The following is a 56,813-nucleotide window of genomic DNA, read 5'->3' as shown; positions in this document are numbered from 1 at the left end:
ACTCCTATAAAAATAAATTCAAAATCTCCCCATTTTCTGCTTCCTTTTTGTTTTTGAAAGTTACCTTAAAGCTGAGGAATCCAAAATTCCAAGATTATAAATTTAGATATGTGAGTTTAGATTTTTGGAATTTCTTATAATTTTGAACGAAATTCGACCTAAGTATTATTTTCAGTAAAAAATAGGATGACTGGGGAAAAATACCTGGTATCCTACCTGGAAAGGGATTCACTGGTATTAGGCTTAAATGAAACAATCCAGTTATAGAATCCGAAATCCATTCTCCTCTAATATCTATTTTCGATTTCTGATTTTATTCTTCTTGGGTGTTACCGGTACCGGAGCAAATTTAAGCGCGGCGCCTACTCTTCCCACTGCGGATATCATTCGACTGAACCCTTCTTCCCCTGTAGAAAATATCAGTTCAAAAATGGAATACAGATACAGAGGATACCAGTACCGACATTGTAAACCGGAAACGATCTCCTCTCTCCATCAGCTGGAATGGCATCATAATACCGGGAATGTACTACGTTTAAAAAGAAGCCAATCCGGAAATTGGCTCAGATTCAGGCTTGCAAATGATGGAAAAGAGCAACTTCACAGGACCTTGGCATTACTTTGGTTAAATGTTCCGGATGCGGAACTTTGCTCCGTGGATTCCAAGGGAAATTTTGAGGCAGGATTTGCAGGTTACGATCTGGATCCGATCTGGAACGATTTTATTTCTCCACTTCCCCATTTTAATATACGTTTAGAGCCTAAGGAAGAAAGGACCTTCTACCTTTACGTATTATCTAACGAGGACATTAATTATCCGGTTCGATTATTATCGGAAGATGATTATATGGTAATCGTAAGACTTAGGTCAGTTCTATTTTTGAGCGTAGGATTCGTGTTGTTTTTGGCCTTTGGTTATAATTTATATCTGTATTTTAAATCCAGAAAAGTTTTGTTTTTGGCCTTGCCTCTGCACTTAACCGCCGTGGCAGCCACACTCTATTTTCTACATGGTAAAGAATTCGCATCCATCGTAGGAAATGAAAACAATCTATTTCGTCATAATTATTTCCTATTTTTGGGGATCACACATATAGTCTTCTTCTTCTATTTGGCCGCTTGGAATAAGGAAAATTCGGGTGTGGTCTATAGATCTCCATTCTTCTGGCTGGTATGTTTTGCGGGGATCTTATATCCTTTGATACCGCTTTACCAATTCTGGTACGATCATAGGATCTTGGTTTTAGTACTGAATTACGGATGTATGTTATTCTATTTCGGAAAGACCCATATTTCTTCCATACGGAATAATACAGTCTATGAAATGTTCTTTATCTCCGTTTGGGGAATTTTCCTCCTTCTGGATCTATACAAAACAATTTTCCATTTCGACTTCTATCCTTATAATAGAATGGCTGTGTTTGGAGTATTGTATTACCTGCCTCCTCTCACTGTATTCGTATCCTTATTATCCAGAGAGATATTGAGAAGAAAAGAAGAAGAAGGTTCCAATCGTAAAACCCATCTTTCTTCCTTGGATGTGAAAGATTTTGTACTTAAGATAGAATCCTTATTGGAAAAAGAAAAAATTTATCTGACCAAGTCTTTAAAAGAAGAACATATGGCAAAAGAACTTGGGATCACGATCCATCAGCTTTCAGAGTTGATCAATACCGAATTCAAAACAAATTTCCCATCTCTAATCAATCAATATAGAGTAGAAGAAGCTAAAATTTTATTGAATGAGTTCCCGGATGAGAACACGACAGAGATAGGTGCAAAAGCAGGATTTAGTTCCAGATCGGCATTCTATTTGGAATTCAAAAAATTAACAGGAACCAATCCGAATTCTTATCGTAAAGAAAGCAGCGGCAAACGTGCTTAAGCGTTTACTCTAAAGAAAATAACGTCTCCGTCTTGGACGATATATTCTTTTCCTTCTATCCTGAGTTTACCCTCTTCTTTTACTTTGTTCGGGCTTCCTGTTCTGTCCAGGTCTTCGAATTTCATTACTTCCGCTCGAACGAAACCTTTTTCAAAGTCTGAATGGATTACGGAAGCGGCGATCGGTCCGGTGCTTCCCACACCTGTGGTCCAGGCTCTTGCTTCCACTTCGCCGGCTGTGAAGAATGTTACAAGTCCCAGAAGTTTATAGGCAGCTTGGATCATTCTATCAAGTCCGCTGCTTGTTTCTCCGATCTCACTTAAGAATTCTAATTGTTCTTCTTTACTTAGGCCCGAAATTTCTTCTTCGAATTTTCCGCAGAGAGTAACTACTTCCGCTCCTTCTGCCTGGGCCATTTTTTTTACGGATTCAACGATCGGATTTTCTTTCGCGATCGCCGCCTTATCGGTGATATTTGCCACATACAAAACCGGTTTGGAAGTGATCAGGTTGAATGTTTTGACTAGCTTTTGTTCTTCCGGTTTGATATCAGCAAGCCTTGCCGGTTTTCCTTCTTTCAAAACGGCCATGATCTTATCTAAAACGGCAGAGGCTTCTTGCGCTTCTTTATTTCCTGCTTTCGCGTTCCTGGAAATTTTTTGGTACTGTTTTTCAACCGATTCCAAATCCGCAAAAATAAGTTCCATTGTAACTACTTGAGCGTCTTCTACCGGATCGATTTTGCCGTGAACATGGGTGATATTCTCGTCTTCGAATGCACGTACCACATGGCAGATCGCGTCTACTTCGCGGATATGAGAAAGAAATTTATTTCCAAGGCCTTCCCCTTGGCTTGCACCTTTTACAAGTCCTGCTATATCCACAAATTCCATGATTGCGGGAATTTTCTTTTGGGGTTTATAAAGTTCTACGAGCCTGTCCAGTCTTATATCCGGAACTTCTACAATTCCCTTGTTCGGTTCGATCGTACAAAACGGATAGTTTTGCATTTCGGCACCGGCCTTGGTCAATGCGTTAAATATGGTTGATTTTCCTACGTTTGGAAGTCCTACGATCCCGCAATTCAAGCTCATACAGTCAATTTTTGGAAGAAAGAGAATCTGTAAATTCGTTTAGATTTACAGAATAGAATAAGAAGTTTTTATTCCAGGATCCAGGACTTATTGGATTCTTTGGAATTTAAGGTCTGGACTTCTTCGTTGATCCGGATCAGTCTTCCGTTCCTAAAAAATAACTCTAAAACGCTGATCTTTAAAGAATCAGGAGTTGCTCCACATCCGAAACTATACTCTCCATTAAAAAAACGCAAAGCCCTTGGAGAAGATAGTAGAACGATAGAAGGTAAAGTGTCAGAAAGTTCCTTTTTGAAATTAGACAATCCTTCTGCGATCGGATTCGGATCTTCTTTCGGTTTTTCGCTCGGATCTTGTGCGAGTAAAAAATGAAATATTTGGGATTCGAAAGTTTTAGAGAATTGGGTTTTAAAATCCGCAATCCAGGAAGATTGATTTTTTTCATCAGCTTGTAATGATTCTGGAGAAGGAGAATAGAATACAAAGTTAAGTCCACCTTCTTCTTTAATCGTTAAAATTCCAGGTGGAATTACCGGTTGGGCTTTGGCGGAAAGTTTTGCTGCCTTCTTCTTACCTTTTTTCTTTTTGGAAACTTTCGGTTCCGCAGCAGGTTTCTTTTTTTTCTTTATAACCTTCTTCTTTTTAACTTTTTTATTAGAAGGTCCAGTAATTTCCTTTTTAGGAACAACAGAATGATGACCAGTGAATATGATCTCTGCCCCGAGACTTTTTTTTAGTCTTTCAATTTCGTCCGAGGTTTTAGGCAAATAAGGAGCGGAGACGAGTAAAATTGCTCCTCCACCTTCTTGGGTCTTTTGTTGTTTATACCTTTTATACCAAAGGCCCAAGGTTCTTTCGAAATCAAATGGAGTTTCTTTCTCAGACTGCAAAGGGCAATACACCACAAGTCCTATCGGAGAATCTTTTCTTTCCGTAGGAGAAGACTGGGTCTGTAAAGAAGGTCCTAAAAGAACTAGGCCAATTAAAAGAATCAGCGCACCTAGTTTTTTGATCTCGAATTTCGGGATAAAATTCATTTGATTAAGAGTATTGAAAAACTTCTTTTCTTAAATTTTGAAAGTACTTTTGGAAAAGTTTTTGTTCTTTTTCCCTAAATTCTAATGTTCTGGATCCGAATTTAGGATCCATTTCGGAAAGTTTAGAATCCATTTCAGAAAGATGTGACTCTTCTTCTTTGATGATCCCTTTTATGGAAATTCCGATATTCTTTTGGTCCAAAATCTGGTCGTATGTTTCGTAGACCAGACCTGCTCTTTCTTCTATTAATTTTGTTACATATAGATAGCAGAGAAATGATTTAGTATGTTTTGGAAAATTTTCCGATCCAAAGGATCTCTCCACGGAAAGGTCTAATTTTTGGAAATAGGAAATTGCGGAGAATCCACAGAGTAAAGAATCCTTTTCGAAGTTTTGAGTTGCTTCAGGTTTTACTTTTAATGCTAATTTTTTAAAATAAGCTGCATGTCTTGCTTCTTCGGAAGCATGTCTTAAAACCATTTCGGAGAGCGACGGCCCCGATTGGCTTGTATGGATCTTACGAGAACCGATATGTTCCAAAAGTGAAAGTGTATTTAACCATTTAAAATGTAGTTCGGTAGAAGATACTATCTCTGTTAATAGAGAATCAATTTCCTCGGAAGAAACGTTTGGATTTGGCTTGGTATCCGTATTTTGGATCATAGATACGAGGATTTCTTCGGGAGGTCAAAAAATCATCCATTTTCGTTTTGGTCCTAAAAAATCTGCTTTCTAACTAACAGTATTCTATAAGACTTCCTCTGATGGCTTCCAATACTCTTGCTGCTCTAGGCAAATACGGTCGTTTTATAAAATTCTCCCATACTTTATTCGCTCTTCCATTTGCGGGGATTGCATTCGTTCTCGCGATCTTACAAGAACCTGCACTTTCACTTTCCGTTATAGGTCAAAAATTGATTTGGATCTTAGTCTGTATGGTGGGTGCAAGAAGTTCTGCCATGGGATTTAATAGATGGGCGGATCGTAAGATCGACGCTAAAAATCCGAGAACTGCTAATAGAGAGATCCCTAGCGGTCAGATCTCGGATTTTATGGCGGTGATATTTATCATAGGAGCTTCTTTAGTATTTTTTATAGGGAGTTGGTTCTTAAATCCACTTTCCTTTTATCTTTCTTTCCCTACTCTATTTCTTCTATTAACTTATTCTTATACAAAACGTTTTACTTTTTTATGCCATTTTTATCTGGGATTGACGATCGGACTTGCTCCTCTTGCAACTTGGATCGCTATCAGAGAAGAATTTTCCTGGATCGCAGGATTTTGGACTTTGGGGTTGGCATTCAATCTGGCAGGATTCGATATTTTGTATGCTCTACAGGATAGGGAATTTGATAAAAAAGAAGGACTACATTCTGTTCCTGTTCGTTTTGGAGAAAAAAATTCTTTTATAATATCAAGAATTTCTCATATTCTTTCTATTTCCTTTCTGGCAGTTGCAGCCTGGTATGCAGGTTTCCAGGGTGCTTTCTGGGCGTTTTTAATATTTGTAGCATATTTACTTTTTAGAGAACAAAAGATTGCTTCCGAGAACAAGGACGGAAATTTTCCGCCTGGCTTTTATCAGATCCATTCTTGGATCTCTCTTGTGATCTTTTTAGGAATTCTGGCGGAGAAGGGCCTGAGCCTAGTTTCTTTATTTTCCAGGTTATAAGATGAACGAGGATAAACCGTTAAGACTGGTACTTGCAATGGCTGGGGCAAGCGGTTCCATTTATGCTGCCAGATTTTTAAAAGCACTTATGGAAATTCCGGGAGAAACTTGGTTCGTTCCAAGCCCGGCTGCTATTCGAGTTTTTAAAGAAGAATATGAGGCAAATGTTCAAACAGGAGAAGATGTCCTGGAGTTTGTACGTAAAAAATGGGATCCTAAACAAAATCATAAATTCCATCTCAGGAAATTCGAAGATATAGGAGCTGATATTGCTTCCGGTTCTAATATTTGGGATGGGATGGTTGTACTACCCTGCTCTATGAAAACCGTTGCTGCAATTCGTACAGGTATCACTGAAAATTTAATTGAAAGAGCGGCTGACGTAACCTTAAAGGAAAGAAGAAAGCTGATCTTAGTTCCCAGGGAAACTCCTTATAATCGGATCCATTTGGAGAATATGTTAGCTCTTCATGATGCAGGTGCGATCATCGCTCCTGCTTCTCCCGGTTTTTACCAAATGCCTCAAAGTTTAGAAGACCTGGGAGATTTTATGGCTACTAGGATTTTCAGGCTTTTAGGAAGAGAGTTAGATCTATATCCACGCTGGAGCCCGGAAAAAGACTAAAAAGTGAAAGGCAGGAAATAAAGAAACATCCGGGACCGAGAGGCCCCGAATTTTTTAAGGATTAAACTGCTTCTATTGCTTGGATCTTTTTATTCAGATCGGAAGCATCTTCATATCTTTCGTAAGAGATAGCGTTGAATTTTTGGAGATATAATCCGACTAATTCTTCTCCGGTTTGGCCTGGAACTTCTAGAGCCTTGCGGAAATTATGAAGATCGAACTCAGGGTGTTTTCCGGAAAAAGTTTCTACCAGTCTTTCCATATGGAGAAGAGAAGCCTCTCTCGCGATCCCGCTGGAACGTCTCACTTTTAAAGAAAGATTTGCTAAGGCATCCAGATAATCTCTAACACCTTCCGGTTCTTTTTCTTGAACAGGGAAAGATCCACCTTCTCTATTCTTACATAGTTCTACGTATCGAATGACTACGTTCTCAAAATGATCCATTCTTTCTTTGATATAAGAATTGGAGTCTTCTTGGCCTGCCGGCATTTCGAAGTCTTTGATCTTTACCACATCATACTTGTCGTAATGATCTGTGATGATCCTTTTTAGATCTTCGTAACTGTCCAGGGAGACAGGAGGAAATGTTACAACAGGAAAGTTCTCTCCGATCCGGAGGAAACTAACCACTACGTTGGAAGCGATAATTTTACCGCCCGGAAACAGCGGGTTTTCTCCAACAACGTTGCAATATACTATGAGGTTTCCGGATGGATTCTTCTCTGTGCCTTTTTCGAACTTCACGGTGTGCCTCCCTCTGTACTAACTGACTGGCCCCAGAGTATTATTCCCACTTTTTTATCTCTTCAGCCAGGTTTTGGAGTATGTTTTTATAGGATTTTGCGATAATTCCCTCTGGTTCTTGAAAAACCAGCGGTTTTCCAGCTTCTCCAGCGCTCATTACATCCATAGTAAGTGGGACCCCTCCCAGGAATTTTGTATCGGCAGAATCAGCTAATTTTTGACCTCCGCCCTTGGAAAAAATCGCGGAAGCATGTCCACAATTTGGACACACAAATTCACTCATATTCTCCACTACACCTAGTATCGGTACTTTGACTTGTTGGAACATGGATGCGGCTCTATTTGCATCTAAAAGTGCTACTGTTTGTGGTGTGGTCACCAAAATTGCACCGTCTAAATCTATGAGCTGAGCAAGAGATAATTGTACGTCTCCTGTTCCCGGTGGAAGATCTATGAATAAGAAGTCTAGTTCTCCCCAGACGATATCGTATAAAAATTGTTCCACTGCTTTTCCAAGCATTGGCCCCCGCCATACTACAGGTTGTTTCTCTTCTATTAAAAAGGAGAAGGAGATGATCTTCAGCCCGTCTTTTTCTAATGGATAAATTTTATCTTCTTCCGCTTTGAGAGCGACCTTGCCGTTTACTCCGAACATTTTTCCGATAGAAGGTCCGTAGATATCCGCATCCATCACTCCCACTTTGTATCCCATCGCAGCTGCTGCAGATGCAAGGTTTACCGTGACTGTGGATTTTCCTACCCCGCCTTTTCCGGAACCGATCGCGATTACCTTTTTGACCCCGAGGATCTTATTGGAATCATCCAAGGCCATTTTAGGATCTACTTCGAACTTGATCTTTACTTTTCCGACTCCTTCTTTTTTAGAAAGTGTCTGACGGATCTGTGCTTCTAATCCGATCTGTACCCTTCTGTCCTGACTAGGAGTTTTGACTAGGATACTTGTTTCTTCTTCTCCTATTTCAAGAGAACCGATCATTCCTAGAGACACTATGTCTTTTTTTAGTTCCGGATGTTTGATCTTTGTGAGTTCTCTTTGGATATCGATTGGTTGGAGTTTACCGGCCATTTGTTTCCTTTTCTTGGTATGAGATCGTTTGTGTTTCTGTGAATTCACCTTCTTCATTAGAAAAAGAGAATCTTTTGATATTTAATTCCGTTTTGTTCCATTCCATCAGATGGAAACCGCTTTGGTGTTTTTGGTCTGAGATCCTTGTACTGGATGCGGAATTGATCACATAGTATGGTTTTTGTGGATCCGGATATTTGACCCAGTTCGTATGTACATGACCGTGCAAATAGGCTAAAGGTGGCCTTTTTTTCAGAATTTCCGCGATTTCTTCCCTGTTTTTCATTTTATGACCGGAGCTTTCCTGGCGTTCCGGAGGATTCCAGATGGGATGATGGCAGATCAGAATGTACTGATCCAGTTTTTCTTTTTCCAAATATTCCAATGTAGAATGTACTATTTCTTCCCCTACGTATCCGTATGCGTTTAATACGGAGAGTGGCATATTAGAGTCCCAGCCTACGAGAGCTAGTTTTCCTATTTTTTTGATCCGAAGATAGCCGTTTTGAAGTGGGATACTTTCTCCCATCCAAGGAGAGAAAAATTTTTCGTAATAAGGAAGATCTGATCCTTTTTTTCCTGCGGCTAGATCCGTATAACGATCATGATTTCCTGGGATCATGAATGTTTTGTCGCCGAGTACGGGCTCTAGGATCTTTTTGGACTCGTCGTATTCTTTCCAATGAGATACGTTTGTGATGTCTCCGGAGATAACGATCGCATCCGGATTGAGGGATTTTACTTTTCGAACGATTGCATTCCAGAGAGAGATCGGATATTTTTTCCTACGCCGAAAGGTATAGTTTAAATATCCCGGGATCATCTTGCCCTTCAGACTAGTGAAAGGAAGTTCTACGGGAAAATGCAGGTCCGATAAATGGACCAATTTCACTCGGAAACATTCCTCCGGATCATTCCCAAAATTTCTCCTTTTTTGATGATGGAACCTTTCTCTCTGTCGATTCTCGCTAATATTCCGTTAATCGGTGATTCCATCGGAAAGGAAGCTTTGTCTGTGACTAATTCGCAGACTTCCGAACCTTCATTGATCCTGTCTCCCAACTGAAAATTCCATCGAACTAGTTCGATTTTGTCGGTGTCTCCCAAGTCGGGAGTGATCAGTTCGAAATCTTCGGTTTTTGATGCCATCTCTCTAAAACCAGCTTGCCGTATAGAGTCCACAAGCCAACCTGTACTAAATTTTCTAAGTTCCCTCCTATGGCAAACCAGAAATCTGTCCTCAAAGGGGCTCAAATCCTCCAAAATATAGAAGAACTCAAACAGAGAAGATTCTTCCATTTAGAACTGAAAGGTCTAACTAAACCTACCAGAGATATTCTTTCCGAACTCGTTAACGGTCTTTTAGAAGAGATCGGTGCCAACCCTCTCGCTGCATTTCATCTATTCAGCGGACTGATGGAGGCATTATTAAACGCGATCAAAGGTAATATCCGTCATATTATTTTCAGAGATGAACTTCTGAAAAAAATAGAAAGGCTTGGTGAGACCCAAGAAGAAGCGGAAGAACTGCTTGAGATCATCATGGATACTTCTCCTCTCCGGGACGCGATGCATCGATATGTGGTTCCGGATAAGATCAAACGACAGGTACAGAGCATTCTTCAATTAGAAGATAGGATCCGTGCTAAAAAACAGATCTTAAAAGACGAAGAGAAGGAATTCCTCACCGATATCCGTTATAAACTTAAGAAAAACAGAATGCGAATTTCTGTTAAGATCAAGATCACCAAAGACGAACTGAATTTCAGGATCCGTAACGATTCTCCGATCCATAATATGGATTTTGGAAGGATAGAGGAATCCCGTATTCGTCATAAGGAATTGTTCGACCAAGGAAATTCCGCCGACTTCTTCCGTCCTGAATTTTTGGACGAAAAAGAAAGTGCGGGTTTCGGGATCGCGATGATCGACGAAGGTTATTATACTATGGGTCTGAATCCTTTGGATCTTCTGACCATTACATCCGGTAGCAGAACTACCACTGTGTATATGAGATATCCTTTAACTGCTCTTCGCGAAATGGCGTTTTAGAGACGCGGAGTCGCAGAGCTTTCTTGCCTCTTTAACTCTGTGTTCTCCGTGCGAACTTTATAAAATGTAACGGCTTAGGTCTTTATCTTCTACGATCCCTTTAAGTTTGGATTCGACTGCTTTTTTGTCTATGGTCAGGCTTCGCTGGTCTTCCGGTAAATCCGGGCCTTCGAAGCTTAGATCTTCTAAGAGTCTTTCCATGATGGTGTTTAGCCTGCGAGCGCCTATATTTTCATGTTTTTCATTCATGTCATAGGCCATCTTCGCGATCTCTTTGATCCCATCCGGTGCGAAGTCTATTTTGATCCCATCTGTTTCGAGTAATGCCTGGTATTGTTTGACTAGAGAAGATCTAGGAGCGGTTAAGATCTTTTCGAAATCTTCCATGGATAATTTTTCGAGCTCTACTCGGATCGGAAAACGTCCCTGTAATTCTGGGATAAGATCGGAAGGTTTAGACATATGGAATGCACCCGCCGCGATAAACAGAATATGATCCGTTACGATCGGGCCGATCTTAGTGTTTACAGTTGCACCTTCTACGATTGGAAGTAAGTCTCTTTGTACTCCCTCTCTAGAAACATCCGCGCCTGCTCTACCTTCTCTGCTTGCGATCTTGTCTATTTCGTCTAAGAAAACTATGCCCATTTCTTCTACACGTTTTTGGGCTTCTCTTTGTACCTTGTCCGGATCTAAAAGTTTTTCTGCTTCCGCTTCTTCTAAAACTTTGAGCGCTTCGGTGATAGGTAATTTTCTTTTTTTCTGTTTTTTAGGCATTAGATCGCCTAAAACATTTTGGATATGATTGTCTAGATCTTCCATATTCCCTGCGCCGAATACTTGCAGCATAGGAAGTCCCTGCGGGCCTGCCTGTGGAATATCTATCTCTATAATTTGTTCGTTCAGTTTTCCGGTTTTTAGTTTTTTTCTCATGGTCTCACGAGTTTCGGAAAATCTTTTCTCTCTCTCTTCTTCCGCTTCGTTTGTGGAAAATCCTATAGAAGGTGGATGAGGATCTGCGATGGAAGTTTTGGCCGGAAATGGAAGTAGTATATCCAACAGAGCTTCTTCCGCTCTTTCTTTGGCTTTTGCCTCTACTTCTTTTCTGAATTCTTGTTTCACTAAATTCAGAGAAACCATTGCAAGATCTCTAATAATACTTTCTACGTCTCTGCCTACGTAACCTACTTCCGTAAATTTCGTACTTTCTACTTTTAAGAAGGGAGCGCCGCATAGTTTGGAAAGTCTTCTTGCGATCTCCGTTTTTCCCACTCCTGTGGGCCCGATCATGATTATATTTTTAGGATAAATCTCCTCTCTTAATTCAGGATCTAGTTTTCTGCGTCTTGTCCTGTTTCGAAGTGCGATCGCAACCGCTTTTTTGGCGTTCTTTTGTCCTATGATATGTTCGTCTAGTTTGGAAACGATCTGTCTCGGAGTGAGTTCATCATCTCCTAATTTGATCTCGCCGGTTTGGGGAAGGAATTCGCTCATTGTCCGATTTCCTCTACAATTATATTATGATTTGTGTATATACAAATATCTGCGGCTATATTCATGGCTTCTTTTACGATCTGAGAAGGTTCCAAATTTGTATGATTGTACAATGCTCTTGCTGCGGAGAGTGCATAATTCCCTCCGGAGCCGATCGCTAAAATCCCGTCATCAGGTGAGATCACATCTCCAGTTCCGGAAACTAAAAAGGATTCGTCCTTGTCGGCTACGATTAGCATTGCTTCTAATCTTCGAAGTGCTCTGTCGGATCTCCATTCTCTGGCAAGTTCGACCGCGGATCTGGAAAGACTTCCTCCGAATTCCTGCACTTTTTTTTCGAATAATTCGAATAGAGTGAATGCGTCCGCTGCGGAACCGGCAAAGCCTGAGACAATTTTATCGGAGTAAAGTTTCCTGACTTTTCTTGCGGTGTTTTTCATGACGGTGTTCCCGAAAGAAACCTGTCCGTCACCTGCGATCGCTACTTTTCCGCCTTTGCGAACGCATAGTATCGTGGTTGCATGTATTTTATTTGGATTTATCGAGTCTTGCATGTGGGTGAGCCTTTCGGTAGACCTCTTTGATCTTTTCCTTACTCACGCTCAGGTAAACCTGGGTGGTGGATAGAGAGGAATGCCCCAAAAGCTCTTGGACTGCGCGGATATCTGCGCCGGCATCGAGTAAGTCCGTTGCGAACGTATGACGGAATTTATGGGGGGTAATGGGTTTCTCCCATCCCATTCTTTTCCTTCTCTCGTTCAAAATATAACGAACCCCTCTGGTCGTCAGTTTATTTCCCTTTTGGTTCAGAAAAATTTCATCGGATCTGGGACGAAATCTAGGACGCACATCCAAGTATTCATTTAGACTTTTGATGGCTTCTTTTCCTAAATATACGTATCTTTCCTTTCTTCTTTTACCTAGGACCTTTAAGATAGTATGGTCTGCGGATAATTGTACCAGAGTCGCATCGACTAACTCGAAAACCCTGAGACCAGAAGAATATAAAACTTCTAAGATCGCTTTATCTCTGATGTTTAGTATCTCGGATGCGTTCTCATTCTCGTATTCATAATCCAAAATACTTTCGGTCTCTTCTATCCTGAAATTTTTAGGGACTTGTTTTCTCGTTTTAGGAAAACTTACAGAAAGGATAGGATTTCCAGGAACTAAATTATCTTTTAATAATACTTTGTAGAATGTCCTAAGGCTGGAGAGCTTTCTACTTTGGGTCCTTCTGTCCAATCCTTGGTTTTTAGAAAGGAATGCAAAATAAGAACGAACGTCCACGGATTCTAATTGGTAGATTTCTATCTGTTCTTGCAGGCAGAATTCGAAGAATGATTTCAGATCTAGGAGATAAGCGTTGAGAGTATTTTGGGAATAATTTTTTTCCACTCTCAGATATTCATAAAAACGAGAGGCGGCAGAATTCAGGATTTCAGAAGGAAATTGGGGAAGTTTGACCGCGTATTCGCTCACAGGTTTCTCCGAGTAAAAATCCCCGGAGAGTAAACCTATCCGGGATAGTTTATTTATCGGAGGCTTTCGAAAAAATGATCTGTCTTTCCCGGACCCAATCCTTGATTTTTTGTTTTGCCTGGTCGAATAATTCGGGTAATTTACTCATCTCTTCCTGGTTAAAATTGGATAGAACATGTCCTGCTGTGAGTGCGCTGTCTCCGGGTTTTCCCACTCCGAATCTGAGTCTGAAAAAATCGGGGGATCCTAATTTTTCGGAGATATCTTTTATCCCGTTATGACCTCCGTTCCCGCCGCTCTGTTTGAATTTGAGTTTGGAAAATGGAAAGTCCACTTCGTCATGAATGACTAGAATATTTTCGGGAGGGATCCCGTTTTTGCGGGAGAGTTCCGAAACTGCCTTTCCGGAAAGATTCATATATTCCAAAGGTTTTAGAAAATAATAAGAAACTCCTTCCTTATCCATTTTTCCTTTTTCTTCTTTGGTGGAACGATTTAGGTCTACTCCCCAATCTTTTGCAAGATCGTCCAGGACCAGAAAGCCAATATTATGACGGTTCCTTTCGTACTTTTGGCCTGGATTTCCCAGACCAACGATCATCAGTTTTAAGTTTGCCATGTAGGAAGAATTAAGTTCAGCATTTTTTCAGTGGCTAAAACGGCAGCTACCGTTTGGTCACAATGGATTCCCATGGTTTTGAAATTTTCTTCTTCATGATTTTCCAACGCTTTGTTCCAAGTGATCATTGTTTCCACGAGTGCATCCGTTTTTCCACCGGGAGGAATTCTAACTTCGTAATCTACTAATCTTGGAATAGAAAGGCCAGCTTTAGAAGCGATGCTTGTGAGAGCGGACATGAATGCGTCGTAACCTCCGTCACCTTCTCCTTCTTCCGAATATTTTTTACCATGATATTCTAATTCTAGGCTTGCTTTCGGGCGAATTCCAATCCCTGAGTTGATCTTACATCCGGTGATCTTGATTGCTTGTACACTTGAATTCCCGGAAACATCCGCGATGATAAATGGAAGATCTTCAGGTGTGATCGTTTTGTTTTGGTCGCCTAACTCGATTACCTTTTCCAAAACTTTTTTTTCTATCTCAGTAGAAAGTACTAGGCCTAGTTGTTTTAGGTTTTCGGAGATGCTCGCTTTTCCTGCAAGTTTGCCTAGAGCGTAACTTCTTCTTCTGCCAAAACGTTCCGGTAGGATTGGATTTGCGTATAAATTCCCTTTTTTGTCCCCATCAGCATGGACTCCTGCAGTTTGGGTGAATACATCTTCTCCCACTACCGGACGGTTTGCGGAGATCCTTTTTCCACTGAAAACTTCTACCAAACGACTTGCTTCTGAGATCGATTTTTCGTCCACATCTGTGCATACGCCGACTTTATCATGTAATGCAGTGATCACCGCTTCTAACGGAGAATTTCCTGCTCTTTCTCCAAGCCCATTTACGCTAACGTGTAGACCTTTTGCCCCGGCTTTTACTGCGAATAAACAGTTCGCTACGGAAAGATCGTAGTCGTTATGTCCGTGGAATTCGAAATGTAGTTCCGGATATTTTTGGGTAAGAAGAGAAATCCCGGAGAATGTTTCGTCAGGAGAAAGAACTCCCAATGTATCCGGTAGAAAAATTTTGCCTAATGGCTCTTTGGAAAGATGAGAAACAAAATCCAGAACATATTCTTTGCTGTTCAGATATCCGTTGGACCAGTCTTCCAAATAAATATTCACTTCCAGTCCATTCTTCTTAGCGTATTGGATGGTTTCGGATACTTCTTCAAAATGTTCTTTTGGAGTTTTTTTAAGCTGTCCCTCTAAATGTTTGAGAGAACCTTTTGTGAGTAGATTTAAGGTTTTGGCTCCGGAAGCAAGGATCCAATCCACACTTTTGTGAGAATCCACGAATCCCAGGATCTCGATACGTTTTTCAAGGCCTTCGGAAGTTGCCCAGGACATGATCCCGCGGACACTTTCCAATTCTCCCTGAGAGACTCGAGCGGATGCGATCTCCACTCTATCTACTTTCAGATTTTGTAATAGAAATTTTGCGATATTTAGTTTTTCGGAAGCGGAGAAACTTACACCTCTGGTCTGCTCTCCATCTCTGAGAGTTACATCTAGGATTTGGACTTTTGGTCTTGTGTTTCCCATTTATTTTAAGTACTTTTTTAGATCTTCCGAGGATGGGCCCATGATCTCCACAAGTGTGGAGCCCGGGTTATTTGCCAGGTGAAGTCCCCCATCTTCTAAAATTTTTAGAAAGGAATGTTCTCGGATATAGTCGTCGGTCATTTTTTTCAAAATCCCCTCGCCTATCCCGTGTACAACTTCTACCAGGGTTTCGCCCTTCATGAATGCGGCTTGGATTTCCCGGTCCAGGAGCCGATATGCCTCTTCATATCTCATTTTACGGATATAAATCGACTTGGGACCTTTCCGGTTTCCATCCGAATGTTTCCCTCTCGCCATTCTAAGACCATCCTAGGCGGACCTTTTCTCTCGAAAACAAAGAAATTGGATTTTTGCTTTCCCTTTAGAAGCCCCATGTTAGAGTTTTCCTTTCCCAAAATGTTAAGAAGGAATCCTGCAAGCTTGTGACGGAAGAAACAGAACGCAAAATTTCCAAGAATACGGAAAAACGTAGGGCCGCAATCTGCGGAGGAACTCTCGGAAGAGAAAACCGTTATTATATCCGAGGCCAAGTAGTGGATATTTCCGTCAGCGAAGAAATGACGGATCCTAAAAAATGGGACCTTCTTACAGGCTTATTCCAAGGACAAGAAAAAGAGATCACTCCATTTTTGGACTACGGACTAGAGTCTGTGCGTAAGCCTATCCTTGTAGCGGAAATTGTGGATCAGTCCGGAAAAGTGTTACATCATTCTCCTGAGATCAGAGGAGATGAAAGTGGATTTTTTTTCTACGAGTTTACCTTTCCTTTAGCTCCCGGAAATTATACATTTCATATCCATTTCCTAAAACCCGATTCTTACAGACAGTTCGGAAAGGACCTGGCCTATTTAAACACTCCAGGCAAACATGAGTTAGTTTCTCAAAGCCTGATCGGAATGGGCGCATTACGTATTTTACCGGAAGAGTATACCGGGATCGTAACTACTTCCGATATCGACCAAACCTATCTAGCTACCGATATCCATTCCAATAAGGGAAAAATTTCCACATTATTCGAAACACCTGAGCAGAAATTACCCTTGCCTGGTATGCCTACTTTATTCAAAGAATTGAGAGAAGCTACGACAGATTCTCCTCTTTGTTTTATTTCTGCGAGCCCTCATTTTTTTAGAAGGACCCTACTTTCTACATTTAGGACACAAGGTGTTAAAACGGAATCCCTTCACTTGAAGTATCTGGAAGGTACTTTGAAAGGAATGGTGGATAAGTTTTGGGACACTCTTTCTCATCCTACCAGATTTTTGACGGAAGGTCTTTGGGGAGCAGTGGAAAGGGTCCGTAAATTTGCTGGATCCTCTTTCCAAAGTTTATTCGATCAATTGGCCTATAAACTTACCATTCTTTTGAGAGACAGGATCTATCTTCCTACGAATTCCAAGGAGATTTTACTCGGGGACAATACGGAAAGTGATTATCTGATCTTTATTCTATACCAGCTCATTCTAACCGGTGCCTTACAAGGAAAAGAATTAGAAGATTATCTGTACAAGCTGAACTTTTTAGGAAGAGATGCGATTACCAGAGATAATGCAAAGCTAATCCGAGAACTTGCGGAAGAAAATCGAAGGATACACGGAGATATCAATCCAGTGCAGCTTGTTCTGATCAATAAAACGGAACTTGGTCCTCCTTCCGATGAAATGAAATGGAATGTGAGAAGTGCTCTTCCTACAGGCTTAGATCCATGGAAAATGGAAGGAATTGAACCCTATATTCCTACGGATGGAGCCTTGGGATTTGCACTCGTGATGGTTGAAAGAGAAATTTTAGATCTTTCTTCCGTATTAAAAATTTCAGGAGATATGGCGGGTCAATGGTTCGAAGGAAAAGTAATAGAACCTAATGTTCTCCTGGAGCTTGCTAAAAAATTAGAACTTCCTAAAGAGACGGATTCCATTCATAAGAAGTTTGTAAAAACATTAAAAGAAGTTTTGGAAGCCTAGGCTTCCTTTCTTCTTTCCAAAAACTTTTTGTAGATTATAAATCCAAGAACTGCAGTTACGAAGAAGCCTGTAAAAATTTTATTATACAGAGCTAAAAATTCCAGTACCTTCTCCCAATGAGATCCTAGATAAAATCCTCCGTAGATCAGTATCCCACACCAGATAGTAACTGCTAAAGTAAATGCGGAGAAGAACAAAGCAGGTTTCATATCCACCATTCCAGCAACGATAGAAACGAAAAATCGTATTCCTGCGGAGAATCTGGAGAAGATCACTACGACCACACCATTCCTGGAAAACCAATCTAAGGTTTTTTGAATGGATTCTTCGTTGTACAGCTCCGATTTGAATGGGAAGTTTTTAGTCTTCAGCCAATCCAATAGTTTATGGCCGAATGCATACATGACCCAGGCGCCTGCTAAATTTCCGACTAAGGTGCTTGAGACCAGTTCCCAAAAACTTAAGGCGCCTCTTGCGAGTAAAAATCCTCCGAACGCAGTGACTGTATCTCCCGGCCAAGGAGGAAAAACATTTTCGGTAAAATTGGAAAATGCGAAAAAAAACCAGACTAAGGCACTGGGCAGACCGGATACCCAATCCAATAGAGTTTGGATATAAAAATCGAATCCGGCGAATTGCATCTAGAAAAGGATTGTCAAGGGGGAAGCGTTAGATTCAACTAAATTTCGTGAAAGGCCGCAGTTTCTCGCAAGTCCTAGGTTCGGTTCTAGTATTTTTACTGATCGGGAATTTTTCTCTTTTTGCTCAGGAACCCAAATTGCCCGATTTGATGAGTCCTGATCCTGTAAAAACCAAAAAGGTCAAGGACAGGCCTAAAATTTTCAGGCATAACCAACTCACTATAGTGGAAAAACCCTATAAGGCGCCTTCTTCCATCCCTAGTAATTTTGTTCCGGAAGATTCTGAAGTACTGTTTTTTACGGAATTAAAGGCGGATCGTCTTTTGGAAAATAAGGAAGCGGTTGTGATCTTTAAAACTTCCCTTCCCAAAACCACAATGGAGAGATATTACGAATATTTGATCTCCAGTTTCGGTCATAAAATTTTACAAAGCCAAAAATCGGAAGAGAAAAGTTTGTATTTGGTGGATGTTCTTAGGCATAAGATACTCGCGATCACGATCCATTCCGAAGAAAAAGGAAGTATCGTAAAATTATTCCAGAAAACCAGCAACGGAGGATTTTGATGTCCCCCAAAGAAGGACAGGAAACCAACCGAAAACTTTTTAACCTGATCCTAGGCATATTTTGTATCGGCACAGGACTCCTACTCTTCGTAGTTTTAAGGCCTTATTTTTATTCCGCACTTGTTGCTTTGATCCTATATCTGGCTACCCGCAAACAGTACAAACAGCTAAGAAGATTGGTCGGTCCTAAATTCGAGCCATTAGCTCCTTGGATCATGATCGGTTCCGTTTGTATGATCGTAATTTTGCCTTCTTATTTTATGATCCGCACTTTGATCGAAGAATCTCTTTCTATTCTATTCAAGATCAGGATCTCTCTTTCGGAAGATAAGATCATCGATACGATCATGAGTCTGAATATTCTAACCGATCTATTCACGGATAATCCGTTCTTCTGGGTGAAACTTCCTGAAATTTACGGGGATTTTGCTAAGAACTATATAGATATTTTGAACTTGGACAGTTTATACGCTGTTTTGAGTAATGCTTCTTCCTTTATTCTAGGTTCCATCGATCTTCCTGCCGGGATTATCATGAATCTGTTCTTCTCACTATTACTTTTATTCTTCTTCTACCAGGATGGAAGAAAGATAGAAAGGTTTATTTTGGACAATTTGCCTTTTTCCACCGAGGTAGAAGAACAAGTAGGAAGAAAGATCGCTTCTGCAGTACAGACTGTATTTAAAGGAAATCTAATAGTTTCCATTATGCAGGGAGCTGCAGTTTATATTCTTCTTTTATTCGCAAAAATTTCCAACCCTTTCTTATACGCAAGCCTTGCCGCATTCTTTTCCTTGATCCCGGTTATCGGAACTTCGGTGGTTTGGCTGCCGATCGGACTTTATTTGATGTTCATTGAGAATAATATAATCGGAGCGAGCTTATTCATGGTAATGGGCCTGACTCTGTATATCGTTCTGGAGAATGTAGTAAAACCTAAGATGTTGGATAAAAAACTTAGGATCCATCCTTTGTTGATATTTTTGTCCTTGATCGGAGGGATCCAAGAATTCGGGATCATGGGATTGGTTTTAGGACCGGTTGCCGTTACAATGGTTGTAATCCTTTGGGACTTCTGGAAATTGTACAGAAAAGATTTTTTCGCCAGCTAATTTCGGATGGAAGAAACAAAAACATATTCCGTTTCGGAAATCAATTCTATCGTTAAACAACTTCTGACCGGTCCGGAAATTCTTAGAAATATCTGGATCCAAGGAGAGATATCCAATTATTCCAAATCCCACCAAGGTCATATTTATTTTAATTTAAAAGATCCTAAGTCTCTCATTGCCTGCACCTTTTTCTCTTATAGCAACGGCAGATACAAAGGAAAACCTTTAGAAAACGGAATGGAGATCAAGGCATTCGGTGCCATCTCCGTTTACGAACCTAGAGGACAATACAATTTAAATATTTCTAAAATAGAAGAGTTGGGACAAGGGGACCTTCTACTCCAAATAGAAGAATTAAAAAGAAAACTTGCCGCACAAGGTGTTTTTGATACGGAAAGAAAAAGAAAACTTCCAGCGTTTCCTTGGAGGATAGGTGTCGCAACTTCTCCCACAGGAGCGGCTATCGAAGATATTATCCGTATTTCTAAACAAAGATTTCCTAATATAGATATTCTGATCTCCCCCTGCCTTGTACAAGGAGATGGGGCTCCTGAGTCCATTATTTCCGCTATCAAGCAGCTAAATGACCCGAAATGGAATGTGGATCTGATCATCGCCGGCCGAGGTGGCGGAAGTACGGAAGATCTGATGGCGTTTAATGACGAAAAAGTTGTCTTGGCATTTGCACAGAGCCGAGTTCCGATTATTTCCGCAGTTGGACACCAGATAGATTCGGTTCTTTCCGATCTAGCGGCGGACCATTTTGCACCTACTCCTACCGCTGCCGCGGAAATGGCGGTGCCTGAAATGGAACTCATAGAATCGGGACTTTCCGAATTCGAAATAAGGTTAAGGACCGCTTTAAAAAACCAGTCAAACAATCTAAAAGAAAAACTAAGAATACTCACGAATAAAAAAGTATTCTTAGATCCAAGATCCATGTTGAACGATAGGATCTTACAACTGGATGAGATCAATTCCAGAATACATCTATTGGGCAAAAATTATCTGATGAGCGCCCAAAACAAATTCAGTCCGGTATCTACAGGGCTTTTAACTTCTTTCAAATCCCAGTTGGAAAGAAAGAAGAAGGAGTTCCAACTTCTCTCAGGTAAGCTGGAAGGTTTTTCTCCTTTAGGAACCTTAAAAAGAGGATACTCTGTGGTCCGTAAGAAAGGAAAAAAAGTCGTTACTTCTCCGGCACAATTGGAGAAAGAGGAAGAACTAGAAGTCATATTGGCGGAAGGTAGGATTCGGGTTTCTTACCAAGGTGAAATACAATGAGCAAAAAGACAGAAATCAGTTTTGAACAGGCCTTAACCGAATTGGAGCAGATCGCAGAAAATTTGGAAAGAGGACAATTGACCTTAGAAGAATCCATTAAATCTTATGAAAGAGGAATGGAGCTTAAGACACTCTGCCAATCTATACTCGCGGAAGCGGAAGGAAAGATCGAATATCTTTCCAAATCAGGAAGCGGAGAAACCCAGAAAAAAACAGCAAGTCCTAAATCGGAAACTTCTTCCAGAGCGGCTACTCCTCCGCCTGCGGATGATGATGAGTTATTTTAATAGAAATGTTTGAAGAAGTACCAAACAAAAATTGAAATAACTCCCAAATACGCAAAAACTTCAGTAAAACGATTTTCTAAAATTTTTCTCCACACCTGTTTTCCTAGATTCAATCGGATGATAAAACCGGAAATTCCTAAGATGGAGATCGGTATTCCAAATGGATGATATTCCCAAGACCCGGAAAAATCACCTCTGAAAAAACAGATCACAGATCTAGTCAGTCCACAGCCAGGGCAATCCCAACCTGTTAGATGTTTCCACCAACAGATCGTAAACCAATGTTCAGATTCCGTATCCAAAGGGATCTGAAATGAGATAGAAATTGCGATAGTTAAAAGTATAAGGGTGGAAAGCAAAAGAGGAATAAAGGAACGAAATATAAAATTAGGAACCGGACCTGTAAGAGGCCCGGCTTCTAATATTAGGAAACTTTTAAGCTGATTTCGCAGCTGGTCCCACATATTTTGAATCGGAGAATGCTAATATTGGATATCCAATTCCGAAAATGAAAAGTACCGCATAGCCAGCAGTTTTACCGAATGATTTAGCCAAATCGATAGCAACAAGAATGCTGATGATGATACCAACGCAAGGAATGAAAAATAGGATGAACCACCAACCGGGTCTTCCGACAATTTCCATTAAAACATAAAGGTTATAGATAGGAATAATTCCCTGCCAACCGGGTCTGCCTGCTTTTTCAAAAATTTTCCAGAAGGAAAATAGGAATACTCCGAGGATCGCAATATAGACGATCGCGGTTATAACTAAACCGATTCCTGAACCTGAACTTTCTTCCATTCGTTTTGCTCCAAAAATAGAATCTGAGGAAGTATATTTTTAATTTCAGGAAAGCAAGAAGAAAATTTAAGAAATTTTTAATTTCCTAAATAGATCTAATGGTTTAACCGGGATCACTGTACAGACAAAGTAATCGTTCCGGCATCTGTGACCGGAATGACCAAACAACGGGTGGAACCGTTCGTAGTACTAAGCCCCGAATAGGATTCGGTCCCTATATTCTCACTTCTAACTTCTACCTGACTAAAATCCGTAGGGATCAGCACTGAATTTTCCGTGCCGATCCACAAGTCGGCTTCCCCACTTGTAAAACTAACGTTGAAGGTATTTGTTGCGCCGTTTCCGGTAAAAGAATAGAAATAATAGTAATAACTTGCTCCGGAGAATGTTGCGGTTCCTCCGGTGACTATTGTCGGAACTGCCGAGTCTGCACATCCTCCTGTCGGAACCGGAGTAAAACTGGCTCCGTAAGCGGAGTATAATAGGCTAGCGGCAGTATCATCCGTAGAAGTTGTGTCTCCGTTATTGGAACATGCGAGCGTCAGTAAAAGGAATAAGGAAGGAGTGAAAATTTTAAGGTTCAATAAAAGCCTCATGGAAATAAGCTCTTTTTATCTTAGAACCTATTCTTCACATTTAGTTCCAAAGGCCAAACTTTTTCTTTTAGAGTTTATAGATACAAAAAGGCCCGCTTAGCGGCGGGCCCTTCTTAATTTACTGGATACTTCCGCTTCTATTTACCGCGTTCTGCCACATTGTAGTGAAGAAGTCTGCGGATCTATAGACCGGTTCCAGATCGGAACGTTTGAGTCCCTGTTGTCTTAAGTCTTCAAAGAAGTCAGGCATGAGCCCTATATGGGAGGCACCTTCCGTATTGAAGTCGAATGTTCTATTCCCGAAGGAGTATTTTCCAAGAGAAGGAGAAGCAGCAAGAGTTGCAGCTAATCTAATGGAAGAGTCCGGAGAGAATGGATATCCTACTTTAGAAGTCTCAGGCTGTGCAATGACTGAAGATCCTCCAGGACAAGCACGAGTTCCATAACGAGGTCCAGGCATATGAGCAAATCCGTTAAAATCCGTTCCGATAGCGATCCTTCCGTCATAAGCAGGATCACCTATTAGATTTTTAAGATATTGGTAAGACTGGGCGAATGTTTGGCTGGTTCCACCGCAAGCATGTGCGATATACGAGCCGTCACTATTCTGTCTCCACTCACCTACTTCTTCCAGATTTCCTTGTCCGGTAATAAGCCCGATCATTCCACCTAAGGTACTGATACGTTTGAGTGCAGCTCCTGTCGGGTTTGCCTCGTGACGATTTCCTTTATTCGCCATATCATATACACCGGTGTGACCTGTTACGATACCCGGATATGATTGTTGTTCGGCAAAGGTAATCGCTCCGTCCAGAGATTTTGCGGACATATGGCCTACGTCGATGATCATTCCTTTTTTCATCAACTCTCTTAGGACCTTTTGTCCGTAAGTGGTGAGACCAGCAGTATTACAATCCTGTCCATAGTGTTTACAGTCATACTTGGTCCCGCTTCCCAGGATATTATAGAGACCAGCTCCACCGAATCCGTTTGTTTTCAAGTGGATTGGGAACACATAACGTAATCCAAGATCATATAATTCTTGTACACCTTGTGTGATCATAGAATCGTTACAGTTACTTCCTGTACAATCTACTAGGTAGTCTACTTCCGCACCTAAAACCACTGCGAGTTTACCGCCGGAGATCACACTCTGTGCTTCTGCAGGAGTTTTTACGATACGGAACCAACCTTGTCCTGGACCGCCGCTTTGTGCATCGATCCAAGCCTGCATATCGTATACTGCTTGGGTTTGTCTACGCAAAGTGTTCATATCATTTAGGTCATAAACCGGATCGGTAGCAATCGCTATTCCTTTGATGATATCCGGAAGTCCGTTATCTGTCGCTCCGAACATATAATCACCATTGACTGCGAGTACTACCATGGCTCTCATCCCGCCTTCATAGGCACGTTTGATCCATTCATAATACATGGTTTGGTGAGTGTAACTATTGTTCGCAGGCCAATAAGGAAAACCTGCATATCCTCTATTATCGTGACGAGCGGTTCCTAATAATGCTCCGATAATATCGTCTTGAACGATTGCTTCTACCCTAGAGTGTCCTGCCGAATGTCCTTCGTCCGAAGTACTTGGGCAATCCGCTAATGCAGTTGCGGGCGGTCCGAATGGAGAACCATGGAAGATCACTCCACCAAAACCTAAATTTGCCATTGGGTGTGTATGAAGATCCACATAACCCGAAAGAGTTCCGGTTCTCTTGAGAGAATCGTTCGCTCCTCTTGAGTAAGCTTGTGGAGCAGTTTCACAACTTGAGTCTGCAACATACCATTCTCCCCACATTCCTGTGGCTCCACCAGTGTTCACGCATCTATGAGGTGTGGTATACGTTTTACCTGCGATAGTAATCGGCATTTTAGAACATGCGTCTTCCCAACTACCTACTATATTCCATAAACGTGAAGAATACTTTCTTTTACCTGCATAAGTACCTGACGATTGGCAGCCATCATTCTTATGGGTGTAGTTATAGATCCCGCCTTCGTCAGGTGCTGCCCAGTTCGCTTCGCAGGAATCGTCGATCAGATCGAATTCTCCCCACATATTGAATCCAGTGTTCTTACAGCGACTTGGCTTAGTAAACGTTTGGCCGTTAATGGTTGCTCCCATATTGGCACAGGTTGTTTCCCAGCTTTGGCCGGATGGGATCCCATAAAGGATCGCTGAATATTGACGTTTCCCAGGAAAAATTGCAGTGCAACTATCCTTCTTAAATGTTCCCCAATATGGATCGCCAAATATGGACGTACTCGTAGCAAAAACAGCCAGGAATACGACGCATAACGCAGGCCCTCGTAAAAAAGACCGACTTTTCATACGTATCTCTCCCTACTTACTTATTTATATGTTTTTTGTATTCTTCGGTTACGTTTTTCAGCTTTTGGCCGTACAGTTCTTTGCCGGCTAGGATCATTCTGCGTTTTTCGTCATCAAGGCGCTCTGGATATCTTTCTTCCATCAAGCGCAATAGTTCCAGTTGGTCCTCCTGGAGTTTTATCTGTGCTTTATAATATTCATCGATTTCTTTGCGGGTCGCTTTTCCGGAGTAAATTTTTCCGTACAATGTCGCCCAAGATTCTAAAAGTTCTTCTTGTGCTTTTTTCTCTCCGGCATCTTGGGGAGTGGCAACAGCCACCCAATATAGATTATCCGGAGTTTCACTCTTTAATAGAGAAGCGGAGACAACCGCGTTATCTTCGTTATAGTTAGAAGAAGAAGTTCCCGAACCTATAAATCCGGAGAAGATAGAGAGCCCTTCTGAAAAAATATTTTTGGAAGAGGATTGAGCAGCTCCGTCCTGGCTTCTAGTGAAAATAAAAATGAGAACAACTACAACAAAAGCAGCAGAAGCCAGTAATGCGTTTTTCTTAGATAGCATCGGGCGAACAGTATATTACATTTCGTTCCATTATGCAAATTCTTTGTAATGATTTATTAGAAAAATGTTATAAATATTCGGAAACGCGCTCTATTATTTTTGCAAAGCAAAAGAAGGATAAAAAATCGGTACTTAAGTCATAAAATTATAAACTAGAACGAGTGGTACTATGATAATTGCTTGTATTCTTGGAGATGAGTACATTCTTTTCTCTGGAATTTATGGCTTTTCTAAATCATCTTTTTGACAAAGTTTTTTCACTAGTTTTCCTAAATCGAATGATCGGGCAAAAAAGGGAGTTTTTTAAAAGGGAAAGGGATAAATTTGGAAATATGCAGGCGTTACTTCGGTTTCTTTTCGGGCTTAATTATCGTTTTGCACTTAGGCAGTATAGAAAGGCAAAGATACTTTCTTCCGTAAATTTTGCCCCGGTATTTACCCGAAACGCTTATCTGGAAATTCTGATCGTACTCAGATATGTGTATCTGATCCTTCCTATCATCATTTTACCGTTTGCATTCTATGATCTGGTGGACGCATTTTCGGATGCTAAGGACAATTCATTCGTTTTATTCGATCTTGTATTTTATTCCGTCTTTTTGACAATGAATGTACTTTTGAATTCGGGCCGTTTGCATAGAGCGGATCTGGATCGGATCAAGTTGTTTTGTAGGATCGGGGTACTTCTTCTTTCCCTGACCGGGACTTGTATCACTGTTGTTGTTTTTCCCAGGCTTCCTGAAATTTCACTCTTCTCCACTGCTATGTTCAGTGTGGCGATCATGTTTAGATTTCCGGACCATACTAAGTATTTTATCTATACGATCAATTATGCGATCCTATACGGTTTTATTTATTATAGCGGGAATAGAGAGCCTGTACTTATACAAAACCCACTCGTTACCTTGTTTTTGATCCTAATTTTTGATCGTGTATCCTTCTTAACTTTGGCGAATACTTATCTTAAAACCCAAAGGATCATTCGTTTGAATGAAAGATTAAGGGAAGAAGATACGAATAAAAGTGATATGATCAGTATTGCAGTCCATGATCTAAAAAGCCCACTTTCAGGGATCATGAGTATTAGTACGATCCTACGTAAAAATCTAAAATCGTTTTCGGATAAGGAGAAGAAGGAGATCCTTACCGATATAGAAAGTTCTTCCAGAAAAATTCTGGGGCATATCGATGATCTTGTCGGGATCGCTGCTTCCGGTTTTGAGAATATTAAGATAGATTATGATGTTTTTAATCTAAATTCTTATATAAGATCTACTATCCAAAACTTCGATTACCAAGCTTCTCTCAAAAGAATAAAATTCCATACTCAATTTGATAAGGAAGATCTAAAGATCCGTTCGGATAGGAAAGCAGTAGCGAGTATTTTAGATAATTTGGTTTCAAATGCGGTAAAATATTCTCCTCCAGGCGGGGCTATATTCATCCATTCTAAATTGATAAAGGAGAATGGCGATTTTATACAGATCCAGATCAGGGACGAAGGAAAAGGATTCACTGATGAGGATAAAAAACTTTTATTCTCCAGATTCACTCGACTCTCTGCTAAGCCTACCGGCAACGAACCATCTAGTGGTGTAGGACTTTATGCGGTTCATAGACTAGTAGAACTACTCGGCGCAAAGATCAGTTTGGAAAGTAATCCTGGACAAGGTGCGACATTCACACTTCTATTTTCTAAAATGAAAATTTCAGATTGACCGTCTGATATTTTTTTATAGAACTCGCTAAGCATGGTGAGAGCGGTTCTAGTTGAGGATGATAAGCTGATGGCAAGGACCATCCAGCATTATTGCAGAGAGGCATTCGGAAAAAGCCTAGTCTCTCTCAAAACATTCGATGAATTGACTCCTGCTTTATATAGTATAAAGGAAAATCCTATAGACCTTCTACTTTTGGATATCAATCTAAAAGGACAATCAGGTTATGAGATACTAAAACTTCCTGAAAAAGATTCATTCTATACGATAGTGATCTCTTCGGATAAACAAAATGCAGTAAGTGCATTTGATTTCGGAGTATTGGATTTTGTGGCAAAACCATTCACTAGAGAAAGATTTATTGCAGCAATAGATCGTATGAAGTCTGCCTCGGCTTCTAAAGCGGATTCTATGCGTAAGAATAGTATCTCCTTAAAGAAAGATGGGATGATAGAAGTGATCCGCTTTCAAGACATTCTATACTTAGAAGCATCCGGTAATTTTACCGAGATCCATCTTAAGTCCGGCCGCAAAGAACTGATCCGTAAAACAATGGAATCCGTTCTGGCAGAACTCAATTCGGATTTCTTCCGTTCTCATAGATCTTTTATTATCAATCTATCCGAAGTAAAAAAGATACTTCATGGAAAAGGAAATCATTTCAAAGTCCTTCTAGGCGATTCCGCAGAAGTTGCCCTGTCCAGATCAAATTATAATACTCTAAAAGATATGCTGGGTTGAAAAACTCGGAACGCATTCGCAGGCCGGCAAAATCCCCAATTTTCAAGTAAGTAAAAAAAGCCCGCAGGGTTAGGCGGGCTTAAGAAAAATCTATTTCGTTAGATTTCTTTATTGGATACTTGCACCTCTTGTGACTGCATTTTGCCACATAGTAGCGAAGAAGTCAGCGGAACGATACACCGGTTCCAGATCGGAACGTTTGAGTCCTTGCTGTCTTAAATCTTCGAAGAAGTCAGGCATAAGTCCGATATGAGCCGCACCTTCCGTATTGAAGTCGAATGTCCTGTTCCCGAAAGTATATTTTCCAAGAGAAGGTAAAGCTGAAAGAGTTGCAGCTTTTCTAATGGAAGCATCCGGAGCAAATGGATATCCTACTTTAGCGGAATCAGGTTGAGTGATTGTAGACACTCCTCCTGGACATGCACGAGTTCCATAACGAGGTCCAGGCATATGAGCGAATCCGTTAAAGTCGGTTCCGACTGAAATTCTTCCGTCATATGCTTGGTCTCCGATCAGATTTCTAAGATACTGATAGGATTGTGCAAATGTCTGGGTGGTTCCCCCACAGGCGTGAGAGATATAAGAACCGTCGGAGTTCTGTCTCCACTCACCTACTTCGTCCAAGTTTCCTTGTCCTGGGATCAGTCCGATCATTCCACCTAATGCGATGATACGTTTCAGAGCTGCTCCTGTTGGATTTGCCTCATGACGATTTCCTTTATTCGCCATATCATATACACCTGTGTGACCGGTAACGATACCTGGATAAGATTGTTGCTCTGCGTAAGTTAAAGCTCCTTCCAAGGATCTTGCGGACATGTGACCCACATCGATGATCATCCCCTTTTGCATTAGCGCTTTCATGATCTTAGGTCCGTAAGAAGTTAAACCTGCTACGTTACAATCTTGTCCGTAATGTTTACAGTCATACTTTGTCCCGCTTCCCAGGATATTATAGAGACCAGCTCCACCGAATCCGTTTGTTTTCAAGTGGATCGGGAATATATAACGTAAACCTGCGTCATACATTGCTTGGACACCTTGGGTGATCATTGAATCCGTACAAGTTGTGGTAGTACAATCTACTAGGTAATCTACTTCCGCACCTAAAACTACTGCTAATTTACCTGCAGCGATCACACTTTGTGCTTCCGAAGGAGATTTTACTATACGGAACCATCCGAGTCCCGCTCCACCGCTTTTCTGATCGATCCAAGTTTGCATATCGTATACTGCTTGGGTCTGGCGACGTAAAGTGTTCATGTCGTTTAGATCATAAACTGGATCAGTTGCAATAGCGATACCTTTGATAATATCCGGAAGACCGTTGTCTGTTGCTCCGAACATATAATCACCGTTCACGGCAAGAACAACCATAGTTCGTAGGCCGCCTTCATAGGCACGTTTGATCCACTCATAATACATTGTTTGGTGAGTGTAGCTATTGTTTGCGGGCCAATAAGGGAAACTTGCGTATCCTCTATTATCATGTTTTGCCGTAGAAAGTAGAGCTCCGATAATATCATCTTGAACGATCGCTTCTACTCTGGAGTGTCCTGCAGAGTGGCCTTCGTTAGACATACTAGGGCAATCTGCGAGCGCAGTTGCCGGTTCTCCATAAGGAGCACCATGGAAGATTACTCCTCCGAAACCTAGGTGAGCCATTGGGTGAGTATGAAGATCCACATAACCTGAAAGAGTTCCTGTTCTTTTGAGAGAATCCTGGGCACCTCTTGCATACGCTTTTGGAGCGGACTCACAACTTGAATCTGCAACATACCATTCTCCCCACATTCCAGTGGTACCGGTATTCACACATTTTGTAGGAGTTGTATAAGTTTTACCTGCGATTGTGATGGGCAATTGAGCACATGCAGCTTCCCAGGTGATACCTACTACGTTCCAAATACGGGAAGAATATTTTCTTTTACCCGCGTAAGTTCCAGAAGTCTGGCAGCCGTCATTCTTATGAGTCCAGTTATATGCTCCGCCGTCATCTGTTGCAGACCAGTTTGCTTCGCAGGAGTCGTCTAGTACATCGAATTCTCCCCACATATTTAAACCGGTGTTCTTACAACGACTAGGCTTAGTAAATACTTGGCCGTTAATGGTTGCTCCCATATTTGCACAGGTAGTTTCCCAGCTTTGGCCCGAAGGGATCCCGTAAAGGATTGCTGAATACTGGCGTTTGCCAGGGAAAATCGACGTACAGCTATCCTTTTTGAATGTTCCCCAATAAGGATCCGCAAATACGGATACACTTCCTGCGAAAAACATCGTACATACTACGAAGCCGAATACGGACCTTCGTATTGACCGATAATTCATAATTCTCTCCAAATCTATTTTTGGTTTATGTGTTTTTCATATTCATCTTTTACGTTTTTTAACTTTTTAGCATATAGTTCCTTGCCGGCCAGGATCATTCTTCTCGAATCGTCGTTCAAACGTTCCGGATAACGATCCTCCATGATCTTCAATAATTCTAATTGATCTTCATGTAGTTTGATTTGAGCCGTAAAATACTCATCTATCTCTTTTCGAGTCGCCTTATTGGAGTAAATCTTTCCGTAAAGAGCCGCCCAATCTTCTCTTAGCTCATTTTGGGCTTTCATTTCTGCGGCATCTCTTGGAGTTGCTACGGCAACCCAGTATAGATTGTCAGGAGTTTCATTTCTTAAGAGAGAAGCAGGTATAAGTCCTTCTTCATCATTGGATGAGGAGAAGGAGCCGAGGCTGAGTATATTTGAGAATGAAGACAAACCTTCGGAAAAAACATTTTTCCCGGAATTAGAAACGGCAGCATTCTTGGAAGAAGAAGGTACCAATAATAAGAGTAAAACACCTGCGATAAGAATTGATGAAACCAGGATGGTTATTTTCTTAAATGACATAGGAAGGAAAATACTAGGTTTCCGGACCCTATGCAATGAGTTTGGGATGAAAGTGTATCTAGGTATGATGAACGGAAAAATTCTTATCAGACCCTTATATAAGGGAAATCTTTATATTCTATCCGTTGTTATATAAAAAACTCCGTGACTTTGTGTCTCTGTGTGAACCCAAAAAGGTTTAAAAGTTTCGCACCGAGAACACGGAGCACACAGAGTTTTCTTTTACACGATTTATAGACTTCTTCTCCGCGACTTTGGGCCTCTGCGTGCAAATTTGTAGCTATTTCAATTTTTGACTCACGCAGAGACGCGAAGCCGCAGAGAGAGTTTGGAAATCATGTAAGAAGCCTCTGCGTGAGTGCTCCTGTCCCCTTCCCCTTCCTATTTAGATTTTTCTAAAAATAACGAGAATTCTATTAAAAAGACTAAACAAATGTGGATCTACGGGGTCTATTAATAAGATCGTAAATATACCGAAATTTGGTAAGATTGGAAGGAAAGGAAAAGATTGGCTCCCCCTGCAGGGCTCGAACCTGCGACCCAGTGATTAACAGTCACTTGCTCTACCGACTGAGCTAAAGGGGAGTGTCTGGTAGCAGAATCCAGTTTTTAGAAATGAGGCAGGCTGGCAATGAAAAATCTTCGAGACATAGGTATTTTCTGATCGGATCTACATACAATTTTCCGGCGAAAACCGAACAGCTTTTGGAAAAAGTACTATGGGAAAATTTGAAAGCTATAGTAGCGTGACATAATCCAAAAACGCACTATATTTTGCCGGAGTTTCATAAGGAGAATGCTATGAAGCTAAATAAACATTTCACTTCACCCGAGAAGGGATTTTCTAAGGACCTAAACTGGGTTAAGAGGAATTCTAAGATCTCTAACCCTGACGGATCCGTTGTTTTCGAAGCTAAGGACATTCTTGTTCCAGACCAGTGGTCTCAAGTTGCAGTAGATATTCTTGCCCAGAAGTATTTCAGACGCAAAGGAGTGCCAAAATACTTAAAAAAAGTAGATGAAAAAGGCATTCCAGAATGGTTACAGCGCTCTGAACCGGACACTGAAAAACTTTCTTCTTTAAAAGCGGAAGATCGTTTTGGTGGAGAGGCTTCTGCACAGGAAGTTTTCCATCGTTTAGCGGGCTGCTGGACCTATTGGGGATATAAATACGGTTATTTTTCAGACGAAGAAAGTGCTAAAACTTTCTATGAAGAAGTCTCTTTCATGCTGGCTTCTCAAATGGCGGCTCCTAACTCCCCTCAATGGTTCAATACTGGATTACATTGGGCGTACGGGATCGACGGTAAGTCCCAAGGACATTTTTATGTGGATCCTACCAGTGGAAAATTGGTAAAATCTTCTTCCGCATATGAACATCCACAACCTCATGCATGTTTTATCCAAAGTGTGGATGATGATTTAGTGAATGAAGGTGGTATCATGGATCTTTGGGTCCGTGAGGCTCGCCTATTCAAATACGGTTCCGGAACCGGAACCAACTTCTCCAACCTGAGGGCGGAAAACGAATCCCTTTCCGGTGGTGGAAAAAGTTCCGGTTTAATGAGTTTCTTGAAGATCGGAGACCGTGCTGCAGGCGCGATCAAATCCGGTGGAACCACTCGTCGTGCTGCTAAAATGGTATGTTTGGATGTAGATCATCCGGATATAGATCGTTTCGTAGATTGGAAAGTAGAAGAAGAGAAAAAAGTAGCTTCTCTTGTGACCGGATCCATTCTGAACAACAGACATCTAAATGCGATCATGAAAGCTTGTTACGAGATGGAGGGAGAGGATCGTTTCGAACCTAAAAAGAACTCCGCTCTTAAAAGGGCGATCGTAGAAGCTAAGAAAGTTTTAATCCCTGATAATTATATCAAGAGAGTGATCGATCTTGCGAGACAAGGTTATAAAGAACTTATTTTCGAAGAATTGACCACCGACTGGCAATCAGAAGCATATAATACTGTTTCCGGACAGAACAGCAATAACTCGGTTCGTCTTCCGAATGAGTTCATGAATGCTGTAGAACAAGATCTTCCTTGGCATTTATATAATAGAACCGAAAAAGAAAAAGCTCTCAAAGAAAAAAGGGCCGCTAAACCTGCAAAAACCATCAGAGCAAGAGATCTTTGGGACAGAATTTCTTTTGCAGCTTGGTCTTCTGCGGACCCTGGAACTCAGTATCATACTACCATCAATGAATGGCATACTTGTCCTGAAGACGGAAACATCAATGCTTCCAACCCATGTTCAGAGTATATGTTCTTGGACAATACTGCATGTAACCTGGCTTCTGCGAACTTACAGAAATTTGTAGATCCTGAAACTCTGGTTTTTGATGTAGAAAGTTTCCGTTATCTTTGCCGTCTCTGGACAATCATCCTTGAGATCTCTGTGACTATGGCTCAATTCCCTTCCAGAGAGATCGCAGAACTTTCTTATAAGTTCAGAACTCTTGGATTAGGATATGCAAACCTTGGTTCTGCATTGATGATCATGGGAATTCCTTATGATTCTAAAGAAGCAATGGCGATCACCGGTGCAATCACTTCCGTTATGCATATGACTGCTTATGCTACTTCTGCGGAAATGTCGAAGGAACTCGGACCATTCCCTGGTTATGAGAAGAACAAAAAGCATATGCTTAGAGTTCTAAGAAACCATAAGAGAGCGGCCTATAATGTTCCTTCCGAAGATTACGAAGGTCTGACTATCACTCCTGTAGGAATTGATCCTGCATACTGCCCTTCTTACCTTTTAAAAGCTGCTCAGGAAGATTCTGACAAAGCGGTTTCTTTGGGAGAAGCTCACGGATATAGAAACGCACAAGTTACAGTGATTGCTCCTACCGGGACCATCGGTCTTGTAATGGATTGTGATACTACCGGTATCGAGCCTGATTTCGCGTTAGTGAAATTCAAAAAATTAGCGGGTGGCGGTTATTTTAAAATTATCAACCAATCCGTTCCTTTGGCTCTTCGCAAATTGGGATACTCCCCGTCCGAGATTGAATCTATCGTAAACTATTGTAAGGGACATGCTACCTTAAACGGAGCTCCTGTAATCAATACCCAAAGCCTGAAAGAGAAAGGTTTCACGAATGAGATCTTGGAAAAAGTAGAATCTTCTCTTCCTTACGCGTTCGATATCAATTTTGCATTCAATAAGTTCAACTTAGGTGAGAATTTCTTACAAAAGAACCTTGGTATTGCAAAAGAAACTTACGATTCTTTCACATTCAATCTTCTCGAGCATTTAGGTTTCTCTAAAGATGAGATCAATAAAGCAAACGATTATGTTTGTGGAACAATGACCATCGAGAACGCTCCTTACTTAAAAGAGAAAGATTATCCTGTATTCGATTGTGCGAACAAGTGCGGTAAATACGGAAAACGTTATCTTTCCTATGAGTCCCATATCCGCACTATGGCTGCTGCTCAGCCTTTTATCAGCGGTGCGATCTCCAAGACGATCAACCTTCCGGAAGATGCAACGATCGAAGATATTAAAAACGCTTACTATATCTCTTGGAAGATGATGGTAAAAGCGAATGCTCTGTACCGCGACGGATCTAAACTTTCTCAACCTTTGAACTCTGTTCTCGAACTTCTAAACGGAATCGAGTTAGAGGAACAAGAAGAGATCGCAGAAGCTGCAGTTGCTAAAGATCCTTCTCAGTTTGCGGAAAAGATCGTTTATAAGTATATCTCTCATAGACGTAAACTTCCTAACAGAAGAGCCGGTTATACTCAAAAAGCGGTCGTTGGCGGTCACAAAGTTTATTTAAGAACCGGTGAATACGAAGACGGACAACTCGGAGAGATCTTCGTGGATATGCACAAAGAAGGCGCAGCATTCAGAAGTTTGATGAATGCATTCGCGATTTCAGTATCTTTAGGTCTACAACATGGGGTTCCATTAGAAGAGTTTGTGGACGCATTCACATTCTTCAAATTCGAGCCGAATGGTATCGTAACCGGAAACAAACATATCAAAATGAGTACTTCCGTAATCGATTTCATCTTCAGAGAATTGGCAATCACCTACCTCGGAAGATATGATCTTGGTCAAGTAGCACCGGAAGATCTTAGAGGAGACGAGATCGGATCCAGAAAATCTTCTGAGTCCATCCAGCCTAAGGCGCCTGTTTCGCAACCTACAGCTTCTGCGGTAGTGGAAACTGCTCCTGCTTCCGAGCCGGAAACAATTTCCTATTCTCAGATGATGATCAAGGAGAAGCCTACTTCAGGGATTGCTCTTATGGAAGAGATCAAAATGGCAAGGATCAAAGGTTATACTGGAGATTCCTGTACAGAATGTGGATCTTTCGAGATGGTAAGAAACGGTTCTTGTTTGAAATGTATGTCCTGCGGGGCGACTACTGGATGCTCTTGATCTAATAGACCAAGAGTTCTCTCGGATAATAAAAAACCTCAGGTGTTTTACATCTGAGGTTTTTTTATGCCTTAGATCCCTACCCCCTACTCTTGCGGATTTTGGCGGAATTGGCTTGGCCTGAGAAAAATTTAGAAATTTCTAAAATGTATATTCTTTAAGGAGCTGGGCTACCAGGTAAACCTGCCGGAGCGTTTAAGCCTGGGATCTTAAATTCAGGTCTTTGGAAAGTTCCGGTGATCGGGATACATTTTCCACTTCCGCCCTTTTCTAAAAGATCCAATGCACCTACAATGATCTGGTTTTCTGCAGCAGAGGCAAAATTTCTTTCTAACTCGAAACAAACTCTTAAGTTCAATTGAGAACTGGGAAGTGAATCCGAAAGTCTCAAGTTTCCGTGAAGATCCAATCTTGCAACGGATGTATCTATGATAAATTCTTCGAACTCTACCATTCCTTGGTCGATTCTGGAAGTGATGAGTATCTTATTGATGAAAAAGTTCTCTATTTTTCCTATAAAAGGAATTTCAGGAAGGTTCGGAAAGGATCCGAATTTTCCTTCCGGCATTTTGAGGGAGAATGCTCCGCCGAATCTGCTGGCCGGGACCGACAAAGAATCCAACTGTAAGTGGCCTTCTAACTCCCCTATGTTTCCAAGGGTTTGGCCGTCGTAGTCTAGTTCCAATTCTTCAATTTCGAAATCTCCGTTTACTTTTTTTCTTAATAAGGAAAAAAGTCCTGCCTTGATCTGAGCATCCTTAGACCTGATCTTAAATGTTTGGCCCATGATCTCCATTGATTTTACGGAAACTTTTCCGAGCAGAACTGAAACTGATAATTCGTTAAAAAATACGCTGCTTGGTTGTCCGGAGGAAGACATGAATTGTCGGACTATATTTTCGTAAGGGAATAATAGGATCAAAAATAGAAGGAAGGAACTGGTCCCGCTTCCGATCAATATGAGTTTTTGTTTGAGAGAGAATCTAGGAGTATCTTCCTCTTCTTCCGGAGGTAGCTCCTCCAATTCCATCGTGAGAAATTCTTCTTCTTCGTTGGAGATTAGTTCTTCCTCTTCTTCTATTTCTATCTTTTTTGCGCGAGCCATCTTATTTTCCGGGAGCGACACTATAGGCCGCAATTTTCATGTTCACGTCGTAGGTATTTTTGTCTTGGTAAGGTTTATTGGTTTGGAAATATTCCACTCTTGCATTTACCTTATTGCCCTTATCTATATCATATAATACGGACATAACGTTTTCCAGAGGAACACCTCTTAAATTCACCTCGAAAACGATTACCTGGTATTTTCCTTTGTCGATCGCTTTTGCAGGGATAGGCCTCATTGTGGAAATTCTATCCTTTACTCCATTATCTGAAAAGATCCTTTCCAGCTTTGCCGCAAACGCACTCTGATCGTTCTCGCCCGTGTTCACATTCTCCAGGGATCTGAAAAATAAATAATCTGAGATCGTTTTGTCCAATTGTGCAACGAGTCCAGGTGTATTATTTACCGTTTCGGAAAGATCGGTTCTGAGCCTGTAAATTTTACGGACTACCAAGAATATCAGCAGGACCAAAATAAGTCCCGCAGCGATGACTAATAAAAGTTTTTCCCTAGGTTGTAATTTTTGCCACATAGACGATCCCTCTTAATCGTTTTCTTCGATTTTAGAGGTCACCTCCATTTTGATCACAAAGGAGACTTTAAATGTTTTGAGTCCGAAGTTTGGACGGTTACTATCTAATTTTACGTTTTTGAACATGGGAGAACGGGCCAAAGAGTCCTGCACTTTTCCGATTTCCGAGATCTCGTTTACTGCACCTTGGATGGATACTGAACCATTATCATAAGTGATACTTTGGAATAAGAAAGGTTGCATTCCCGGATCAGGAAACTTTAAAGAAATTTCATGTAGTACGTCTAATACACTTGGCTTGGAAAGATACTTTCTATAAAGTTCCGTTTTTCTTTCCGCACCGTCTCTTAAACTTTTTGCGAATTCTATAGGATCTCTATTAGAAGGAACGCTTGAGCCGGTGCTGGATTTTACTTTTTCAGCTAGGATCTTATTGGCAGCGGCAAGTTTTCTTTTATCGGATATAATTCCTAAGAAAAATACTCCTATCAAAAGTACAAAAGAAACGGAACTTAAAATAATATGAGGTTTGAATATACTTATATCAAATAAATTCTTGTTTAACCTTTTTACGTAAGGAGTTTCTAAAAAATCTATTTTGGCTTTTTTAGATTGGATCAGATGGTAAGCCATCCCATAGCAGGTAGCGAATCTATCGGGATCTGCGCTTAAGAAATCATATCTTCTGGCTTGGATCCCAAGATTTTCTCCTAAAAAGGATTCCAGATCTCTGACCTTACTTCCTTCTCCCGAAAGATAAACGGCTTCCGGCCTTTCCGTTTCTTCTAAGGAAAGGAAACTTCTGCGGACTTCTTCGCTTAAGGATGTGAAAAATTCCTGAGCAATGGTGAATGCTTTTTTAATATCTGCAATTTTGAGTTTGTATTCTTTTGCAAATAAGTTCAGACCATCTTCCGGAGTATGGAATGGTTCGAATTGGATACTTGTTTTTAAGGCTTCTGCCTTATCTTTAGGGATCTTTAATGCTTTTGAAATTTCTTCCGTTAGTGTATCTCCACCCACGGAAAGAAAACGTGTATGTGCGATCTTTCCGTCTTTAGTCACGTTCAGGATAGATTTTTTGCCGCCAATATCTAGCTGAGCAACATTTGCGAATTGTATCTCTTTATGTAAATGTTTGGAAATAACTGAACCCAAACATACCGAGTCCACGAAGATCCCGCGAAATACAAGACTGGATTCCAGAAAAGGAGAGGCTAATGTATCGAACTCCGAATGATGAGAAGTGTAAGTGATTACATCCGACTTTTCCTGATCGATTCTCCAAACGGAACCTAATACTTCTACGGTTTCCATAGGAAAAGGCACCCTGCTTTCTATCTCGAAAGGGATTACTTCTCGTACTGCTTTTTCCGTAGTTAATGGAATGGAGATCTCTCTTACAAAAAGTTTGTCTAGAGAAAGTGAAAGTACGATCGCATGTTCTTCCGCAAAATAGGTATTTATGAAACGAAGTACATTCGTCTCATACTCCCTTTCTTCCATTCTGGAGATGGGCATGGTCTCTGCTCTAAGAAGGGTCAGGTTCCCAGCCACTCTTTGGAACAGTACACCTTTTACGGAATTTGTACCGTAATCTACGGTTAAAAACTTTTCGTATAAGAACATTAATCTTCTCTATAATATAGCATCAGGTTATTGGTCAGGTCAAAAATTCCGGTGATCCTACGTACAATCTTAGGTCCTTTCATAACATCGGAACTTTTTTTACTATTATAGTTTCTTTCTACTTCCCCGACCGCGCTGATCCGAAATATTTCGCCCTTTGTTTTGATCCTTCCGCCGGAAACGTCGGTTCCTTCTCCTGCTAATTCTTTGTAGAGGGAAAGTCCGCCCACGGAAGGTACCTGGAATTCTGGGATGGTTTCCAGATCCTTAATTTCCTTCAGGTAACCGCCCTTTTTGATCTTCATTTTCATGATCTGAAGAACTGATTGGCGGTTCATAAAATCGGATAGAGACATTAAAACGAAGTACGGTGCGGCGTTCAAGTTGATTCTATCGTCGTAGTTTCTCTGGAATGGAACAAATGCGGTCAGATTATTTGCCAATACGAAATCGGACTCCCCAATCAGGCTTTTTTCTTCGTCGGACATAAAGTCCTTGGAATACTTTTGTTCATAGTCGGGAGGTTTTTGGGAGCCGTACACTATTTTAGGATCGAAACCTTTCACAGAGGTAAGCTCTGAAAGAGAATACATATACGCGTTCTTGATCTTTCTAGGCGGGGTTAGTTTTTCATAATATGAAATTTCGAAATTCCCCTGGCTATCGTCGTCCAACCAATCCACCACAGGATTGAAAAGGTCCTTCTTCATTCCCAAACGTTCCAAAAGTCTTTGGGCCATTTCTTGGTTTCTTAAATTCAGCTCTTTTGTGTCTGCATTGAAGATAGAATTCAAATTAATTTTTCCATCTTCTCCCTGGATCTTATAATAGATCCATCCTCCTCCCATTGGAACTGGAGGTGGGTTTAGGCCTATCCCTGATTGGTACAGTTGTTCTTCCGGGATTTTTCTGAGCGCCGCCAATGCTCCTTGGAAACCGGCCTTTGCTAAAAGAGAAGCCTTGAAGCCGGACATTTCTCCTTGGGAGATTTTATATTCTGCCATGGATCTTTCCGCAAAATCCAAGGTGGTGGTTAGAGCAGCTACACCTATTCCTCCGACTAGGAGCATTACGATCGCTCCTCTTCTTCTGGAAAATCTTCTGCCTTTTAGACCAAGACCCGAATTCATTTCAGAAGCATCCCTGGGAATGCAAGAGTTTCAAAACGTCTTTCCTTATTTCCCATATTCGCGATGATCTCTATTCGGATAAGACGAGGGATACTTTTTCTTTGGAAGGAATCCCATTCTTCTTCCCATTCTTTTCCTGTTTTGGAAAATTTAAAAGAGAGAGATTTTACATTATCCAGCAGCTCGTATTCTTGTCCGCCTACGAATGGATAACGATCCACGATCTCATCTTCTCTTCTCATTAATTTATAATAATCGGTTCCGTCTTTTTGTTTTAGATAATATTCCACTTCTCTTACTTCCGGAAGTGCGACTTCTTCGGAGTTAGGATGAACAGCCGCAAATACTATAAAATGATCTTTAGTACTTTCGCCTGGGTGCCTCGGTCCATCTTCCGATTTGCGTCCCTTTCTACTTACAAAGACCAGGTTTTTTTCCGTTTGGAAATAGAATGCCATGGTCAGAGTGCTTCTAATATTTTCGATAACAGAGATCGCTTTTTCTCTATCCACACCTTCTGCGCCTGAAGTTGGACGAGTGACTTTTAAAATAGTAGCATAAGTCCCGAATACCATCCCGAGTAGAACGCCCAATAAGGCTGCGACGATGGTTAATTCGATCAGTGTAAATCCTGACCTTCTTCTTTTGCGAAGAAACTTAATAGATCTTGAATGTAGTGAAGAAGGTCCCAATTCAGTTCATCCTCGCCTTATAGGTCTCGATCGTGTACTGTTCTTTTACCGGAATTCCTTGGTTGTCTCTTCCGCCCGTAGGATATTCTATCGTTACATAAATATGGAATACTGCGATAAGTCCGCCGGTCGCGGAGCCTTGGTTATTACCTGTTCTTTTTGCGATGAGTTGGTTCATGCTGGAGTTTGTGCCGCCGAGCAGATCCTCCGGTGTTTTGCCGCTGTCTTTTCCCGCCATTTTTAGAAGATCTAAATTCTCTTCTTTGATGATTGTTGTAAATCTCCAGTCTTGGTAGCCTGGAATATCTCCCGAACTAGTGTCCGCTTGTAGAATGGTGGCAGAATCTATCTGAGCCATTTTAATTTTTGCGAGGTGGGTTGCTTCTATCTGAAGAGCCGCCACTTTTTTCAGTCTGATTCCTTCTGAAACCACCATGAGTACGTAGAGAAGCCAACCCGCGGCGAGTGCGAACGCCAAGGTCATTTCTAAAATTGTAAAACCTTGTCTCTTCTTAAGCGGGTTTTTTCTTTTAAAACTTACTCGTGCCATATTGCTCGCTGCGTTTGTACTCTTCCAATTGTTCCTTGGAAACGGTCACCTCTCCGTCTTCTATTTCGGATTTTCCGCCATAACGTTTTATGATGAGTGTTCTTGTGATCTCAGGATCAGGACCTAAATGGATATAAAAATCTTCGGCCACTGCCATCGGAGAGAATGGAATTCGGACCTTTCCCGTATTATATCTATAACCTCTTCCATCCATCACATCTACGATCGCAGATGAGCTTGGGAGTTCTCTGTCTTGGAATACCGGAACTTCTTTTAGACCGGTCTCATCCCTTTCCATGTCTATGATCGTATAAGTTTCAGTATCCACATTCAACTGAAGATAAACCGTTCTCTGGTTGATCTTTGCCCTGCGAAAGCAGAAGTTCACAACGTCATGCAATAACATCGCTTCTTCTTGGGCGCCTGGTGTGAGTAAATTAACTAAGGAAGGAAGCACAAGAGCGAACATCACACCAATCAGGAATACTGCGACTCCCAATTCGATCAATGTGAAGCCGGAACGGATCCGGCCTTTCGCTCTTGGGCCCATAGGGTTTATTTTTTAGCGCCGGATGCAGAAGTAAATTGAGGAGGATATTGCTCTTCTTTAGTGATATCGAAGTCCGAATTCAAACCTTCTCCACCTTCTGTTTTATCCTGACCAAAAGTGATGATCTGGATCTCACCCGCTCCATCATATCTGAGTTTGTATGGGTTTTTCCAAGGGTCGTTAATAGAATCCTTGCTGCTTACCATTGGGATCCAGGTCTCAGGAATTTCTCCGGTAGTTGGTCTTTCCACTAACGCGTCTAAACCCTGCTCTTCGCTAGGATAACTTCCGAATTTGGAAGCGTATCTTTCCAAATGTAATCTAAGTTCTTGTTTGTCTTTTTTGATCTTCATCTTCGCGGTTTCGATGCTCACTCCACCAAAATCCACGCTGACAAGAATGATAGTCATCAAAGCACCTAAAATGGCGACAACGATCGCTAATTCGATAAGAGTGAATCCTTTTCTCCGTTTGTTTCCCGTTTTCAAAGTCGGTTCTCCTATTTCTATTGTTATATACCTTGCAAGTTTTGGGTCAAGCTGAACATCGGAACGATGATCGCCGCCATAATGATACCGATCGCAAAACCCATAAAAACAAGCATTAACGGCTCGATTGCTTGGGTCGCATTTTTTAAAGCGGAATCCACTTCTTGGTCGTAGATCTCCGCGAGTTTATTCAACATCTCAGGGACCCTGTCAGAAACTTCTCCGGCAGACATCATACCTAAGACTAATTGTGGTAATATCTCTGACCCAGTGAACGCTGCCGAAAGTTTCTCTCCTTCTCGAATTCTATCGCAAGCATTTCGAATTTCTTGTCCGAAAACGGAATGATCAACGATCTGTTCTACAATTTGGAGAGAAATGATCAATGGCACTCTATTTGTAAGAAGTATTCCTAGGTTTCTGGCAAAATTGGATATAAGTACTTTTTTATTAAGTGTTCGGATGATCGGGATCTTAAGAACGAACTTCTCCCATTTTTCCTTACCTTCCGGAGTGGATTTATAAAAGAAGAAGCCCACAACTCCTGCACCAATCATAGGGAAGATCAAGAACCAATAACCTGTTAGAAGTCTGGAACTTCCGATCACGATCCGAGTGATCACTGGAAGAGTTGCATTAAATTCCACGAATAAATGTTCGATCTGGGGAACAACCGTGGTGAGTAGAAATATGATCACGATCTGTAAAAGGCAGAAAATAATTCCTGGATAAACAAGTGCAGTGGTGACCTTACCTTTTAGCTGCAGGTTTTTTTCTTCCATCTCAGCAAGACGCATGAGTGCTGTTTCGTAATCACCTGTCCTTTCTCCTACGGAAACAAGAGAAGGATACTGATTTGGAAATATATCCGGATGTTTTCTCATCGAATCGGATAGAGAACTTCCTTCCGTTATATCCGCCTGCATTGCGATCACTACTTTACGAAATACTTCATGATCCGTTTGTTCAATAATACTGGAGAGTGATTTGTCTAAGGGAATTCCCGCACCTAGTAAAGTTCCAAGTTGTCTGGAAAAAAGACCTATGATCTTTTTAGGAACTCGATAGAGAAGTTTCGCTAGGAATGGAAAAAGTTCTCTGTCCTTTCTTTCCGCGTCTTCGGAAATCTGGCGAACGTAAAAACCTTTGGATTTAAGTTTAGCCCTTGCGGATTGGATATTGGGGGCGTCTATGATCCCCTTCTCTTCCTTTCCTTTTTTGTTAAACGCGGTATAAGTAAAAAGTGCCATGGAAGGAAAACTTAAGTAACCCTTAGAACTTCATCCGGGGTGGTGACTCCATCCAATACTTTTCGGATACCATAATCTCTCATTGTGGCAAACCCATTTTCTAAGGCGATATCATTGATACTATTCGTATCCGATCCGGCTAAGATCGCATTTTTGATCGGAGTATTGATGATCAGAAGTTCGTAAACTCCTGTTCTTCCTTTAAATCCGGTATTCATACAATGAGAACAACCTTTTCCCTTGTATAAAACTCCACCTTTCAGATCCTTCTTTGCAATTCCGATGGATTCCAATTCCTGAGGAGTCGGTTTATAAGAAGTTTTACATTCTTTGCATATAGTTCTAACAAGTCGCTGGGCCATAAATCCAAGCACCGTAGAAGTGATCAGATAAGGTTCAATTCCCATATCCACAAGTCTTGTAGCGGCGGAAGCGGCATCATTCGTGTGCAAAGTGGAGAACACTAAGTGACCCGTTAAGGAAGCTTGGATGGCGATCCTTGCAGTTTCCTCGTCCCGGATCTCCCCCACCATGATCACGTCCGGGTCCTGACGTAAAATAGCTCTTAGTCCGGTTGCGAATGTGAGCCCGATCTTCTCCTGCATTTGCATTTGGGAAACGCCATCTATCTGATATTCCACCGGGTCTTCGCAGGTGATGATATTTCTTTCTTCCGTATTCAACTCTGTGAGAGCCGAGTATAATGTGGTGGATTTTCCGGATCCGGTAGGACCTGTTACTAAGATAATACCGTGAGGTTCGTAGATAAGAGTTCTGAGTGTTTTAACAAGATCCGGATAAAATCCCATCGTCTCCAGTGAATATTTCTGGTCGGTCTTATTCAAGAGACGCATAACGATACGTTCTCCGAACTGACAAGGAATTGTGGAAACCCGGATATCCACATCCTTTCCTGCAAGCCTAAGTTTGATCCTACCGTCTTGGGGTAATCTGTTCTCCGCAATGTTCAGGTTGGACATGATCTTAATACGAGAAGTGATCCCCGCATGATAAGATTTAGGTGGAGTTAATACATTGTGAAGAATACCGTCTATCCTGTATCGGACCACTAGGCTTTTTTCGTAAGGTTCTACGTGAATATCCGAAGCTCTCTCATTTACCGCTTGAGAAAGTATCACGTTCACCATCTTGATGATCGGAGCATCGTCGGAAAGATCGATTGTCTCGTTATCGAAACCTTCTGCAAGTTCCGAGAAGCTGCCTTCCATTTCGTTCAACATATCTTTCGCCGCGGCTGAAGTGTTGTCGAACTGGGAATGAATGAGTCTCATCACTTCCGGTTCAGGTGCGAGTATGAATTCTATTTTAAATTCTTTTAATGCAGAACGAACGTCGTCCATCGGGTGAAGATCGGTAGGATCAGACACCGCAATTTTAACGTTTTTCTTATTTAGTTCGAAAGGAACTATTTTACTCTTTTGGATGAGTTTGAGAGGGATACGGTCGTAAACTTCTTCCATTCCCTTGAAATCCAGTTTTTCCCTGAATTCCATTTTGTATAAACGGGCCATCGCCTTGAGAACGTCTACTTCTCCTGCGATCCCTTTTTTCTGAAGAATATGTCCTAGGGGTAAATGATTCTTTTTTTGTAGTTTAAGAGAGTCTTCTAGATCCTTGGCGGATATGACCCCGTCTTCTACGAGAATATCACCTAGAGTTTTCACTGTATTATTCTCCGCGTTCCTTGATGGTGGCTTCCTTATTTAGAACCCTTTCCCTTTCAATTTCATATCTTTCTTGCTGTAACTTCTTCTTAACAGTCATCTTATCAGCAAGTTCGCGATTATCCAAGATATGTGGAGTGATAAAAACCATCAAATTGGTCTTTTTTAACTGCTCGGTAGTTCTACGGAAGATCCAACCTAAATAAGGAATATCTCCTAATAACGGGATCTTGATCAGACGTTTTTGTTTGTCATTGGAGATCAAACCCCCGATCACAATGGTTTGTCTATTGTCGATGGTGATAGTAGTCTTCACTTCTCTTCTGTTGAAGGTTGGGTTACCGCCCGCAAGTGCGATGGAGGCGATGTTTTTGATCTCTTGTAAAAGATCTAAAGTGATCCTGTTATTCTTATTCACGTGAGGAGTGAATTTTAATTTAATACCTGTTGGACGATATTCGTAGTTATCCACCGTAACTGCGTTTGCACCGCCCAAACCAGCGTTACGGCTTTGGGTCCTAACTGGAACGTCTTGTCCTACGTTGATCTCCGCTTCTTGATTATCCAAAGTGAGAACTTGAGGAGCGGATAATACGTTGAAGTTCTCATTTCCTTGATTCGCACTTAAGATACCTAAGATCTGTTGCGCACCAGCTTGTACGAAACCAAGAGAGAATCCGGATAAAGTGTTCAAGTTTGGATTGATCCTACCACTTGAGTTGATGATATTTCCTTCTTTAGCTAACCCTGAGTTGAACTGGCTATAAGGACCCTGTCCTTGGAATCTCCAGTCGATACCGAAGTCATTCGTATCCGTGGAAGAAAGTTCCACGATCAATACTTCTAGTAGGACTTGTTTTCTGGCGGAATCTAGAACTCTGATAATTTTACGGATCTCATTCCATTCCGCTTCAGTCGCGGTTACGATCACTGAGTTGGATTCTTTATGAGCGACTGCCTTGATCTTTTCCACCTTAGGAGCAGGAGGAGGTGGCGCGCCTGGTGCTCCGCTTGGAAGAGGTAAGTCCCCTACTACCGGATTATCCAACTTGATCAGAGTGGCCGCGATCTTCTCCGCTTCACTAAATTCTAATGTATAAATATGAACATCACCCGCAGAAGCGACCGCCCCAGGTGTAGTCTCATCCGGTCTTACATCCAACTCATTCACTAAAGTGAGAAGTTTATTGATGTCCGCAGTGGAACCGGAAAGTACGATCGTATTCGTATTTCTATAAACGATAATATCGGTATTAGGAGAAGTTAATCTTTTTAAGATAGGTTCCAATTCTTCCGGTTTTACATTTTCTACCGGAATGATCTGGGTGATAATACGATTATCTAACGCTTCCGTTTCCGGGATAGGCTCCTTGCCCACTCTTACATAAGGAGATCTGGCAAGTGCATCCTTTAATTTTACGATAGTGATCAGATCCACTTCTTCTACGATTGCGAACCCCATGGATTCCAAAACCGCCTTCATGAATGGAAATGCGTTTTTGATCGGGATCTCTTTTTGAGAGATGATCGTGATCTTCTTACCTTTTAAACTCTCATCTAAAAGGATGTTTTTCTTTAGGATTGCGCTCATCCCTTTTAGAAAATCATTCAGTTCCGTATCTCTCCAGTTTGCATAAAAGGTCTTTTCCTTTGTATCTTCCGCTGTTGGAGTGGTCGTACTTCTTTTACTTCCTTTTTTGCCCTGAGACATTAAACTCTCGTTCACCGAAAGAAGAAGTAAAAACGCAAATGCTGCGTTTCTCAAATATCTGGATCGTAAATCTGTTTTGCGCATTTAATCTCTAATTCCGGATGATGAATTCATAGGACAATACTTTGCCCATTCTCTCTACGTCTACGGATACTTTATCGGCCGTTTTTAGGGAATTCCATATCTCCATCATTTTCACCGTATCGTTTAAGGGCATTCCGTTTACCCGTCGCACCACGTCTCCGGTCCTAGCTCCCAAAGAGTAAAAAATATGATCGCTGCCTATGCTGTAAATTTTGTAACCGGCGATCGTGTTATTTTCCAAATAAGGACCGAATTTTCCCTTATAAAGTTCGGCTACGTTAGCTAATTTTCTATTCACATCCTGTCTGGACAGAATTTTACGAACTGTATCGGCTGCAGGTGGTCCTCCTGGGACATCTGCCTGGGCTCCTAATTTGGCCCTAGCTTCTCCAGGTGTTTGGCCTATCTCCACTTTGAGGGATTGGCCTCCTTTTTCCAGGACCACATGGTTGAGAAGAATGGACTTTACCTTGTATCCTCCAACCGCTTCTCCCATCGCGAATTCTTCCGCGTTTTGTTTCCCTTTTTCTAAAATAGTAACTCTGGCGAAACTCCAGTGACCGCTTAAGGTTCCGGTGACTCTCATTTCTTCGCCTTCTCCGGTATCCGGAGGACCTTCCGGAGTGCCGTCCGCACCTAAGGCAGTTTCCCCCGGAGGTGGAGCTAAACTTCCCCTAAATAAAGAACCTGTTACCATTTCCTTGGACATTTCGATTGTGATCGAATTTTCCGCGACCGGTCTTCTGGGAGCCGAAGTAGAGGAACCTGTTTGCACATTCGGGGTCAGAAAAAGCAGAAGTATCCCTCTACAAAGATATGCTAAAGAGAAGGAGAAAAATATCACGACTGGGATCAGAACATAGAATGTATGTTTTCTGAATTCGATAAAAATTGCGTTCATTGCGCCCTTCGGATATTCTCAAGGAATCATTCTAAAAAAGCCGGATCCAAATAGAATGGTCCCGGCTTTTAAAAAGATGATCAGTAATTAAAGTTTCGCTACTTTGCCTGGGTCCAGGTTAGTAACAATTTTTAAGGTTTTCCTAAGTGCCACCTCAGGATTGATCCTTTTTCCGTTATAGAACACCTCGAAATGGAGATGGGAACCTGTGGCGGAGCCTGTACGACCTACGGCACCTATGACCGTGCCGGCTTTCACTTTCGTTCCCTCTTCCACTGTAATTTTAGCGCAATGCGCATACATGGTTCTATAACCGTTTGGATGATCTATGATGACTGAGTTTCCGTAACCGCCGTTTACTCCGGCAAAACTTACCACTCCATCAGCGGAAGCAAGTATTGGTGCTCCTTGAGGGCCAGCCATATCTATTCCGGTATGATAACCTCCTCCACCTGTATGGAATGGATCTTTTCTTTTACCGTATCTGGAAGAAAATCTAGCGCCTAAAACAGGAGTGATGAATACTCTTTTGTATTCTATCTTTTGGCGGGAAGCATTTCCTACTTTCACAGGAACACTTAAGCTTTGTCCTACTTTTAGAACGGAACCTTTATTTAAACCGTTTGCTTCCGAGATTTTAGCGGCAGTGGTCTTTAAGGATTTTGCGATCCTGAATAAAGTATCCTTAGGTTTTACGATATAGGATTTTATAATAAAGCCGCTTTGGCTGACGATTTTGGAAGAAACGATCGGATTGATACTGATAAAAGAAGGAAGTTCCAGATTGGATTTATCTTTATGATAGCTAAGAGAAGAATATTTGTCTTCTTCCCATTCTTCCGGGGATTGGGAGAATAATTGTTTGATCTTACGTTCTTCTTTATCCGTAAAGAAGGAAGAATCCTTATTCGCGTAATCGTTGATCGCGTTTTCGTAATTCTTGAGTGGATCGGCCGATAAAGCAGAACTAAGCATGGCGGATATAATGGGAAGGCAAAGAATCGTCCGTTTCACATATTTAATATCGGCCGCATCGGGATGCCTTCTTGAACCTAGGGGGGAACGACGGCTACTTTTTCTTTTTATATTCCGTGAGCTCATTTGCAACGATCTTATCCAAATCCTCTATACTGATGGTCTTTTTCTCTAAATCATCGTTCACCTGATAAGCAATCAGCCTGCCGATAGCATGTTCCCTTTTCTGGTCAGCGGGGAAACATTTCACTTTAATCAGGGAAGGAGTCGATTCGACATAGATTCGGACCAACATTCCCTTCTTAAAAGTTTCGGTCATAGAGACTTTTGTGTCTTTTTTGAGGCTGTATATCTTATCTTGGTAATGTTCGTTGATCTCGAATAACTTCTCTTTTTTGATCAGCCTGGTCCCGCACTGTATGGTAAATAGAGCCAGTAAAAAAGCGAAGAATCTCACCATTTCATGCATAACTTACTGAAGGTCCGGAAGTGATAAACTAGTTTTTAGAAAAAAAGCGCGAGCCCTGAATTTTTCCGCACCTGTCCCGGTTATGGAGACATGTAAACTGACCAAATTTCTGGGGGCTTCCCTGGAGGGAATCCTTCCCTTTCCGGTATCCGTAGAGATCAATATAAAAAGAGGGATCCCAAGATTCCAGATCACTGGGCTTCCTAGTCCTTCTATCAAAGAATCCTCGGACAGGATAAGGATCGCGATAGAGAACAGTGGGTTTGAATATTCTCTCCAGAATATCCTAGTCCATCTAGCTCCTGCAGGCAGAAAAAAAGAAGGTACATACTTAGATCTTCCGATTGCAGCTGGGATTTTATACTTAACGGAACAATTACCTCCTTCTGAAAAACTAGAACAGTTTCTTTTTTTGGGAGAACTAGGACTGGACGGTTCTGTAAAACCTCTGAAAGGAATTCTACCTATACTTTCCGAATTAAAAAATCTAGGTTTTACGGTGGCAGTTGTTCCTTTTGGAAATCGGCAGGAAGCATCCCTACTCGGAAAATTTCCGGTCTATTCAATCTCTCATCTAAAAGATTTAGTCTCTTTAGCTAAGGGAGAAATTAAGCCTGAACCTAAAGGTGAGATAAGGATCAGATCGGAGGTTCTCGCCTGGAAATCTGAATTCCATAAAAGCCAATTGCCTGCGATCCGAGCAATTCAGATCGCGAGTGCAGGATCTCACCATTGTTTGTTGTCGGGCCCACCGGGTGCTGGAAAAACAATGCTCGCGAAATTGGCTCACGGATTTCTTCCCAGGATCAATGAGAAAGAAGGAATAGAATTATTAGGAATACGTTCTTTACAAGGGATACTTTCAGACACGGAAGTAGAAAGACCTTTTAGGAGTCCACACCACACTAGCTCCGATATCTCACTCGTCGGAGGTTCGAGCAGCTTAAGAATGGGAGAAGTTTCACTAGCCGGTAATGGAATACTATTCTTAGATGAACTCTCAGAGTTCCATTCTCGTAATCTACAAGCTCTACGAGAACCGATGGAAGAAGGTAAAATTACAATCTCCCGGATCAGCGGTTCAATCACCTACCCCGCTTCCTTTTTATTCATTGGAGCCACCAATCCTTGTCCTTGCGGATATTACCAAACTTTAATAAAGGAATGTACTTGTACTGTTGCAAGTATACGGAATTATCAGTCCCCTTTCACCGGACCATTTTTGGATCGGATCGAAATATTCTATCACCTAGGTTTTTCAGGAAGTACAGATGGGGAGAAGGTTTCCATCAATTTAAAATCAATCCGAGACTCCATCCAATCCGCTGCAGATATGCAATACCGAAGATTATTCAGAGAAACAGGAAAACTATATAACGGAAGATTAAGAGGAGAAGAAGTAGAAAGAATGATCCCACTTTCCAAGGAATGTGAAGTATACTTTTGGAAAGCTGTTCACAAACAAAAGTTCAGCATTCGTAAGGTAGCTCATTTTAGAAAGTTGGCGAGAACGATTGCGGATCTGGAAGGTTCTGAGGATATTCTTTTGAGGAATATGGAGGAGGCCCTTGTTTTCCTGAATTCCGGATGGTCTCCGGAAAACAGGGCCGTAACCTAACTTGTTCTTTCGACGGTTTTATTTTTGTGGTTACTTTGACAGGAAATGCGAGAGTTCCATAGCGATCTTATCGATTGCGAAATCAATGTAGTTTTCGTCCTCGATCTTCTTCTTATAGTCCTCGAATTTCCGCTTCTTGATTGGAACTCCTCGTTTTCTCAGAATCACTGGGTCCGGTCCGAACGGGTCGGACCCGGCCAAGTTGCCGAGAATTTGGATGCTTTTCATAGTTACTTCCTTGTAACGATTTAAGGTCCTCATCCTTGAGAACCCGCAGACAATTCGAAAATCGACTCGTTTTTCAAATCGCTTAACGATTGTTTTAGAATAGATCAAGATAATATTTCAGTTCCCTTTTTTCGGTAATTAAGGCCAGGGAGAAGGAGACAAAATGATCTCTAAACGAAACGTTTCTGCTCAAATAATATTGAGCTGCCGTTTTCATTCTACGGATCTTGACTTGCGTGAATATTTCCAAGGGGTGAAGAGGAGAAGTTTTAGCCCAGTACTTGACTTCCGTAAAATACAGGACGTTTTCTTTCTCGCTGATTATGTCGATTTCTCCCCTTCTGATCCTGAAATTCCTTTCTAAGATCAGATGGCCCTTCCCGCGAAGAAGTTCCGCGGCAATATTTTCTCCTTCTTTTCCCTTTAGAATATTTCGTTTGGAGCCAGGTCCCATACAGAGACCTGTTTCGGAAAAGAAGAATAGAGTGAATATTTTGGATCTAAAAGTATAGATCCGAAAAAATTAAGAATTTGCGGTGGCTTCCTGAAGATCGAGTGCCTTGACGATGAACAGATGATTTTCTTTCACCAGATCCACTAATACCAAGTTTCTCACAAAAGTCCCATATTCGTCTTTTATAATACGGATAGAAGGTCTTAAAGGTTTGTCCGCGTTTGCAGCAAGAACGATCCCTACTCTTTTGTCCGAAAGTTCCACACAAGAACCCACAGGATATAAGGAGACTTGGTTTAAGAAAGTCCTTACGATTTTCAGGTCGAACTTGCCAACATCCATGCTGATCATGGACTTGATCGCTTCGTGAGGAAGAACTCTCTGTCTATGAGGTCTGTTTGTGATAAGTGCTGAAAAATTATCCGCGATCGCATAGATCCTAGCGTTCTCTTCGATTGCAGTGGCTGCGATCTTTTGGGGATAACCTTTTCCATCAAAACGTTCATGGTGTTGTAAGGCTACAACCGCCAAACTATTCTTAATTTTGACTCTTTGGGTCAGTACCTGATAACCTATGATCGTATGTTTTAAGATAGATTTGTATTCTTCGTCGGTGAGCTGGTCCGTTTTTTCGGAGATGGTTGCAGGAACCTTGGTCATTCCCACATCTGCAACCAAACAAGAGATTGCCAAATCCACCATTTTAGGACGGGAGAAGTCCAAAAGTTTTCCTATGATGAGAGCATAGAATGTGGAAGTAGTGATCTGGTTGTACAAATAATACCCTGGGTTATTCATTCCAAGTATGAGATAAGAAAGATTATTATGAGTTCTTACAAAGTCAGAAAGTGCTTCTCCTTGTTCTCTCACCGGACCAAAATCGAATACCTTATCGTCCGCAACTTTTCTATAAACGTCTTGTACTAATGCGAAAGTGTTTTTGTATAGATTGGAAAATTGTACCTTAATACGGTTCAGGTTATCGTAGATACCCTTCAAAGGAAGAAGGTCCTCGTCTACGATCGTGGAGATGATAAAATCCTCTAATTGGGTTTCCAATCTTTCAGGATCCACATCTATGACTAGGATATCTCCGTGAGTTAATACCTCGGTGATGCCGAATCTTTTCAAACGTTCCAGATCCGAATCAGTGATCGGAGTATTGGAAGTGATGAACAGATTTTCTTTGTCCAGATATACGGGCTTTGTAAATCTCATACCCGGCTTTAATTCGGACACGTTCAATTTTTTCATTTTTCAAATTCCCTTGTTGCTTCCGCTTTTTGGCTGAGTACGAAAGCAAAAACACCCGCAACCGCTCTGTATAAATTTTCCGGAATTTCTTGTCCTACCGGTATCGGAGAAAGTGCCTCGGCCAAAGGAGCATCCTCCACTATAGGAACTCCGTGTCTCTTAGCCACACCCTTGATCTTTTCACCTAATAGACCTTCTCCCTTGGCTAGGATCTTAGGGCCTTTATTCTCGTCCGGTGTAAACTTTAGGGCGATTCCGAATTTCACGCAGTCCATTCCCTTCTCTGTAAAGAGGGCTTATATTGTATCCTGAGTTCCTGGAATCTAACTCCCGATTCTTCCAAGAACTGCATAAATTTTTTACGATTCCGACCTATATGCAAGTACAATTTAGAACTAGTATAAATAGCGGTTAGAATCAGGTCCGCCGCATCTTCTTTTTTCCAATGGAACCTGTATAGACTCGGACCGTCCTCTTTGGTTTCCATAAAGAGCACAAATATACGACCCGGATCGGTTCCACCCAAATATCCTTCTGCGTTTCCTCCCTCCCATTCCCACTCGAAATAGGGAGTCTCCGATTTCCATTCGAAATGAGGAAAATAACTTTTTAAGAATGCCAGAATACTGTCTTCGGAGATGGGACCTTCTTCTTTATGTAGTACCTTCTCCAAAATACCTGTAAGTCCTTTTTCCAATGGGGAAAATATTTTGGAATCGTCCGTTTCTAACGTTAGTTTCCTTTCCTGTATTTTCCATTCCGAGTTATTACCGTTTAAAGTTCTGGATAAAAGTAACTGCTCTCCGCTGAGAAGACTTGTTTTAGTCTCGGCTTCTAAGGTCTCTCCTTTCCAGACAAGTTTCGCCTTTCCGTCTTTGGTACCTTCTTTCACCCAAACACGAAAGAAAGGTGCATCTTTGGACTCTCCTTCGAAAGTTTCCGGGTTGAGGATCTTGGTAGAGGAATTGATTACTAAGGAGATTTGATGGGATTCAGGGACTCTGTCCGTTTTTCGGACCTGAGGATTTTGGTTTCTATCAATCGGATTGGGAGGAGGAATCGGAAGCATGGAATTTTTTAGTGAAAGATCTTCTGTGGATTCTCGCTAGTCCCAGATTCCGGATTGCTTCCTCATGTCCTGCACTTCCGTATCCTTTATGCCCTTCGAATCCATACCCGGGAAACTTGGAGGCAATCGCTTTCATAAAACGATCCCGTTTTACTTTTGCGATAATGGATGCGGCCGCTATACTCGCGATCCTGGAATCCCCTTTTTTATAATAATAAGACTGGCGTTTTACCTCTTCCGATTCCTTGTATTTGGAAAAATTATAGTTTCCGTCTATTAAGAGCAGTAATTTTCTTCCGTTACTTTCTATCGGAGTTTGGGAAGCCTTTCTATAACATTTCAGTATACCTTCTAATACTGCTCTGTTGATCCCGTAACGATCTATATAGGTATGGGATAAGAATGCATGTGCAATTTTGTGGGCAGTTTCCTGTATTTCTTGAAACAAAGATTCACGTTTTGATTCGGTGAGTTTTTTGGAATCGTTCAGTCCTTTTAAGATCTGACCCGTGTAGATCTTTTCCAAGACTTCAGGTGTGAAGGAGACAAATCCTACTGAAAGCGGACCCGCATAAGGACCTCTTCCTGCTTCGTCTATCCCGCAAGGAAGATGATCTGGAAAAAATTTCAATTCTTCCGGTTCAAAATTTGCGAGAGGCATCGGTTTTAAGAAAGAAAGTAAAAAGAAGATATTAGAAAGGAAGGAATGAAAGTTGCGGCAGATCCGCCGCAACTAGAGAAGGTTCTTATTCTGCAGCAGCAGTTTCTGCGGAGGAAGCAGCAGCTTTTGCTTCTTCTGCGGTTTGGCGTTTTCTGTCTTCTGCCACCAGAATTTTTCCGCCTTTCAACTCGCGAATACGAGCGGATTTTCCGGAACGTTCTCTTAAGAAGAACAGTTTAGAACGACGAACCTTACCTTTACGTACTAGTTCAATTTTAGCGATACGAGGAGAATAAAGCGGGAATACTCTCTCAACACCTACATCGTAAGAGATCCTACGAACTGTGAAGGATTTTCCGTTTCCGCCATTGGAGATGGAAATCACAACTCCTTCGTAAACCTGGACCCTTTCCTTACCGGATTCTTGGATTTTATAATGGACCTTTACAGTATCCCCAACATTGAAGTTTAGGGTACGATTTGCTTCTGTAGGAAGTCCTGCTTTTATAAGTTCTTTCATAAATTCCTCGTAATATCAGGGTCGACTTTCTTTCGATTGGCATTGCGCCAAGATTCGATCGCCGCGTGGTTTCCGCCCAAGAGAATTTCAGGAACCTTCCAGCCATTGTACTCGGAAGGTTTCGTATATTGTGGATATTCTAAAACATCCCTTTCGTTATGAGATTCTTCTTCCAGGCTCTCTCGGTCGCCTAAAAAGCCGGGCAAAAGCCTGGACACAGCATCCGTAATACAGAGGCTAGCCAAATCTCCGGCTGAAATTACATAATTTCCAAGGGACAGTTCTATGTCAACAAGATGCTCTGTTACCCTGTGATCCACTCCTTCATAATATCCTGATATAAGAGTGATCGGTTTTTCTAGCTTGGAAAGTTTCTCTGCAACGTTCTGATCGAATGGAATTCCGGAAGGTGTAGTTAAAATTACGAGCCCTCTATCTTCTCCCAATGACTTTAAGGCCAGATCGATTGGCTCTACTTTTAAGAGCATTCCCGGACCTCCACCATAAGGTGTGTCGTCTACCTTTAGATGTTTATTATTGGAGAAGTCCCTGAGATGAACAATATTAACGGAGAATACACCCTTTTGGATCGCCTTCTCCTGTAGCCCTTCCGAAAAGTAAGCCTGGACTTTGGCGGGGAATAAGGTAATAAAATTAAATTTCATTCCAATCCTCAGGGCTTATTAAAACGATCTTACCTTCTTCTAAGAGTACTTTTCCTACATGTTTTTCCACATAAGGAACTAAGACCTCGGACTCTTCTGTCTGAAAGACCAGGATAGAATGTGCCGGATTTTCTAGAATGTCCACCAATTCCCAGCCAAGTTCTTTTCCATCTTCTGAGATCGCTTTCAGACCTTTTAACTCGAATAGATAATATTCTTCGTTTTTGGATTTGGGAAAATGAGAACGATCTATATACAATTTTCCGCCAGTTAAGGAAGAGGCTTCCTCCGGAGAATTGATCCCTTCTAACTGTAAAAGTATCTTTCCGGATTGTATAGTGGATTTAAGGATCTTAACAGAAACAGGTTCTCTAGAGGAAAATTCTAGAGTTGCTTGGAGTGGAAATTTAAGTCCCGGGACAGAACTATCCTCTGCAACCAGTCGGACAAAACCCTTCAGTCCGAAGGGTTTTCCTAAATGTCCGGTTAGGATTCGAGTCTCAGTCAATAATTTCTAAGGAGAAATTTTTTCCGGCTTTGATGGATGCTGCGGTTAAGATCGCTCTTAAGGACTTTGCGATCCTACCATTTTTGCCGATCACTTTCCCCACATCCTTCGGGGAAACCCGGAGTTCTAGGACGGTTTGTTCGTCGCCCTCGATTTCACGAACTGAAATCTCCTCCGGATGATCTACTAGAGAAGTAACGATATAGCGGATCAGCTCTTCCATTACTTCTTCAGGGATTGTTTATATTCCGCCCAGATTCCCTCGTGTTTAATGAGGTTCAGAACGGTTCCGGTAGGTTGAGCACCTTTGTTGAGCCAGCCTAAAATTTTGTCTTTATCCAGAACGGTCCCACTTTTCACCTCTGCTGGGTGATAGTGACCGAGGATATCGATAAATTTACCGTCTCTAGGGGAACGGCTGTCTGCAGCCACTACCCGGTAGTGAGGGTTGTTTTTGGCTCCGGTTCTTTGTAGTCTGATCTTAACCAAAGTAAAATTCCTTCGAATAAATAAGGATGGCTCACCGTATGGCTCGCCCTAATACGCCATAATTCCCTGGAACGCTCGGCTGTCAATATTTAATGCGACTTACTTCGCTAGGCCTTTTAAGCGAATACCATTTTCGCTTGGGTCCCCGGATTTGAATAAACCGGCACCAACCACGCAAATATCCACACCTGCTTGAGAGAGTTCTTTGATATTTGTATCATTGACTCCCCCATCTACTTCCAGCTCGATCGGGTAATTAGAAATGAGTGACTTGACCTTTCGGATCTTGTCCATTCCCCCATCCACAAACTTCTGTCCGTAGAATCCAGGCTCCACAG

Annotated in this window: 60 protein-coding genes and 1 tRNA gene (1 of these 61 running past the window's edge); 13 read left to right on the top strand and 48 right to left on the bottom strand. The window is 41.5% G+C overall.

The features are described from left to right. The first annotated feature begins 247 nt into the window (after nt 1–247). Nucleotides 248–1,885, top strand: coding sequence for a helix-turn-helix domain-containing protein (locus tag EHR06_RS13590; protein WP_135757487.1), 1,638 nt, complete (start codon nt 248–250; stop codon nt 1,883–1,885). On the opposite strand, the gene ychF is transcribed toward EHR06_RS13590, so the two are convergent. The 3 genes from ychF to EHR06_RS13575 all read right to left on the bottom strand — a co-directional run bounded on the left by ychF (nt 1,882) and on the right by EHR06_RS13575 (nt 4,680). Continuing rightward, a complete protein-coding gene (gene ychF / locus EHR06_RS13585) occupies nt 1,882–2,979 on the bottom strand; it encodes a redox-regulated ATPase YchF (RefSeq protein WP_135757486.1) in 1,098 nt (365 codons plus the stop codon). The two genes, EHR06_RS13590 and ychF, sit on opposite strands and share 4 nt — an antisense overlap. Before the next feature lie 68 nt (nt 2,980–3,047). Continuing rightward, on the bottom strand, nt 3,048–4,016 hold the full coding sequence (locus EHR06_RS13580; RefSeq protein WP_135757485.1) for a hypothetical protein: 969 nt from the start codon (nt 4,014–4,016) through the stop codon (nt 3,048–3,050). 4 nt (nt 4,017–4,020) lie between these two features. Next, nucleotides 4,021–4,680, bottom strand: coding sequence for a hypothetical protein (locus EHR06_RS13575; RefSeq protein ID WP_135757484.1), 660 nt, complete (start codon nt 4,678–4,680; stop codon nt 4,021–4,023). A 101-nt stretch (nt 4,681–4,781) separates the two neighbouring features. Between EHR06_RS13575 and EHR06_RS13570 the strand changes: the two genes are divergently transcribed. Continuing rightward, the gene (locus tag EHR06_RS13570) at nt 4,782–5,690 is read left to right on the top strand and encodes a UbiA-like polyprenyltransferase (RefSeq protein WP_135757483.1); all 909 of its coding nucleotides are present in this window, start codon (nt 4,782–4,784) and stop codon (nt 5,688–5,690) included. Between the two features lies 1 nt (nt 5,691). Next, entirely contained in the window at nt 5,692–6,315 is a 624-nt protein-coding gene (locus tag EHR06_RS13565; RefSeq protein WP_135757482.1) for a UbiX family flavin prenyltransferase, read from the top strand. Between the two features lie 61 nt (nt 6,316–6,376). Here EHR06_RS13565 and EHR06_RS13560 read toward each other — a convergent pair whose 3' ends face one another. Genes EHR06_RS13560 through EHR06_RS13545 form a run of 4 tightly spaced genes read right to left on the bottom strand, consistent with a single transcriptional unit; the run spans nt 6,377 to nt 9,296 of the window. Then, nucleotides 6,377–7,060 carry a hypothetical protein gene (locus EHR06_RS13560; protein ID WP_135757481.1) on the bottom strand — a complete coding sequence of 228 codons (684 nt, stop codon included), beginning with the start codon at nt 7,058–7,060 and terminating at the stop codon, nt 6,377–6,379. Between the two features lie 40 nt (nt 7,061–7,100). Next, nucleotides 7,101–8,147, bottom strand: coding sequence for an Mrp/NBP35 family ATP-binding protein (locus EHR06_RS13555; RefSeq protein ID WP_135757480.1), 1,047 nt, complete (start codon nt 8,145–8,147; stop codon nt 7,101–7,103). Then, a complete protein-coding gene (locus tag EHR06_RS13550) occupies nt 8,137–9,039 on the bottom strand; it encodes a metallophosphoesterase family protein (protein ID WP_135757479.1) in 903 nt (300 codons plus the stop codon). The genes EHR06_RS13555 and EHR06_RS13550 overlap by 11 nt, the downstream gene beginning before the upstream one ends. After that, complete coding sequence (locus tag EHR06_RS13545; RefSeq protein WP_135757478.1) at nt 9,036–9,296, bottom strand: lipoyl domain-containing protein; 261 nt, start codon at nt 9,294–9,296, stop codon at nt 9,036–9,038. The genes EHR06_RS13550 and EHR06_RS13545 overlap by 4 nt, the downstream gene beginning before the upstream one ends. 69 nt (nt 9,297–9,365) lie before the next feature. On the opposite strand from EHR06_RS13545, the gene EHR06_RS13540 reads away from it, so the two are divergent. After that, nucleotides 9,366–10,199 carry a hypothetical protein gene (locus EHR06_RS13540; protein ID WP_008590606.1) on the top strand — a complete coding sequence of 278 codons (834 nt, stop codon included), beginning with the start codon at nt 9,366–9,368 and terminating at the stop codon, nt 10,197–10,199. Between the two features lie 57 nt (nt 10,200–10,256). Here the strand turns inward: EHR06_RS13540 and hslU are convergent, their stop codons facing one another. Genes hslU through EHR06_RS13510 form a run of 6 tightly spaced genes read right to left on the bottom strand, consistent with a single transcriptional unit; the run spans nt 10,257 to nt 15,650 of the window. Continuing rightward, nucleotides 10,257–11,693 (bottom strand): ATP-dependent protease ATPase subunit HslU, encoded by a 1,437-nt coding sequence (gene hslU / locus EHR06_RS13535; RefSeq protein WP_135757477.1) that lies wholly within the window; start codon nt 11,691–11,693, stop codon nt 10,257–10,259. Beyond that, on the bottom strand, nt 11,690–12,247 hold the full coding sequence (hslV, locus tag EHR06_RS13530) for an ATP-dependent protease subunit HslV (RefSeq protein ID WP_425269081.1): 558 nt from the start codon (nt 12,245–12,247) through the stop codon (nt 11,690–11,692). Before hslV ends, hslU begins: the two co-directional genes overlap by 4 nt. Next, nucleotides 12,222–13,175, bottom strand: coding sequence for a tyrosine recombinase XerC (locus EHR06_RS13525; protein ID WP_135757476.1), 954 nt, complete (start codon nt 13,173–13,175; stop codon nt 12,222–12,224). Before EHR06_RS13525 ends, hslV begins: the two co-directional genes overlap by 26 nt. A gap of 49 nt (nt 13,176–13,224) precedes the next feature. Then, nucleotides 13,225–13,794 (bottom strand): aminoacyl-tRNA hydrolase, encoded by a 570-nt coding sequence (gene pth / locus EHR06_RS13520; RefSeq protein ID WP_100711700.1) that lies wholly within the window; start codon nt 13,792–13,794, stop codon nt 13,225–13,227. Beyond that, nucleotides 13,782–15,332 carry a (R)-citramalate synthase CimA gene (gene cimA, locus EHR06_RS13515; protein WP_135757475.1) on the bottom strand — a complete coding sequence of 517 codons (1,551 nt, stop codon included), beginning with the start codon at nt 15,330–15,332 and terminating at the stop codon, nt 13,782–13,784. Before cimA ends, pth begins: the two co-directional genes overlap by 13 nt. Continuing rightward, complete coding sequence (locus EHR06_RS13510) at nt 15,333–15,650, bottom strand: Smr/MutS family protein (protein ID WP_086448669.1); 318 nt, start codon at nt 15,648–15,650, stop codon at nt 15,333–15,335. Between the two features lie 125 nt (nt 15,651–15,775). On the opposite strand from EHR06_RS13510, the gene EHR06_RS13505 reads away from it, so the two are divergent. Further along, a complete protein-coding gene (locus EHR06_RS13505) occupies nt 15,776–17,317 on the top strand; it encodes a phosphatase domain-containing protein (RefSeq protein ID WP_135757474.1) in 1,542 nt (513 codons plus the stop codon). Here EHR06_RS13505 and EHR06_RS13500 read toward each other — a convergent pair. Then, nucleotides 17,314–17,958: a DedA family protein gene (locus tag EHR06_RS13500; protein WP_135757473.1), complete on the bottom strand. Its 645-nt coding sequence runs from the start codon at nt 17,956–17,958 to the stop codon at nt 17,314–17,316. The two genes, EHR06_RS13505 and EHR06_RS13500, sit on opposite strands and share 4 nt — an antisense overlap. 137 nt (nt 17,959–18,095) lie before the next feature. Between EHR06_RS13500 and EHR06_RS13495 the strand changes: the two genes are divergently transcribed. Genes EHR06_RS13495 through EHR06_RS13480 form a run of 4 tightly spaced genes read left to right on the top strand, consistent with a single transcriptional unit; the run spans nt 18,096 to nt 21,207 of the window. Continuing rightward, on the top strand, nt 18,096–18,524 hold the full coding sequence (locus tag EHR06_RS13495; RefSeq protein WP_244288591.1) for a hypothetical protein: 429 nt from the start codon (nt 18,096–18,098) through the stop codon (nt 18,522–18,524). After that, nucleotides 18,524–19,636, top strand: a complete 1,113-nt coding sequence (locus tag EHR06_RS13490) for an AI-2E family transporter (RefSeq protein ID WP_135757471.1) — start codon at nt 18,524–18,526, stop codon at nt 19,634–19,636. Before EHR06_RS13495 ends, EHR06_RS13490 begins: the two co-directional genes overlap by 1 nt. 6 nt (nt 19,637–19,642) lie before the next feature. Beyond that, nucleotides 19,643–20,920: an exodeoxyribonuclease VII large subunit gene (xseA, locus tag EHR06_RS13485; protein ID WP_135757470.1), complete on the top strand. Its 1,278-nt coding sequence runs from the start codon at nt 19,643–19,645 to the stop codon at nt 20,918–20,920. Next, entirely contained in the window at nt 20,917–21,207 is a 291-nt protein-coding gene (locus EHR06_RS13480; protein WP_135757469.1) for an exodeoxyribonuclease VII small subunit, read from the top strand. The genes xseA and EHR06_RS13480 overlap by 4 nt, the downstream gene beginning before the upstream one ends. Here the strand turns inward: EHR06_RS13480 and EHR06_RS13475 are convergent. The 5 genes from EHR06_RS13475 to EHR06_RS13455 all read right to left on the bottom strand — a co-directional run bounded on the left by EHR06_RS13475 (nt 21,204) and on the right by EHR06_RS13455 (nt 25,507). Continuing rightward, on the bottom strand, nt 21,204–21,671 hold the full coding sequence (locus tag EHR06_RS13475; RefSeq protein ID WP_135757468.1) for a DUF2752 domain-containing protein: 468 nt from the start codon (nt 21,669–21,671) through the stop codon (nt 21,204–21,206). The two genes, EHR06_RS13480 and EHR06_RS13475, sit on opposite strands and share 4 nt — an antisense overlap. Further along, complete coding sequence (locus EHR06_RS13470) at nt 21,643–22,011, bottom strand: DUF5684 domain-containing protein (protein WP_135757467.1); 369 nt, start codon at nt 22,009–22,011, stop codon at nt 21,643–21,645. Before EHR06_RS13470 ends, EHR06_RS13475 begins: the two co-directional genes overlap by 29 nt. A 113-nt stretch (nt 22,012–22,124) precedes the next feature. Next, on the bottom strand, nt 22,125–22,607 hold the full coding sequence (locus tag EHR06_RS13465) for a hypothetical protein (protein ID WP_135757466.1): 483 nt from the start codon (nt 22,605–22,607) through the stop codon (nt 22,125–22,127). 118 nt (nt 22,608–22,725) lie between these two features. Then, nucleotides 22,726–24,945, bottom strand: a complete 2,220-nt coding sequence (locus EHR06_RS13460) for a membrane dipeptidase (protein WP_135757465.1) — start codon at nt 24,943–24,945, stop codon at nt 22,726–22,728. Nucleotides 24,946–24,961: 16 nt separating this feature from the next. Then, nucleotides 24,962–25,507, bottom strand: coding sequence for a hypothetical protein (locus EHR06_RS13455; protein ID WP_135757464.1), 546 nt, complete (start codon nt 25,505–25,507; stop codon nt 24,962–24,964). A 332-nt stretch (nt 25,508–25,839) separates the two neighbouring features. Here EHR06_RS13455 and EHR06_RS13450 point away from each other — a divergent pair, with 332 nt between their 5' ends. Both EHR06_RS13450 and EHR06_RS13445 read left to right on the top strand, forming a co-directional pair. Then, nucleotides 25,840–27,225: a sensor histidine kinase gene (locus EHR06_RS13450; RefSeq protein WP_244288590.1), complete on the top strand. Its 1,386-nt coding sequence runs from the start codon at nt 25,840–25,842 to the stop codon at nt 27,223–27,225. Nucleotides 27,226–27,258: 33 nt separating this feature from the next. Next, nucleotides 27,259–27,966 carry a LytR/AlgR family response regulator transcription factor gene (locus EHR06_RS13445; RefSeq protein WP_100711685.1) on the top strand — a complete coding sequence of 236 codons (708 nt, stop codon included), beginning with the start codon at nt 27,259–27,261 and terminating at the stop codon, nt 27,964–27,966. A gap of 108 nt (nt 27,967–28,074) precedes the next feature. Here the strand turns inward: EHR06_RS13445 and EHR06_RS13440 are convergent, their stop codons facing one another. The 3 genes from EHR06_RS13440 to EHR06_RS13430 all read right to left on the bottom strand — a co-directional run bounded on the left by EHR06_RS13440 (nt 28,075) and on the right by EHR06_RS13430 (nt 31,445). Then, nucleotides 28,075–30,294, bottom strand: a complete 2,220-nt coding sequence (locus tag EHR06_RS13440; protein ID WP_135757462.1) for a membrane dipeptidase — start codon at nt 30,292–30,294, stop codon at nt 28,075–28,077. Nucleotides 30,295–30,308: 14 nt separating this feature from the next. Then, nucleotides 30,309–30,860: a hypothetical protein gene (locus tag EHR06_RS13435; protein WP_135757461.1), complete on the bottom strand. Its 552-nt coding sequence runs from the start codon at nt 30,858–30,860 to the stop codon at nt 30,309–30,311. A gap of 509 nt (nt 30,861–31,369) precedes the next feature. Continuing rightward, nucleotides 31,370–31,445, bottom strand: a tRNA-Asn gene (locus EHR06_RS13430). 216 nt (nt 31,446–31,661) lie between these two features. Between EHR06_RS13430 and EHR06_RS13425 the strand changes: the two genes are divergently transcribed. Beyond that, on the top strand, nt 31,662–35,258 hold the full coding sequence (locus EHR06_RS13425) for a vitamin B12-dependent ribonucleotide reductase (protein WP_135757460.1): 3,597 nt from the start codon (nt 31,662–31,664) through the stop codon (nt 35,256–35,258). A gap of 157 nt (nt 35,259–35,415) precedes the next feature. On the opposite strand, the gene gspN is transcribed toward EHR06_RS13425, so the two are convergent. The 14 genes from gspN to EHR06_RS13355 all read right to left on the bottom strand — a co-directional run bounded on the left by gspN (nt 35,416) and on the right by EHR06_RS13355 (nt 49,009). Beyond that, nucleotides 35,416–36,363 (bottom strand): type II secretion system protein GspN, encoded by a 948-nt coding sequence (gene gspN / locus EHR06_RS13420; RefSeq protein WP_135757459.1) that lies wholly within the window; start codon nt 36,361–36,363, stop codon nt 35,416–35,418. 1 nt (nt 36,364) lies between these two features. Beyond that, the gene (locus EHR06_RS13415) at nt 36,365–36,895 is read right to left on the bottom strand and encodes a hypothetical protein (RefSeq protein WP_100724005.1); all 531 of its coding nucleotides are present in this window, start codon (nt 36,893–36,895) and stop codon (nt 36,365–36,367) included. Nucleotides 36,896–36,907: 12 nt separating this feature from the next. Next, nucleotides 36,908–38,524, bottom strand: coding sequence for a cell division FtsA domain-containing protein (locus EHR06_RS13410; protein WP_135757458.1), 1,617 nt, complete (start codon nt 38,522–38,524; stop codon nt 36,908–36,910). Continuing rightward, nucleotides 38,524–39,654, bottom strand: a complete 1,131-nt coding sequence (locus EHR06_RS13405; RefSeq protein ID WP_135757457.1) for a type II secretion system minor pseudopilin — start codon at nt 39,652–39,654, stop codon at nt 38,524–38,526. The genes EHR06_RS13410 and EHR06_RS13405 overlap by 1 nt, the downstream gene beginning before the upstream one ends. Next, nucleotides 39,651–40,346: a type II secretion system protein GspJ gene (locus EHR06_RS13400; RefSeq protein ID WP_135757456.1), complete on the bottom strand. Its 696-nt coding sequence runs from the start codon at nt 40,344–40,346 to the stop codon at nt 39,651–39,653. Before EHR06_RS13400 ends, EHR06_RS13405 begins: the two co-directional genes overlap by 4 nt. Nucleotide 40,347: 1 nt before the next feature. Then, entirely contained in the window at nt 40,348–40,896 is a 549-nt protein-coding gene (locus EHR06_RS13395; RefSeq protein WP_135757455.1) for a prepilin-type cleavage/methylation domain-containing protein, read from the bottom strand. Further along, nucleotides 40,877–41,446: a type II secretion system protein gene (locus EHR06_RS13390; protein WP_135757454.1), complete on the bottom strand. Its 570-nt coding sequence runs from the start codon at nt 41,444–41,446 to the stop codon at nt 40,877–40,879. The genes EHR06_RS13395 and EHR06_RS13390 overlap by 20 nt, the downstream gene beginning before the upstream one ends. 5 nt (nt 41,447–41,451) lie before the next feature. After that, nucleotides 41,452–41,934, bottom strand: coding sequence for a type II secretion system protein GspG (locus EHR06_RS13385; RefSeq protein ID WP_135757453.1), 483 nt, complete (start codon nt 41,932–41,934; stop codon nt 41,452–41,454). 23 nt (nt 41,935–41,957) lie between these two features. Next, nucleotides 41,958–43,184, bottom strand: a complete 1,227-nt coding sequence (locus tag EHR06_RS13380) for a type II secretion system F family protein (RefSeq protein WP_135757452.1) — start codon at nt 43,182–43,184, stop codon at nt 41,958–41,960. Between the two features lie 11 nt (nt 43,185–43,195). Then, nucleotides 43,196–44,869, bottom strand: coding sequence for a type II secretion system ATPase GspE (gene gspE / locus EHR06_RS13375; RefSeq protein ID WP_135757451.1), 1,674 nt, complete (start codon nt 44,867–44,869; stop codon nt 43,196–43,198). 4 nt (nt 44,870–44,873) lie between these two features. After that, nucleotides 44,874–46,664, bottom strand: coding sequence for a type II secretion system secretin GspD (gene gspD, locus EHR06_RS13370; protein ID WP_135757450.1), 1,791 nt, complete (start codon nt 46,662–46,664; stop codon nt 44,874–44,876). Between the two features lie 7 nt (nt 46,665–46,671). Continuing rightward, nucleotides 46,672–47,565 (bottom strand): general secretion pathway protein GspC, encoded by an 894-nt coding sequence (locus EHR06_RS13365; protein ID WP_135757449.1) that lies wholly within the window; start codon nt 47,563–47,565, stop codon nt 46,672–46,674. Nucleotides 47,566–47,652: 87 nt separating this feature from the next. Beyond that, nucleotides 47,653–48,666 (bottom strand): M23 family metallopeptidase, encoded by a 1,014-nt coding sequence (locus EHR06_RS13360; protein ID WP_425269499.1) that lies wholly within the window; start codon nt 48,664–48,666, stop codon nt 47,653–47,655. Continuing rightward, nucleotides 48,635–49,009: a type II secretion system-associated lipoprotein gene (locus EHR06_RS13355; RefSeq protein ID WP_135757448.1), complete on the bottom strand. Its 375-nt coding sequence runs from the start codon at nt 49,007–49,009 to the stop codon at nt 48,635–48,637. The genes EHR06_RS13360 and EHR06_RS13355 overlap by 32 nt, the downstream gene beginning before the upstream one ends. A gap of 82 nt (nt 49,010–49,091) precedes the next feature. Between EHR06_RS13355 and EHR06_RS13350 the strand changes: the two genes are divergently transcribed. Further along, complete coding sequence (locus EHR06_RS13350) at nt 49,092–50,627, top strand: YifB family Mg chelatase-like AAA ATPase (RefSeq protein ID WP_135757447.1); 1,536 nt, start codon at nt 49,092–49,094, stop codon at nt 50,625–50,627. A 30-nt stretch (nt 50,628–50,657) separates the two neighbouring features. On the opposite strand, the gene EHR06_RS13345 is transcribed toward EHR06_RS13350, so the two are convergent. From EHR06_RS13345 to rpe, 12 genes are all read right to left on the bottom strand, one after another. After that, entirely contained in the window at nt 50,658–50,855 is a 198-nt protein-coding gene (locus tag EHR06_RS13345) for a hypothetical protein (protein WP_008590301.1), read from the bottom strand. Between the two features lie 94 nt (nt 50,856–50,949). Continuing rightward, entirely contained in the window at nt 50,950–51,309 is a 360-nt protein-coding gene (locus tag EHR06_RS13340; RefSeq protein WP_135757446.1) for a YraN family protein, read from the bottom strand. A 69-nt stretch (nt 51,310–51,378) separates the two neighbouring features. After that, nucleotides 51,379–52,563: an HD-GYP domain-containing protein gene (locus EHR06_RS13335; protein ID WP_135757445.1), complete on the bottom strand. Its 1,185-nt coding sequence runs from the start codon at nt 52,561–52,563 to the stop codon at nt 51,379–51,381. Beyond that, on the bottom strand, nt 52,560–52,838 hold the full coding sequence (locus EHR06_RS13330; protein ID WP_208653427.1) for an EscU/YscU/HrcU family type III secretion system export apparatus switch protein: 279 nt from the start codon (nt 52,836–52,838) through the stop codon (nt 52,560–52,562). Before EHR06_RS13330 ends, EHR06_RS13335 begins: the two co-directional genes overlap by 4 nt. After that, entirely contained in the window at nt 52,826–53,632 is an 807-nt protein-coding gene (locus EHR06_RS13325; RefSeq protein ID WP_135757444.1) for a hypothetical protein, read from the bottom strand. Before EHR06_RS13325 ends, EHR06_RS13330 begins: the two co-directional genes overlap by 13 nt. Further along, nucleotides 53,601–54,293, bottom strand: a complete 693-nt coding sequence (locus tag EHR06_RS13320; protein ID WP_135757512.1) for a ribonuclease HII — start codon at nt 54,291–54,293, stop codon at nt 53,601–53,603. The genes EHR06_RS13325 and EHR06_RS13320 overlap by 32 nt, the downstream gene beginning before the upstream one ends. 85 nt (nt 54,294–54,378) lie before the next feature. Further along, nucleotides 54,379–54,813, bottom strand: a complete 435-nt coding sequence (gene rplS / locus EHR06_RS13315; protein WP_135757443.1) for a 50S ribosomal protein L19 — start codon at nt 54,811–54,813, stop codon at nt 54,379–54,381. Beyond that, on the bottom strand, nt 54,810–55,478 hold the full coding sequence (trmD, locus tag EHR06_RS13310; protein ID WP_135757442.1) for a tRNA (guanosine(37)-N1)-methyltransferase TrmD: 669 nt from the start codon (nt 55,476–55,478) through the stop codon (nt 54,810–54,812). The genes rplS and trmD overlap by 4 nt, the downstream gene beginning before the upstream one ends. After that, nucleotides 55,468–55,986 carry a ribosome maturation factor RimM gene (gene rimM, locus EHR06_RS13305; RefSeq protein ID WP_135757441.1) on the bottom strand — a complete coding sequence of 173 codons (519 nt, stop codon included), beginning with the start codon at nt 55,984–55,986 and terminating at the stop codon, nt 55,468–55,470. Before rimM ends, trmD begins: the two co-directional genes overlap by 11 nt. Further along, complete coding sequence (locus tag EHR06_RS13300; protein ID WP_100705842.1) at nt 55,979–56,209, bottom strand: KH domain-containing protein; 231 nt, start codon at nt 56,207–56,209, stop codon at nt 55,979–55,981. The genes rimM and EHR06_RS13300 overlap by 8 nt, the downstream gene beginning before the upstream one ends. After that, nucleotides 56,209–56,475: a 30S ribosomal protein S16 gene (gene rpsP, locus EHR06_RS13295; protein ID WP_135757440.1), complete on the bottom strand. Its 267-nt coding sequence runs from the start codon at nt 56,473–56,475 to the stop codon at nt 56,209–56,211. Before rpsP ends, EHR06_RS13300 begins: the two co-directional genes overlap by 1 nt. 99 nt (nt 56,476–56,574) lie before the next feature. Next, nucleotides 56,575–56,813: the final stretch of a ribulose-phosphate 3-epimerase gene (gene rpe / locus EHR06_RS13290; protein ID WP_100710209.1), read on the bottom strand. It continues 406 nt past the right edge of the window; the window shows 239 of its 645 coding nt (coding positions 407–645); its start codon lies beyond the right edge, outside the window; its stop codon occupies nt 56,575–56,577.

It is taken from the genome of Leptospira dzoumogneensis, from assembly GCF_004770895.1.
Classification (GTDB): Bacteria; Spirochaetota; Leptospiria; order Leptospirales; family Leptospiraceae; genus Leptospira_B; species Leptospira_B dzoumogneensis.
Note: the sequence above shows the minus strand (reverse complement) of the source record. Positions and strands in the feature narration are given on the sequence as shown.

Excerpts from the sequence above, each read along its gene's own strand:
- cimA (WP_135757475.1), bottom strand. The coding sequence starts at position 15,332 with ATGGGAAACACAAGACCAAAAGTCCAAATCCTAGATGTAACTCTCAGA.
- EHR06_RS13545 (WP_135757478.1), bottom strand. The coding sequence starts at position 9,296 with ATGGCATCAAAAACCGAAGATTTCGAACTGATCACTCCCGACTTGGGA.
- EHR06_RS13570 (WP_135757483.1), top strand. The coding sequence starts at position 4,782 with ATGGCTTCCAATACTCTTGCTGCTCTAGGCAAATACGGTCGTTTTATA.
- EHR06_RS13580 (WP_135757485.1), bottom strand. The coding sequence starts at position 4,016 with ATGAATTTTATCCCGAAATTCGAGATCAAAAAACTAGGTGCGCTGATT.
- EHR06_RS13475 (WP_135757468.1), bottom strand. The coding sequence starts at position 21,671 with ATGTGGGACCAGCTGCGAAATCAGCTTAAAAGTTTCCTAATATTAGAA.
- rplS (WP_135757443.1), bottom strand. The coding sequence starts at position 54,813 with ATGAAAGAACTTATAAAAGCAGGACTTCCTACAGAAGCAAATCGTACC.
- EHR06_RS13445 (WP_100711685.1), top strand. The coding sequence starts at position 27,259 with ATGGTGAGAGCGGTTCTAGTTGAGGATGATAAGCTGATGGCAAGGACC.
- EHR06_RS13455 (WP_135757464.1), bottom strand. The coding sequence starts at position 25,507 with ATGCTATCTAAGAAAAACGCATTACTGGCTTCTGCTGCTTTTGTTGTA.
- EHR06_RS13405 (WP_135757457.1), bottom strand. The coding sequence starts at position 39,654 with ATGAATTCGGGTCTTGGTCTAAAAGGCAGAAGATTTTCCAGAAGAAGA.
- trmD (WP_135757442.1), bottom strand. The coding sequence starts at position 55,478 with ATGAAATTTAATTTTATTACCTTATTCCCCGCCAAAGTCCAGGCTTAC.
- EHR06_RS13565 (WP_135757482.1), top strand. The coding sequence starts at position 5,692 with ATGAACGAGGATAAACCGTTAAGACTGGTACTTGCAATGGCTGGGGCA.
- EHR06_RS13345 (WP_008590301.1), bottom strand. The coding sequence starts at position 50,855 with ATGAAAAGCATCCAAATTCTCGGCAACTTGGCCGGGTCCGACCCGTTC.
- EHR06_RS13325 (WP_135757444.1), bottom strand. The coding sequence starts at position 53,632 with ATGCTTCCGATTCCTCCTCCCAATCCGATTGATAGAAACCAAAATCCT.
- EHR06_RS13590 (WP_135757487.1), top strand. The coding sequence starts at position 248 with ATGAAACAATCCAGTTATAGAATCCGAAATCCATTCTCCTCTAATATC.
- EHR06_RS13410 (WP_135757458.1), bottom strand. The coding sequence starts at position 38,524 with ATGTTCTTATACGAAAAGTTTTTAACCGTAGATTACGGTACAAATTCC.
- EHR06_RS13465 (WP_135757466.1), bottom strand. The coding sequence starts at position 22,607 with ATGAGGCTTTTATTGAACCTTAAAATTTTCACTCCTTCCTTATTCCTT.
- EHR06_RS13480 (WP_135757469.1), top strand. The coding sequence starts at position 20,917 with ATGAGCAAAAAGACAGAAATCAGTTTTGAACAGGCCTTAACCGAATTG.
- EHR06_RS13330 (WP_208653427.1), bottom strand. The coding sequence starts at position 52,838 with ATGGACTGCGTGAAATTCGGAATCGCCCTAAAGTTTACACCGGACGAG.
- hslV (WP_425269081.1), bottom strand. The coding sequence starts at position 12,247 with ATGCAAGACTCGATAAATCCAAATAAAATACATGCAACCACGATACTA.
- EHR06_RS13355 (WP_135757448.1), bottom strand. The coding sequence starts at position 49,009 with ATGCATGAAATGGTGAGATTCTTCGCTTTTTTACTGGCTCTATTTACC.
- EHR06_RS13350 (WP_135757447.1), top strand. The coding sequence starts at position 49,092 with ATGGAGACATGTAAACTGACCAAATTTCTGGGGGCTTCCCTGGAGGGA.
- EHR06_RS13575 (WP_135757484.1), bottom strand. The coding sequence starts at position 4,680 with ATGATCCAAAATACGGATACCAAGCCAAATCCAAACGTTTCTTCCGAG.
- EHR06_RS13440 (WP_135757462.1), bottom strand. The coding sequence starts at position 30,294 with ATGAATTATCGGTCAATACGAAGGTCCGTATTCGGCTTCGTAGTATGT.
- EHR06_RS13320 (WP_135757512.1), bottom strand. The coding sequence starts at position 54,293 with ATGCCTCTCGCAAATTTTGAACCGGAAGAATTGAAATTTTTTCCAGAT.
- gspD (WP_135757450.1), bottom strand. The coding sequence starts at position 46,664 with ATGCGCAAAACAGATTTACGATCCAGATATTTGAGAAACGCAGCATTT.
- EHR06_RS13460 (WP_135757465.1), bottom strand. The coding sequence starts at position 24,945 with ATGAAAAGTCGGTCTTTTTTACGAGGGCCTGCGTTATGCGTCGTATTC.
- EHR06_RS13425 (WP_135757460.1), top strand. The coding sequence starts at position 31,662 with ATGAAGCTAAATAAACATTTCACTTCACCCGAGAAGGGATTTTCTAAG.
- hslU (WP_135757477.1), bottom strand. The coding sequence starts at position 11,693 with ATGAGCGAATTCCTTCCCCAAACCGGCGAGATCAAATTAGGAGATGAT.
- EHR06_RS13340 (WP_135757446.1), bottom strand. The coding sequence starts at position 51,309 with ATGGGACCTGGCTCCAAACGAAATATTCTAAAGGGAAAAGAAGGAGAA.
- pth (WP_100711700.1), bottom strand. The coding sequence starts at position 13,794 with ATGGCAAACTTAAAACTGATGATCGTTGGTCTGGGAAATCCAGGCCAA.
- EHR06_RS13450 (WP_244288590.1), top strand. The coding sequence starts at position 25,840 with ATGCAGGCGTTACTTCGGTTTCTTTTCGGGCTTAATTATCGTTTTGCA.
- EHR06_RS13470 (WP_135757467.1), bottom strand. The coding sequence starts at position 22,011 with ATGGAAGAAAGTTCAGGTTCAGGAATCGGTTTAGTTATAACCGCGATC.
- gspN (WP_135757459.1), bottom strand. The coding sequence starts at position 36,363 with ATGGCTCGCGCAAAAAAGATAGAAATAGAAGAAGAGGAAGAACTAATC.
- EHR06_RS13435 (WP_135757461.1), bottom strand. The coding sequence starts at position 30,860 with ATGTCATTTAAGAAAATAACCATCCTGGTTTCATCAATTCTTATCGCA.
- EHR06_RS13300 (WP_100705842.1), bottom strand. The coding sequence starts at position 56,209 with ATGGAAGAGCTGATCCGCTATATCGTTACTTCTCTAGTAGATCATCCG.
- EHR06_RS13390 (WP_135757454.1), bottom strand. The coding sequence starts at position 41,446 with ATGGGCCCAAGAGCGAAAGGCCGGATCCGTTCCGGCTTCACATTGATC.
- ychF (WP_135757486.1), bottom strand. The coding sequence starts at position 2,979 with ATGAGCTTGAATTGCGGGATCGTAGGACTTCCAAACGTAGGAAAATCA.
- EHR06_RS13395 (WP_135757455.1), bottom strand. The coding sequence starts at position 40,896 with ATGGCACGAGTAAGTTTTAAAAGAAAAAACCCGCTTAAGAAGAGACAA.
- EHR06_RS13380 (WP_135757452.1), bottom strand. The coding sequence starts at position 43,184 with ATGGCACTTTTTACTTATACCGCGTTTAACAAAAAAGGAAAGGAAGAG.
- EHR06_RS13415 (WP_100724005.1), bottom strand. The coding sequence starts at position 36,895 with ATGTGGCAAAAATTACAACCTAGGGAAAAACTTTTATTAGTCATCGCT.
- EHR06_RS13335 (WP_135757445.1), bottom strand. The coding sequence starts at position 52,563 with ATGAAAAAATTGAACGTGTCCGAATTAAAGCCGGGTATGAGATTTACA.
- EHR06_RS13540 (WP_008590606.1), top strand. The coding sequence starts at position 9,366 with ATGGCAAACCAGAAATCTGTCCTCAAAGGGGCTCAAATCCTCCAAAAT.
- EHR06_RS13510 (WP_086448669.1), bottom strand. The coding sequence starts at position 15,650 with ATGGCGAGAGGGAAACATTCGGATGGAAACCGGAAAGGTCCCAAGTCG.
- EHR06_RS13365 (WP_135757449.1), bottom strand. The coding sequence starts at position 47,565 with ATGAACGCAATTTTTATCGAATTCAGAAAACATACATTCTATGTTCTG.
- EHR06_RS13555 (WP_135757480.1), bottom strand. The coding sequence starts at position 8,147 with ATGGCCGGTAAACTCCAACCAATCGATATCCAAAGAGAACTCACAAAG.
- xseA (WP_135757470.1), top strand. The coding sequence starts at position 19,643 with ATGGAAGAAACAAAAACATATTCCGTTTCGGAAATCAATTCTATCGTT.
- EHR06_RS13360 (WP_425269499.1), bottom strand. The coding sequence starts at position 48,666 with ATGAGCTCACGGAATATAAAAAGAAAAAGTAGCCGTCGTTCCCCCCTA.
- EHR06_RS13490 (WP_135757471.1), top strand. The coding sequence starts at position 18,524 with ATGTCCCCCAAAGAAGGACAGGAAACCAACCGAAAACTTTTTAACCTG.
- EHR06_RS13500 (WP_135757473.1), bottom strand. The coding sequence starts at position 17,958 with ATGCAATTCGCCGGATTCGATTTTTATATCCAAACTCTATTGGATTGG.